Origin of the sequence: Klebsiella sp. JN_Kp122 (genome assembly GCF_040062085.1) — a bacterium.
Lineage (GTDB): Bacteria > Pseudomonadota > Gammaproteobacteria > Enterobacterales > Enterobacteriaceae > Klebsiella > Klebsiella aerogenes.
The window spans coordinates 115,344-171,769 of record NZ_JBEAHW010000018.1 but is presented as its reverse complement, the minus strand read 5'-3'; the positions used below and the strand labels follow the sequence as shown (position 1 = coordinate 171,769).

Sequence of the window (56,426 nt, the reverse complement as noted above, 5' to 3'; positions counted from 1 at the left end):
AGATCCAGTACGATACCGGTGATATTACGGTCGTCTTTCGCCTGGCGAATCGTCTGTACGATATCGAACAGCGAGTTCTCCTGCAGACGATCGGAACTGGCGCCGAACAGCTGGCGGCCAATGACCCCGAGCTTGCTGCTGGCGGAAGGCTTATCAACGACCACGCCGGTGATGTCCATCAGCAGCGCGCCGCGTGCGGTATGTTCCGCGGTGCTGCTGCTAAACTGTGCCCAGATGCCGACGCAAATCAGCACTAACACCAGGAACACCAGGTTCAGCGCGAATTGGCGAATGAAATTGAGTATTCGCCATGTCCATTTAAAAAATCCGGCAAGAAATCGCCAAAGGGTTCGCATGTATTCTCCCTAATATTTTGATGATGGGTCAGCCGCAGGGGCTGCCGCGTCTGGCTATCCTAAAGAGAGTGCCGACGCTTGTCAGCAGGAATCACCCATCGGGCTGTAACAAAATCCATGCGCATGTTAATTTTATGCAAAATGACATCACAGGAGTTACACAGATGGATGCTCTCGAACTACTGGTAAATCGCCGCAGCGCGTCGCGCCTGATCGATCCGGCTCCGGCTGGTGAACAGCTGGAAAATATCCTTCACGCGGGGATGCGTGCGCCGGATCACGGCACGTTACAACCGTGGCGGTTCTTTATTATTGCCGATGATGGCCGCGAACGCTTTAGCCAACTGCTGGAAAAAGGGGCGATGGCCGCCGGGCAGGATGAAAAAGCCATTGAAAAAGCACGTAATGCGCCGTTCCGTGCGCCGTTGATTATCGCCGTAGTCGCACGCTGCGAAGAACATCCGAAGGTACCGCTGTGGGAACAGGAGATGTCCGCGGGATGTGCGGTGATGGCGATGCAAATGGCCGCAGTGGCGCAGGGCTATAACGGTATCTGGCGTAGCGGTGCGTTAACCGAGAGTCCGGTTGTCCGCGAAGGCTTTGGCTGCCGAGAACAGGACAAAATTGTCGGTTTCCTCTACCTCGGCACGCCGCAGTTAAAAGCATCAACCACGTTTACGCGCCCGGATACCGCGCCGTTCGTCACGCGCTTCTGAGTCAAAGCTTGTTACGCCGGTGGCGCTGCCGCTTACCGGGGCTACAGCGCTGTGCGATTTAGTAGCCCGGAGAAGGCGCGTTAAGCGCCGCCTCCGGGAGTTCAACGGCGATGACGTTACTTCTGCGTTTTGGCGAATTCATCCTTTGCTTTCTGCAACTGCTGTTGGAAGGCCGGGTTGGTATGCAGGGTCGCCACCACCGCCGAGCCGACTATCCGCGCCGCATCGACGTCGCTCTGCCAATGATAGCCGCAGATAACCCGGCTTTCGCCCAACTCATAGCCGCGTTTGAGAATTTCGTTTTGCCGCTGCGGATTGATCTCCGCCAGTACCAGCGCGGTTGCCCAACCGATAGAGGTATGGCCGGAAGGGTAAGATCCGTTTTTCGACAGCTTGTCCTGCTCGGTAGTGTTACAGGTTGAAACGCCGTAGAACGCAAACGGGCGAATGCGCATATATTTCTCTTTCGCGCTGCGGGTGGCCAGATCGCCGGCATCCTCAATCATATTTGTCAGCAGCTTATGTAACTGCGGCGCGTCTTTTTCGGTGATGGGCGAACCAAAAGCGCTGGAGAAGGCATTCGCGACGCCGCCGGCGCTCAGGTTAGCATCTTCAGCCGCCAGCTTGCCGCGTTCGGTATTGCGCAGCAGCCGTCCTTTCTCATACATCGCCTGATCGTTTAAAAATGCGATGCTGCCAACTTCCGGCGGCGGCGGCAACAGCGCCAGGCTATCGATGGCCTGTGCATTTTTCAGATAATAGAGATCCGGTTTGGTGGTTGCATCATTGCCGGCAGGGACCAGCGCGAAAGCGTTAACGGAAAACAGGCTGGCGAGGCAGAGGGCGAGAACGCGCTTTTTCATCTACATTTCCTTACGGTGTTATATGTCCAGAACAATGGTTTTGTTTTTAGTCACATTTTTGTCATCTGTAAGTAAAAGTTAAAATGGCGTTGAAAAAATTGTTCGGTATCGCAAAAACGCATATTTGTCTGCTTAATGAGCAACCACTCGCGATTTCGGACTGTCGCACTTATCACCTTGCCGTTTGGGCGCTACCATAGCGGGATTGCAATGACAGGAGATGTCCATGAGCGAGCAAGCTATTCGTTTAACGCAATACAGCCACGGAGCCGGTTGCGGTTGTAAAATTTCCCCTAAAGTGCTGGAAACCATTCTGCATAGCGAGCAGGCGAAGTTTGTCGACCCGAACCTGCTTGTCGGCAACGAAACCAGCGACGATGCGGCGGTCTACGATCTGGGTAACGGGACGTCGATCATCAGCACCACCGATTTTTTCATGCCGATCGTCGATAATCCTTTTGATTTTGGCCGTATCGCGGCGACTAACGCCATCAGCGACATTTTCGCCATGGGCGGCAAACCGATTATGGCGATTGCGATACTTGGCTGGCCAATCAACACGCTGGCGCCGGAGATTGCTCGCGAAGTGGTTGAAGGCGGGCGTTTTGCCTGCCAGCAGGCCGGGATTGCGCTGGCGGGCGGTCACTCCATCGATGCGCCGGAACCGATTTTCGGGCTCGCGGTGACCGGCGTGGTGCCAACCGAACGTATCAAGAAAAACAGCACCGCGCAGGCGGGCTGCAAGCTGTATCTGACCAAACCACTGGGTATTGGCGTGCTGACTACCGCCGAGAAGAAATCGTTGCTGAAGCCGGAACATCAAGGGCTGGCGACGGAAACCATGTGCCAGATGAACCTTGCCGGCGCCGCATTTGCCAATATCGAAGGGGTAAAAGCGATGACCGACGTCACCGGTTTCGGCCTGCTGGGGCATCTCAGCGAAGTCTGCCGCGGCGCGGGCGTTCAGGCGCAACTAAACTACGCCGATATCCCTAAACTCCCGGGCGTTGAAGCTTACATTGCCGCCGGGGCGGTGCCGGGCGGCACCGGACGCAACTTTGCCAGCTACGGTCATTTGATGGGCGAGATGCCGGCGGCATGGCGCGATCTGCTGTGCGATCCGCAAACTTCCGGCGGCCTGCTGCTGGCGGTCACGCCGGAAGCCGAAGCCGAAGTCCAGGCCGCTGCCGCGGAATTTGGCATTAAGCTTGCCGCCATTGGCGAGCTGGTCACCGCCCGCGGCGGGCGTCCAATGATCGAGATCCGTTGATTAGATGCGGTTGTTTATTGCAGAAAAACCGAGTCTCGGTCGCGCTATCGCCGATGTGTTGCCGAAACCGCATCGCAAAGGCGATGGCTTTATTGAGTGCGGCAACGGGCAGGTGGTCACCTGGTGTATCGGCCACCTGCTGGAGCAGGCGCAGCCGGATGTTTACGACGGACGCTACGCGCGCTGGAACCTGCTCGATCTACCTATCGTTCCGGAAAAGTGGCAACTGCAACCAAAACCGTCGGTCACCAAACAGCTGAACGTCATCAAGCGCCTGCTTGGCGAGGCGCAGGAAGTGGTTCACGCGGGCGACCCGGATAGAGAAGGGCAACTGCTGGTCGATGAGGTGCTGGACTACCTGCAGCTGGCGCCGGAAAAGCGCCAGCAGGTGCAGCGTTGCCTGATTAACGACCTCAACCCACAGGCGGTTGAGCGGGCGATTAACCGCCTGCGCGCGAATAGCGAGTTTGTCCCGCTGTGCGTGTCGGCGCTGGCCCGCGCTCGCGCCGACTGGCTGTATGGCATCAACATGACCCGCGCCTATACCATTCTCGGGCGTAATGCCGGCTATCAGGGAGTGTTGTCAGTTGGTCGCGTACAGACGCCGGTGTTGGGGCTGGTGGTGCGTCGCGATGAAGAGATCGAGAACTTCGTCGCCAAAGATTTCTTTGACGTCAAAGCGCATATTGTCACGCCGCAAGACGAGCGGTTTATCGCCACCTGGGTGCCGAGCGAAGCCTGCGAACCCTATCAGGATGAAGAGGGGCGTTTACTGCATCGCCCGCTGGCCGAGCATGTCGTTAAACGCATTGAAGGCCAGCCGGCAATCGTGACCGGTTATAACGATAAGCGCGATTCCGAACCGGCGCCGCTACCGTTTTCACTGTCGGCGTTACAGATCGAAGCGGCCAAACGTTTCGGCTTCAGCGCCCAGAACGTGCTGGATATCTGCCAGAAGCTGTATGAGACCCACAAACTGATTACCTATCCGCGCTCGGATAGCCGCTACCTGCCGGAGGAACATTTTGCCGGCCGCCATGCGGTACTGAATGCGATTAGCGTCCATGCGCCGGATCTGCTGCCGCAGCCGGTGATGGATCCGGAGATCCGCAACCGCTGTTGGGATGATAAAAAGGTCGATGCGCACCACGCCATTATCCCGACCGCGCGCAGCAGTCAGGTCAAACTCAACGATAACGAAGAGAAGGTATACAACCTGATCGCTCGTCAGTATCTGATGCAGTTCTGCCCGGATGCGGTGTTCCGCAAGTGCCAGATTGACCTGGATATTGCTAACGGCAAATTTGTCGCCAAGGCGCGCTTCCTCGCCGAAGCGGGCTGGCGCGCGCTGCTTGGTAACAAAGAGCGCGACGAAGAGAACGACGGTACGCCGCTGCCGGTGGTCGCCAAAGGCGATGAGCTATTGTGCGAGAAAGGTGAAGTGGTGGAGCGACAGACCCAGCCGCCGCGCCACTTTACCGACGCGACGTTACTGTCGGCGATGACCGGTATTGCCCGCTTTGTGCAGGATAAAGAACTGAAAAAGATCCTCCGCGCAACCGACGGTCTGGGGACGGAAGCGACCCGCGCCGGGATTATTGAGCTGCTGTTTAAGCGCGGTTTCCTGAATAAAAAGGGGCGCTATATCCACTCATCGGATGCCGGTCGGGCGCTAATCCATTCTCTGCCGGAAATGGCCGCGCGCCCGGATATGACCGCCCACTGGGAATCGGTATTGACGCAAATCAGCGAAAAACAGTGCCGCTATCAGGACTTTATGCAGCCGCTGGTGGGGACGCTGTTCCAGCTTATCGATCAGGCGCGGAGCACGCCGGTGCGTCAGTTCCGCGGGCTGGTCGCGCCAGGCGGAGCGAAAAAGGCGTTTAATAAAGGGAAAGGCAAGCCGAAAGGGAAAAAGCCGGCGGCGGACATCGCGCCGGAAAGTCCGCAATAATTTTCTTCGCCCCTCGCCACGAGGGGCTTAGCTAAAACGCACTTCCGCCTGAGGGCGCTAAACCCGGATGAGGGTTTTCCCACATATCATTTCCGCCTCCCTGCTCTAAAATAGGGTTATTGATGTTAAAGAAGGGATGAAAAGGAAAAGATGATGAGCGAACAAATCAGTAAACAACCGCAAGTTGACCACGCTGAAGAGAATGCTTTTTTCCCTTCAGCCTACTCCCTTAGTCAGTTTACCAGCCCGGTGTCCGATCTCAGCGGCGCTGATTATGCATCAGGGTATCGCGGGCGGCGGAAAGTGCTGGTTATCGCCGCCGATGAACGTTACCTGCCTACCGATAACGGCACGCTCTTTTCGACCGGTAATCATCCGGTAGAGACGCTGCTGCCGATGTACCATCTGCACGCCGCAGGTTTCGATTTTGATATTGCGACGCTCTCCGGGCAAATGGTCAAGTTCGAATACTGGGCGATGCCGCGCGAAGACCAAAAGATTATGCCGTTCTTCGAGCGTTATCTGCCGCAGTTCCGCCAGCCGCTGGCGCTTTCAGATGTTGTGGGGCAACTGGGGGCTGATAGCGACTATGCGGCGGTATTTATTCCCGGCGGCCACGGTGCGCTTATCGGCCTGCCGGAGAGCGAAGCCGTCGCCGAAACGCTGCGCTGGGCGCTGAGGCACGATCGGTTTGTGATTTCGCTCTGTCACGGCCCGGCGGCGTTTCTCGCATTACGTCATGGGGAGAATCCGTTAAACGGTTATGCCATTTGCGCGTTTCCGGATGCCGCCGATAAACAAACGCCGGATATCGGCTATATGCCCGGTCACCTGACCTGGTATTTTGGCGAAGCGCTGAAAGCGATGGGGCTGGAAATCGTAAACAGCGATATTAAAGGTCGTGTGCATCAGGATCGTAAAGTGCTGACCGGGGACAGTCCTTTTGCGGCAAATGCGCTCGGTCAACTGGCGGCAAAAGCGTTGCTCGACGAATATGCAAAGTAACAGCAATCTGATGAGGGGGGAGCAGTGAAATATATCTCAATTAGTCACCCGGGCGGCCCGGAGGTTCTTCAGATTGGTGAAGGCGACATCCCTTCGGTTGGTGATAACGACGTCCTGATCCAGGTGAAAGCCGCTGGCGTCAATCGGCCGGATATCTTACAGCGGCAGGGCGTTTATCCGATGCCGGAAGGGGTAACGCCGATACCCGGGCTGGAAGTCGCAGGGGTGGTCGCGGCGGTAGGATCGCAGGTGACGGATTTTCATCCCGGCGATAAAGTTTGCGCTCTGACCAACGGCGGAGGCTATGCGGAGTATTGCGCGGTACCGGCGGGGCAAACGTTGCCAATACCGCCTGGGCTGAGTTTTAGCGAAGCGGCGGCGATACCTGAAACTTTCTTTACCGTGTGGGCCAACCTGTTTCAGATGGGCAGGGCGCAACCTCATGAAAGCGTACTGATTCACGGCGGGGCCAGCGGCATCGGGACAACGGCGATCCTGCTGTGTCATGAGTTAGGTATGAAAGTCTATACCACCGTTGGGCAGGAAGAAAAAGTGGCGGCGTTGCGTCCTTATGCCACGGCTATCAATTACAAAACCGATGATTTCGCTGAGAAAATCAATCAGCTGACCGATGGTAAAGGCGTCGACGTTATTCTCGATATCGTGGGTGGCCCCTATTTTAATCGTAATCTGGAACTGCTGAAGCGAGATGGGCGGCTGGTGATTATTGGCTTTATGGGCGGGCGAATCGCCCATGATGTTGATATTCAAACCTTGATGCTCAAGCGCGCGACCGTGACCGGTTCAACGATGCGCGGACGAAGCGCGGAAGAAAAAAGGCAGATCGCTCAGGCGCTACAGCACCATGTCTGGCCGCTGCTGTCGCAGGGTAAATGTAAACCGCTGATTTACGCCAGCTATCCGATGGCTGAAATCGCGCAGGCGCATACCTGCCTCGATAGCGGTAATCACCTGGGGAAAGTGGTGATTACCATGGAGTAGCGTTGATATCCCCGACGCCGGGCGTCGGGGATAAAGACACAGATTAAATCACACCCTGCGCCAGCATGGCGTCAGCGACCTTGACGAAGCCGGCGATATTGGCGCCGCGGACGTAGTTGGTCTGCTTCTCTTCACCGCCGTATTCGACGCAGGCGTGGTGAATATCCAACATGATGTGATGCAAACGCGCATCCACTTTCTCCGCTTTCCAGCCCATACGCGCGGCGTTCTGCGCCATTTCAAGGCCGGATGTGGCGACGCCGCCGGCGTTGGCAGCTTTGCCCGGCGCGAACAGCACGCCAGCATCGAGGAATAGATCGGTGGCGGCAATGGTGGTGGGCATGTTAGCGCCTTCGGCAACCGCTTTAACGCCATTGGCGATCAGCATTTGCGCGGCATCGACATCCAGTTCGTTCTGGGTCGCGCACGGCAGCGCGATATCTACCGGCACTGACCACGGCTGCTGGCCTTCGAGGTAGGTCAGACCGAATTCGCGCGCGTAATCGGCAACGCGACCGTGGCTGCGCTCTTTAATGTCGATCAGACGGGCCAGTTTTTCTTTAGTGAAGCCGGCTTCGTCTACCACCGTACCGTTGGAATCGGAAGCGGTAATGACGCGCGCGCCGAATTCCATGGCTTTCTCAATGGCGAACTGCGCCACGTTGCCGGATCCGGATACCGCGACGCGCATCCCTTCGAAGCCCAGGCCGTGGCGCTTGAGCATCGCTTCTGTAAAGTAAACCAGACCGTAACCGGTAGCCTCCGGGCGGATGAGACTGCCGCCGAAGGAGAGACCTTTGCCGGTGAAGACGCAGGCGCTATTGTTGGAAAGCTTGCGCATCATGCCGGCCATAAAGCCGACTTCGCGGCCGCCAACGCCGATGTCGCCCGCCGGAACGTCGGTGTCCGGGCCGAGGTGACGATACAGTTCCGTCATCAAGGCCTGGCAGAAGCGCATCACTTCGCCGTCGCTTTTACCTTTCGGGTCGAAATCGCTGCCGCCTTTACCGCCGCCCATCGGCAGCGTGGTGAGGGCGTTTTTGAAGGTCTGTTCGAAGCCCAGGAACTTAAGGATCGACAGGTTGACCGACGGGTGGAAGCGCATACCGCCTTTGTATGGGCCAATCGCGGAGTTGAACTGCACGCGCCAGGCGCGGTTAACCTGCACCTGATTGCGATCGTCTACCCAGACGACGCGGAACTGGATGACGCGCTCCGGTTCGACCAGGCGTTCCAGCAAATTGAGCTGACGATAGCGCGGATTTTGTTCAAGGAACGGCCACAGAGTGGTCATCACTTCGCGGACGGCTTGGGCGAATTCAGTTTGATGCGGGTCGCGCTGTTGAACGCGGGCGAGAAAACTTTCCAGAGTACACGCCTGATCCATAGATGTAATTTCCCCTTACGGTTGTGGTTGCTTGTTATTTTTTATACCCGGCCTTGAAAATGCCGTTTTTCCGACTATAACACCGGAAATAGTTAGGCTGACAAGGAAAAAATGAGCGCGGAGAAAAATTTATAATCCGACAAGGGTCATAACTAAAAACGATGACCCAGGCCGAAGATGGGGGGGGAAACTAACCTGCCTGTTGAGCGATAAAGGCATTCAGCAGAGGAATATCCGCCGGCGCCAGATCAAATTCTAATGCTTGCGACGGCGTACACCAGCGCAGTTCGCTATGGTAATGAGCGACCGGTTCACCGCTAAACTCGCCAATCCACCAGGCATGCAGGTGGATCAAACGTCCGGAGACTTCCCGTTGATGGCTGGCGATATAGCGGGTTGGCCTCGCAACGATAGCCAACTCCTCTTCCAGTTCGCGCGCTAACGCCTGCGGCTGGCTTTCGCCATGTTCGACTTTGCCGCCGGCGAACTCCCACAGCCCCGGCTGATCGGCATGCGGCGGGCGCTGCGCCAGCAGGATTTTACCGTCGCGTTCGATAATCGCGGCGACAACATCAATGATTTTTTGCATAGTTGTCCTGAATCATTCAAATACCTGCCTTGCTTATAATGGCGTATTATCTCCGTCTTTCCCCTGTCCCGACAACCTTTTAGCCTGATGGAGCGTCACCGTGCTTGATAGCCGCCTACATCCCCGATTGAAGCCCGTACTGAATGCTATCGCCCGCGTGCTCGATCGTCCGGGGATCTCCCCTGACGGCCTGACGCTTTTCGGTTTTGCTATCGGCGTGCTGGCGCTGCCGTTTCTGGCGCTCGGCTGGTACGGCGCCGCGCTGGCGGCCATTGTGCTGAACCGGTTGCTGGATGGCCTGGATGGCGCGCTGGCGCGGCGGCGCGGCCTCAGCGACGCTGGCGGATTTCTGGATATCTCGCTCGATTTTTTGTTTTACGCGCTGGTGCCGTTCGGTTTTATTGTTGCCGACCCGGCGCAAAATGCGCTGGCGGGCGGCTGGCTGCTGTTTGCGTTTATCGGCACCGGCAGCAGCTTCCTGGCATTTGCGACCCTCGCGGCAAAGCATCAAATTGCCAATCCGGGCTATGCGCATAAATCATTTTATTATCTTGGCGGGTTGACTGAAGGAACGGAGACAATCCTGCTATTTGTGCTGTGTTGCCTGTTTCCGGCGCACTTCACCTGGCTGGCGTGGTGTTTCGGCGCGTTATGCTGGCTGACGACCTTCACCCGTATCTGGAGCGGCTACCTGACGCTGAGGGAGGTGCAAAGCCACAACCTCCCTCAGTAGGCGGATTATTTGCTGCTGTCCGGGCCGCGTTCGCCGGTGGCTACCGGATTTTGCGGATTACCGCTCCATTCGTACCAGCCGCCGTCATAAACGGAGACGTTTTTCCAGCCCATCGCTCTGGCGTACATGAAGGTCTCCGAGGCGCGCCAGCCTGTGCCACAGTAAAACGAGACCTGCTGGTTGGGCAGAATGTTCCACTGTTTCCACATCGCCGCGATATCATCGGCGCTGCGCATGGTACCGTCCGGATTATGGAAGTCTTCCATATGGGTGGAATCGCTGCCGGCATGACCCCAGCGGGCGCCAGCAATATCGCCCTTCGGCTTGATGTAGCTATAGCCGCTGGTGGTGCCGATAAATTCCGGCCACGAACGGACGCTGACCAGCGACGCATCCTGCCGGTGTAGTAACCCACGCGCCTGTTCGGTATTGAGCATTAACTGCGGCTGACCGGGGATCGGCGCGCCGAAATCGGTCACCGTTTTTTCTTTCGCTGGCATGCCGCGCTCGACCGGCAGATTCGCGTCGGACCAGCTTTTCCAACCGCCGTCGAGCAGGCGGACATCTTTCACCCCGGCATACAGCATGATCTGCGCGACGCGCGCGGCGGCGTAGACGTCGCGGCCGTACAGAATCACCGTGGTGTCATGGCGAATACCGTGTTTAGCCAGCATCGCTTTTAGCTGTTCATCGGACACTTTGTTCCACAGCGGCTCGCTTTCCACTTCATTGGTATCGATATAACCGGCGCCGGGAATGTGATTCAGCAGATAAAATTTCGGCGCGCCCCAGGCCACTTCAAACAGTTTCCAGTCGCCCTGCGGGGCGGCGGTAACGGTTTTACCTTGCTGTAAATCGTGGATCCACTGCGGATAGACCAGCTGCTCAAAGTGCGGCAGCTTCTGCAGGCGCTCGCCCTGACTGAAAGCGTCGCTAAGCGTGCTGAGTTTGGTGAATCCGGCTTCTTTCAGGCGCGCCGCAACCCTGGCGTTATCGTCAGCGCCGCCATATAACGCTATTGGCGTATCGGCCTGCAGCCGGTGCTGAGTAGCCCAGGCACGCAGTTGTTCGTCGCTCATTGCGCCAAGCCAGGTAGCGGAGAGGTTTAGCGCCTGCGGTTCATGGCCCTGTGGGCCGTTGGCGCTTTGCGGCCAACCGTTATAGAAAGCGCTGAGGCGGGTATCTATCGCTACGCCGTGCTGCTGTTGCAGCGTTGAAAAGTCCAGCGTTGGCATGGTATCAGCGGCGAAAGTAGAGGAAGCAGCAAGCCCCATGAGCAGGGCGAGTGCGGTCAATTGAGAAACACGTTTCATCGAAATGCCCGACGGTAGAAAGAGGAGGGCTCATTCTCTGCTCCTGATAAGGGAATTTCTTTGCGATAACGCAGGTTAGGCGGAATTTGCCTGCCAGGCGGCAATATTAATACAGCGTCCGCCCGGTGGGAGATCCTGGCTGTCGTGAGTCACCAGCACCGCCGGGATTGCCAGCCGGTCAATTTCCGCAAACACCCACTGGCGAAAATCGGCGCGAAGTTCTGCATCCAGGCGATTAAAAGGCTCATCCAGCAGCAGCGCTTGCGGCCTTGCCAGCAGGGCGCGCAGCAGGCTGACGCGCGCGCGCTGTCCGCCGGAGAGCGTGGCCGGATCGCGCGAGGCGAAGCCCGGCATGCCGGCGCGCGTCAGCGCTTGCTCAACTTCGCTCTGGCGCGCCGCGCCGCGGATCTCAGCGGGCAGGGCGAGCTGTAAATTGTGCCCCACGCTGAAGTGGTCAAACAGTAGTGCATCCTGAAACAGGATGCCAATGCGTCGCGCTTCAGTGGCGAGCCCGTCGCAGCGGCGTTTGTTGAGCCATAATTCACCTTCGGCGCGAAAGGTGTCGGCAAGCGCCCCGATCATCCAGGCGAAAAGGGTTGATTTACCGCAGCCGGAAGGGCCCATCAAGGTCAATACTTCGCCGGGGGCGACAGAAAAATTTACCCCACACAACAGCGGTTGGCGGTGGAGGGTTAATGTCAGGTTGTGAACGGTTAGCATTAGCGTAATCCCCGGCGGCGACGGCCTATACACCAGGCTATCAGCGTAGTAACCATAAAACAGATCGCCGGTAGCAGCAATTGCCACAGCGCTTGTGCGGCAAGCCGCGTACTGTCGCCGCCGCTGCTCAGCGCGACCGCTTCGCTGGTCAACGTCGGCGTCCGTCCGCCGCCGAGCCACACGGTCGGCAGATATTGCGCGATACTCACCGAAAACCCGACCGCCTGCGCGGTAAGCAGCGGTCGCGCCATTGACGGCAGTTTGACCCACCAGAATAGGCGTCCGCGCCGCCAGCCAAGCGTACGGGCAATCAAGAGCAACCGTGGATCAAGATTGCGCCACGCCGGGGAGAGGATAAACATCATCCATGGCACGACCCATAACAGATGCCCCCATAATACCGTCATCAATTGACCGTCGAACCAGCCCACGAGCGCTAATTGATATTGACCATCGGCTAGCGGCAGCGTCGGGATGATTAATGGCAGCCAGAGTCCGTTATATCTGGCGGGACCGAACTCCAGCCACAGCAGGCACAGCGCGGCCCCCAGTATCGCCGCGCCTAACGCCAGCCAGAGGCTGTTGCCGATCGCCTCAGCCGTTGGCTGCGTCCATTGTGAAATGCCAGCCAACAACAACGCGCAAACCAGACCGCAGGCGGGTACCGCCTGTGCCAGGATATGTCCAGTCGTTGCGTTGGCAGGGGCGGCGCGCTTGCCGCATAGTGCGGGAATAGTTTGCCGCCAACGGCGCCAGCCTACCGATGCGATGGCCGCGAAGATTAACGTGAACGCCAGCAGCAGCAGGCTGGCCAGCGCGCCTTTCGCCTGTTGCAGCGGATCGCCCTGATTAAGCCACTGCCACGCCAGGACCGCCAGCGTTGGCGGATTTCCCGGACCGATCACCAAAGCGACATCCACCGCCGACAAACTCCAGGCGACGGTGGCCAGCAGAACAAGGCTCATCGATGGCAGCAGTGTCGGCACAATAATCCACTGCAGACATTGCCAGCGGTTGTAGCCGAGGGTTTTCATCACTACGCTTTGGGCCGCCAGCTGTTTTTCACCCAGTACGCCATACGCCACCCACAGTAAAAAAGCGCTCTCTTTAACCGCCATTGTCAGGCCCAGCCCGATACCGTAGCGATCGACCGGTGGGCTCAACGCGGGAAACAGACGATACAGCCAGCCGCCTTCGGCAAATAGCAGCAAGGCGGCGGTGGCGAAGGCGACATGGGGTACCGCCAGCAGCAGCGGTAATCTTCTCGCCAGGCGCTGCCAGCCAGTAGCTGGCCATAATGCGCCAATCACCATCAGGGTGATGAACAGCGCGCCGCCCACCGCCAACAGCGTAGAGACTAGCGTCGCCGCCAGCGCCTGCGGCAACTGCGGATCGCTAAATAGCGCCCGCCAGGCCGCGGCGTCGACGGCAGGTATCGCCATCAGCGCGGCGGCGGGAAGCAGGGGGAGGTAGATAAGCGCTATCGCTCCCCATGTCAGCGCAATTAGTGGGTACCGTAGCGGCGCAACCATTCCTGCTCCAGCGCGTCAACCCAGGCGGCGTGCGGTTCAGCCAGCATTGGCGGCGTCGCTTTCGGCTGCACGGCGTAAAATGCGGCGCGCTGAGCGTCGTTGAGTTTTTCGGGATCGAGTACGCTGGGATCGCCCCAGATCTGCGGATCGGCTTTGCGTAGCTGAGCCTGCGGCGACAGCAGGAAGTTAGCCACCACCTGTGCGCCCGCCGTCGCGCGGGCGTTGGCGGGGATGGCGACAAAATGCACGTTGCCGAGCATCCCTTGTTTAAAACCGAAGCTATAACTGTCTGGCGGAAGTTCGCCGCTGGCGGCTTTTTGCTGCGCATGCAGCGGATTGAAGGTCAGCGATAGTTGTAGCGTGCCTTGCGCCATCATCGCGTCCATCCGCGCCGGCGACAGCGGAAAATCGCGGCCCTGGCGCCAGAGCAGCGGGTGTAGCCTGTCGAGATAGTCCCAAAGCGGCGCGGTCACCTCGGCGAAACTTGTCTCCTGCGGCGGCTGGCGCAGGGCCTCCGGCCGATCGGTCAACGCAACCAGCAACTGCTCAAGGAAAGCGGTGCCGGTAAAATCCGGCGGCCGCGGATAGGTGACGCTGCCTGGATGCGCTGTGGCGAAAGCCAGTAGCGCCTGTGCGCTGCTCGGTGGTTGAGCCAGCTGCGATCGGCGGGCGATAAAAGTCAGCTGCGCGCTGCCCCACGGGGATTCCGCGCCGTCGGTGGCGATGGAGAAATCTTCCCGAACCGGTTTTCGCGTATCGACGTAGCGCCAGTTAGGCAACTTCTCGGCCCAGTCGCTGCGCAGTAAATTCGCCTGCTTCAATGTGCGAAAATTCTCGCCATTAACCCACAATAAATCGATTGAACCGCCGCGGGAACGCCCGGCACGCGCCTCGGTCTGAATACGCTTAACTGCATCGGCGGCATCGGCGATATGTACAATACGCAGATCGACGGCGTAATCCCGTTTCACCTCGGCGCTGACCCAGTCGAGGTAGCGGTTAACCGCCGGGTCGCCGCCCCAGGCGTTGAACCACACCGTCTGGCCGCGCGCCTGCTGGCTGATGCTCTGCCAGTTCTCGTCGGCGTTGGCGAGAGTCGGGGCCAGCAGCAGTGCGGCAAGCCAAATTAAACAATAACGCAGACTGCGCATATTGACTCCTTAGGGATGAATGTCGGAAACATCGGGCTTCGGGATTTGGCACAGGCCTTGCGCCGGGATCGCCAGCGCAGAATTAAAGCGTGCGGATAAATTTTGCAGGCCGATCAGCGCGGTTAGTTCGGTTAACGCCTGAGCATCGAACTGCTGCGCCAGCCGGGCGCGCAGCGCATCATCGACGGCGGGCGGCGTCATGCTCGCCGCTTCGGCATATTCCAGCGCCAACCGTTCGCTATCGCTGAATAATCCGCTATTGCGCCAGTCGTTAACCGCCAATAGTTTTTCGCTGCCGCCTGCGCGCTGCGTCAGTTTCATGCTGGTGATATCAATGCAAAATTCACAGTGACACAGCTGGGCGATACGGGCGCTCACCAACGAGCGTAGCAGCGGATCGAGCGGCGAGCGTCGGCGTTCCAGATATCCGACAAACATGGAGACCAGATAAAACGCCAGCGGGATGCGCCCCCACCAGCGGATAGGGCTGAGCACCGCGCCATAATGGCGACGGTGTAGCCACGCCTGCGGGCGCAGGATCAATGGAATCGACGTTAACGGCGGTAGATTCATGGCGATTTCCTGTTGTGATGCGCAACGTATTGCGCTTTGACTATCGCGACTACGATAGCTAAAGCGAACAAAATAGATAAACCGCTGAGCAGCCAGAACAGCCCCCCCGTCAGCAGGCTTCCGGCCCACGAGTAGACGATAGTCGCCGGTAATTGGCCGACGCCGGTGGCAAACATAAAATGGCGAAAGCGGATTGAGGTTAGCCCAGCGGCGTAACTCACCGGATCGAAAGGGACGAAGGGCAGCAGGCGGCAAACCAGGATGGTGTGCTTGCCGTAGCGCCTAAAAAAACCATCTACGCTCTGTAATACCGCCTTGCCGGTTAGTTTTTCTACCACTTCACGGCCCAGTACGCGGGCAATAAAAAAGCACAACGCCGCGCCAGCCATCGCGCTGACCCATGACAATACACCGCCCCACAGTGCGCCGAACAGCGAAGCGTTGGCAAAGGTAATTAAAAATGCCGGCAGCGGCGCGACAATCGCCTGCAGGATCATCAGCCCGAAAGAGACCAGGGCTGCCAGCGGACCATAAGCGTGAATAAAACGCTCCAGCGCTTGCTGATCGAGGGTGGCAAACGCGCTGAAGCTATGTTGCACAAAGGAGCGTACGCCCGGTATTAACCACCAGCCGACGAGCGCTGCCAGTGCCAGCAGGATGATAGCGCCGCGTAAGAGCCACAGCCGTTTTCTGTTATCCATTTTTATCGCTTACCGCGGATGTTGCGACACTAATGCGTTTATAGCGGCCATAACGTCTGGCGGCCTGAGTTAATACAAAGAGCATCAGGCCGGCAATGCTGAGTTTGCCAATAAAAGCCAGGGTGATGCCATCGCGGGCCAGTTCGCTAGCCATAAAAGTATAAATAAACAATCCCGGTAGGGTGGCGATGGTGGAGATAAACGTAAAGGACCAGAAGGGGATCGCCGTCAGCCCATAAGCATAATTCTGCAGATTATAAGGGAACAGCGGCACCAGCCTGGTGAAAATCAGAAAATCGCAGCCGCTGTGGGCAATACCGCGCTCGAACGCCTGAAAAACGGCGTGGTGACCGCAATAGCGCTGTAGCGCTTCGCGACCCAGCCAGCGGGCCAGCAGGAACGACAGCGATGAGGCGACAGTCGCGGCGATAAGCGAGAGTAGCGTGCCCAACCAGGGGCCGAATATCATACCGCCGACGATGACTAACGCGCTGCCTGGCATCAGACACAAGGTGGCGATGATAAACAGCAGGATATAAAGCGCATAACCTGCGCTACCGCTGTGCAGAATAAGCAATTGAAGATCGTGAAGGTGGCTGAACAGTCTCGTCAGCCCGGCGTGCTGAACAAGCCATGCCAGTAGGGCAAACAGGAGTACGGCAAACAGCAGTTTATAGCGTGTCGGGTAACGGCTTCTTTTGCATGAGGGTCTCCTGTCTTCGTTTTGTCCGGCAGGAAACGCCGGGTGCGCGCGACAGTATAGTAAATTGCCGCGAGCGACAATGTATACCGTTCACTTTATTGATTTTGCTCAGGATAGCGGGGCTCCGCGCCGGAGCCCCAAAGAAGAGTTATGGTTTAAAGGTTGCCCATACCGGCGCATGATCGGAAGGCTTTTCCATCCCGCGGATGTCGTAATCGATGCCGGTTTCGACGCAGCGCTGAGCCAGCGGCGAGCTTGCCAGCAGCAGGTCGATACGCAGACCGCGGTTGTCATCAAAACCTTTAGAGCGGTAATCGAACCATGAAAAGCGGTCATGATTATCGGGGTTGGCGTGACGCCAGGTATCGACCAGGCCCCAGCCCAGCAGGCGATCCATCCATTCACGCTCTTCCGGCAGGAAGGAACATTTACCGGTGCGCAGCCAGCGCTTACGGTTCTCTTCGCCAATGCCGATATCAAGATCGGTAGGGCTAATGTTCATATCGCCCATGATAAGCACCGGATTTTCTTTGTTCAACTCGGTATCGAGGTAGTTCTGCAGATTCTGATAAAACGCCGCTTTCGCCGGAAATTTAGTCTCGTGGTCACGGCTCTCTCCTTGCGGGAAATAGCCGTTAATTACCGTGACATTACCAAACGGCGAGGGAATTTCCGCCATGATGATGCGGCGTTGCGCATCTTCGCCGTCGCCCGGGAAGCCGCGACGCACGGCTATCGGAGTCTCTTTGGTCAGCAGCGCGACGCCGTAATGGCCTTTTTGCCCATGGTAAAAGACGTTGTAACCCAGCTTTGCCACCTCTTCGAGAGGAAACATATCGTCGTGTACTTTGGTTTCCTGGAGGCCGATAACATCGGGCTGATGTTTATCGACGATGGCGGCCAGTTGATGGGGGCGGGCACGCAGGCCGTTGATATTAAAAGAGATGAATTTCATAGTCGCTGCCACTGTGCAAGGTGAATAGTGCAAGGATGTTAGCAGAATTTCATCATGGTGGCTGCCGACAGGTGGTTAATTCTACCGATTACTGCGGTTGGCGAGCGAATCGCACAAATTATGCACCGTTTTGGCGCATGTCGCGCCAAAAAAGCGCAGATATCTACGATAAATTTCGTAGAGGATCACAATTACAGAATTATATCTTATCGCTGCATAACTTCTCGTCGTTTTCCTCTATCCAGCGCCGTTTATTTGATGATTATTCACTAATTATGCATTTTTATTGAGTAGTTAGTATCTGTAACTCATTGATATCGCGTGATTGAGCTCAATTTATGCATTTTTGCCTCTGGCTGGCACGATGCGTGCAATCTACATTTACAGCGTAATAACTCATAAATTTTAACATTGTGCTTACTTTTAATTTACCGGAAGAGGTCGATATGTCTCAGTCAATTACGCGTAGCAATTTTGATCAATGGATGATGCCGGTATATGCGCCGGCGGCTTTTATTCCGGTACGCGGCGAAGGTTCACGGTTGTGGGATCAGCAGGGGAAAGAGTATATCGATTTTGCCGGCGGTATCGCGGTGAATGCGCTGGGACACGCTAATCCACAGCTAGTAAAAGCGCTGACCGAGCAGGCGGGAAAATTCTGGCATACCGGTAACGGCTATACCAACGAACCGGCGCTGCGCCTTGCCAAAAAGCTTATCGACGCCACTTTTGCCGACCGCGTTTTCTTTTGTAACTCCGGCGCCGAAGCCAACGAAGCGGCGCTGAAACTGGCGCGTAAATACGCCCACGATCATTACGGCAGCCACAAAAGCGGCATTGTCGCGTTCAAAAACGCCTTCCACGGACGCACGTTGTTCACCGTATCTGCAGGTGGCCAACCTTCCTATTCGCAGGATTTTGCGCCGCTGCCGCCGCAGATCCAACATGCTACCTATAACGACCTCGACTCGGCGCGGGCGCTGATTAATGACGACACCTGCGCGGTGATCGTCGAGCCGATGCAGGGCGAGGGCGGCGTGGTGCCGGCGAAAGCGGAATTTTTGCGCGGCCTGCGTGAACTGTGCGATCAGCACAACGCGCTACTGATTTTTGATGAGGTTCAAACTGGCGTCGGTCGTACCGGCGAATTGTATGCCTATATGCACTACGGGGTGACGCCGGATGTCCTGTCGACGGCGAAAGCGCTGGGCGGCGGCTTCCCGATCGGCGCGCTGTTGGCGACGGAAAAATGCGCCAGCGTGATGACCGTCGGCACCCATGGCACGACCTACGGTGGTAACCCACTCGCCACCGCTGTTGCCGGGGAGTTACTGTCTATCGTCAATACCCCGACGCTTTTGAACGGCGTTAAACAGCGTCACCAGTGGTTTAGCGAACGCCTGAGCGCGATTAACGCCAAATACGGCCTGTTCAAGGAAATTCGCGGACTGGGGCTGCTGATTGGCTGTGTACTGAACGACGAATATGCCGGGAAAGCTAAAGCCATTAGTACCCAGGCGGCGGAAGACGGGCTGATGGTACTGATTGCCGGGGCAAACGTCGTTCGCTTCGCTCCGGCCCTTAACGTGAGCGAGGAAGAGGTGAACACCGGTCTCGATCGCTTTGAGCTGGCCTGCCGTCACTTCCTTGCGGGAGTTTCATCATGATGGTGATCCGACCGGTTGAAAAAGCCGATTTGCCGGGGCTGATGGCCCTGGCGGGAGAAACCGGCGGCGGCCTGACGTCGCTGCCGGCGGACGAACCCACGTTGGCTGCCCGCATTGAACGCTCCCAGCGGACCTGGCGCGGCGAACTGCCGAAAAGCGAACAGGGCTATGTCTTTGTGCTGGAAGATAGCGTCAGCGGCGCGGTCGTTGGGATCTGCGCGATTGAAGTCGCCGTTGGCCTCAACGATCCCTGGTACAACTATCGGGTCGGCACGCAGGTACATGCATCAAAAGAGCTCAACGTTTATCACGCGCTGCCGACGCTGTTCCTTAGCAACGATCACACCGGCTGTAGCGAACTCTGCACGCTGTTTCTCGATCCGGCATGGCGTAAAGAGGGTAACGGCTACCTGTTGTCGAAATCGCGACTGCTGTTTATGGCCGGTTTCCGCGACCGCTTTAATGACAAAGTGGTTGCCGAGATGCGCGGCGTGATTGATGAGCATGGCTATTCGCCGTTCTGGGAAAGCCTCGGCAAGCGCTTCTTCGCGATTGAATTTTCCCGCGCCGACTATCTCTCCGGCACCGGTAAAAAAGCGTTTATCGCCGCACTAATGCCAAAACATCCGTTATATATCGACTTTCTCTCCGATGAAGCGCGGGCGGTCATCGGCCAGGTTCATCCGCAAACGGCGCCTGCGCGTGCGGTACTGGAAAAAGAAGGCTTCCGTTTTAACAACTACATCGACATTTTCGACGGCGGCCCGACGCTGGAGTGCGAAATCGACCGGGTGCGGGCGATACGCAAAAGCCGCCTGCTGACGGTGGAAGAAGGGCAGCCTGCGCCTGGAGAGTGGCCGCAGTGTCTGGTCACCAACGAGCAGTATCAGCAGTTCCGCGCCATCCTGGTCCATGCCGACCCGGATAGCGAAACGTTGCTGCTGAGCGCGCGTGAGCTGGATACGCTGAAATGCCATCCAGGCGACCGCGTACGGATGGTCCGCCTGATCCCGGAGGAGAAAGCATCATGAGTTTATGGATTAACGGCGAATGGCAAAGCGGGCGTGGCCCGCAGCGCAGTAAATATAACCCGGTCAACCAGGCGCTGCTGTGGCAGGGAAATGACGCCGACGCCGGGCAGGTCGCGCTGGCGGTTAGCGCCGCGCGTCAGGCTTTTCCCGCCTGGGCCCGCCTGCCATTTAGCGCGCGTCAGGGGATCGTCGAGAAGTTTGCGGCGCTGCTGGAAGCGAACAAAAGCCAGCTGACGGCGATTATTGCCGCTGAGACCGGTAAACCACGCTGGGAGGCGGCCACGGAAATTACCGCCATGATAAATAAGGTGGCAATCTCAGTGCGCGCCTACCATAGCCGCACCGGCGAGAGCGAGACGGCGATGGCCGACGGCGCCGCCACCCTGCGCCACCGTCCCCACGGGGTACTGGCGGTGTTCGGGCCGTATAACTTCCCGGGCCATTTACCTAACGGACACATCGTACCGGCGCTACTCGCCGGTAATACCATCGTCTTTAAACCCAGCGAGCTTACGCCGCAAAGTGGCGAAGCGGTGGTTAAACTGTGGGCTGAGGCGGGCTTACCCGCTGGAGTCGTGAATCTACTGCAGGGCGGCCGGGAGACCGGCGAGGCGCTGAGCGGGCAGGCGGATATCGACGGTCTCTTGTTCACCGGCAGCTCCGCGACCGGTTTCCAACTGCATCGTCAACTGGCCGGGCAGCCGCAAAAAATCCTCGCCCTTGAAATGGGCGGCAATAACCCGCTGATTGTTGACGAGCCGCAGGATATTGACGCAGCGGTTCACCTGACTATCCAGTCGGCATTTATCACCGCCGGGCAGCGTTGTACCTGCGCGCGCCGCCTATTGGTCAAGCGCGGCACGACGGGCGATGCGTTTTTGCAGCGTTTAGTGACGGTGTCACAACGTCTTATTCCCGGCGAGTGGGATGCGCAGCCGCAGCCGTTCCTGGGCGGGCTGGTATCGCCGCAGGCCGCGCAAAAGGTGCATCAGGCCTGGCTTGGGCACGTGGCGAGCGGCGGACAGACGTTACTGGAGCCGCGTCTGTTGCGCGACGGCACTTCGCTGCTGACGCCGGGGATCATCGACATGAGCAACGTGCAGCAGGTGGCGGATGAAGAAGTCTTTGGCCCGCTGTTGTGCGTGTGGCGCTATGACGATTTCGCGCAAGCGATCGCGATGGCTAACGCCACCCGTTTTGGTCTCTCCTGCGGATTGATTTCCGCCGAGCGCGATAAGTTCGAGCGCCTGTTGCTGGAAGCCCGCGCCGGGATAGTCAACTGGAACAAGCCGCTGACCGGCGCCGCCAGTACCGCGCCGTTTGGCGGAACCGGCGCCTCGGGAAATCATCGTCCAGGCGCCTGGTACGCCGCCGATTATTGCGCCTGGCCGATGGCCAGCCTGGAATCTGCCGAACTGGCGCTACCGGAGACGCTCAGTCCGGGTCTGGATTTTTCATCGCAGGCAAGTTGATGAAAGTTCGCGGGGCCGGGATTCTCGGCCCTGCGAGTTTTCCTCGATCCGTTTCAGTAATAGAGGAGGCGTCGTGGACGACTTTCTGGCACTAACTCTGGCGGGGCGCTGGCCGCATCATTTTCATGGCGAAACCGCCCATTTTCGTTGGCACTGGATCGATTGCGGCATCCTGCTGCTGACCCCGCATGCGCGCTGCGAACGTTCACTGGTACTCTCCTGCGGTATTCACGGCAATGAAACCGCGCCGGTGGAGATAGTCAACGCTTTGCTTCAGCAGTTGTTTAGCGGCGAACTCCCGCTGCGCTGGCGTGTGTTGGTGATATTCGGCAACCCGCCGGCGCTGCGGCAAAATAAACGCTATCTCGATAGCGATATGAACCGCATGTTCGGCGAACGCTGGCGCAAGTTCGCGCCCAGTGGGGAAACGGTGCGGGCGCGGCAGTTGGAAAGCGCTGTGACGCGTTTCTTTAGCGATAGCCATGGCGTGCGCTGGCATCTGGATATGCATACCGCTATTCGCGGCTCGCTGCATCCGCGCTTTGGGGTGTTGCCGGCACGCGAGGAGCCGTGGAGCGAAGATTTTCTCAGCTGGCTTGGCGCGGCCGGGCTGGAGGCGCTGGTGTTCCATAAACAACCGGCGGGAACCTTTACCCACTTTAGCTGCGAACGTTTTGCCGCGCTGGCCTGTACGCTGGAGTTGGGCAAAGCGCTGCCTTTTGGCGACAACGATTTAACCCAGTTCTCAGCGACGCAGCGGGCGTTAAGCAGGCTGTTGGTGGGCGATTTGGCGGTGGCAGAAGCGACTGCGCCGCTGCGCTACCGGGTGGTGCAGCAGATCACCCGCCACAGTGACCAGTTCCAGTTGCATATGTCGGGGGAGACGCTCAATTTTACGCCGTTCAGCGCCGGGACGCTGCTGGCGGAGGATGGCGAAACGCGCTATGTCGTCGAAAAGGCGCAAGAGTACGTGCTGTTTCCCAACCCCGGCGTGGCGCCAGGGCTACGGGCTGGGCTGATGCTGGAACGGTTGTAATTCCCGCACTTAACTATTCACAGCCGTTGTCGTTCGCGGTTGTGAATATCGAGTGAAATATCGCTGCGCGCCGATCTTATTTATTTGTGCCATTGATATGGTTTGCAGATTATTCCTGGTTAAATGCTTTGTTTTTAATCTCCACTGTTTTATAATCTTCACAGTTTCCTTATAAAACAGCCTGTTATTTATTTTTTGTTGCATATCCCTCCTCATTTTCCTTATTTTCTCCACAATTGGTGAGAAAATGTTTTTTACACTTTCATTGTTTTACGCTTGCACTGACTAATTGACGATAAAGCGCGTAAAGTTAATCTCGTCAACACGGCAATGCGCCGTCAGAATAACTGATAGTAAGGACATAACCATGAAGAAGATTACTGCTCTGTTTGTTGCCTCTACGCTGGCTCTGGGTGCTGCTAACCTGGCTCACGCAGCCGATACTACCACTACCACCCAAACCGACAGCAAACCGATGATGCACCATAAAGGTATGCCGGGTCATCACGATATGATGTTCAAAGACCTGAACCTGACCGATGCGCAAAAGCAGCAGGTTCGCGACATCATGAAAAGCCAACGCCAGAACATGAAACGTCCGTCCCTTGACGAACGTCGCGCCATGCACGATCTGATCGCCAGCGATACTTTCGACAAAGCGAAAGCCAGCGCGCAGATTGATAAGATGGAAGCACAGCATAAAGAGATGATGCTTTCCCGCATGGAAACCCAGAACAAGATTTACAACATCCTGACGCCGGAACAGAAAAAACAGTTCAATGCGAATTTTGAGAAGCATCTGACAGAACGTAAAGCGCCGGAAGGTAAAATGCCTGCACCTGCTGAGTAACTCAGCGCGCGGAATGAAGACCGCCGGTCTTGCCCAATCATTGCCATTAAGGCTTTGGGCAGGGCCGGCGGTTTTTTACGTTTGCGAAATCATTAGCCAAGAAGGTGCAGCGGATACTCACCGCTGAGCAATGGCTTACAAAGAATCTTGTAGCCATCGTGATCGAAACCGGCAGGCAGTGTGGTGAGTTTAGCGGCTTGCGCCAGTGAATCTACCGCGCCCAGCCACAGCCAGTTATGAATGATATGGTACTGAACCATATCCGGGCCGCGCTCTTCCAACGCCACCGGACCCGCCCACGGCCAGCACACCAGCTGAAGCTTACTCATTTGCGCCAGCAGCCGCTGGTTATGATCTTCGACGCGCTCTTTACCACAGCAGGCGCCGGCGCAGCGCCCCAGTGCGGAACGAAAACAGGCGCGCCCGCGACTCAGCGGCTCCAGCCCCAGAATGCCATAACACAGACGGTGCTCATCGGCGATGGTTTGTAGCGCCTGTAATGCCGCGCGGCGGTTAGCGAACAGGCCGTACAGGTGCTGCTGATGGGAGAAATCGACTTCTCGCGCATACACAACTTGCGGTTTACCCGACTCCAGCAGCCAGGAGCAGAGCTGTTTATTACGCCGCAGTCGTTTATTAAACAGCGGCTGCTGTTCTTTAATTAACCGCGCTTCAAGTAACAGCGCGCCTAATTCACCGGCGGTGCGTTGCCAACTGATGCGTCGCGCCTGGCGCAACATGGAGGCCTCATCAGCGGTACGCAAATGCGACAGCACCCGGCTGCGGATATTCACGCTCTTACCGATATAAAGCGGCAGCGTCTCGCTTTCACCATGGAACTGATACACCCCAGGCAGCTTTGGCAAGGCCTCCAGCCATGGGCGCAAATGTTCGGGATACTCATAGATTGCCGCCGCTTCAAACTCCAGACGCGGGGCAGATTGTTTTCTGGCCACAACAACTCCTGATACTGTTCATGCATCCAGTATAGCAGGCGAGTTTTGCGGCGAAAAGGACAAAAAATAACCCCGGCGCTGGCCGGGGTGTCGGGAAGTCGTTACTTCTTCCAGAAATCGTCGAAGACGGTGATTGGCGGGCGGCGCTTATGCTCGGTTTTCAGATACCAGCCTTCAATGGTTTTGGCGATGTTCTCGTCCAGGGTTTTGCCTTCCAGATAGTCATCAATGTTTTCGTAGGTCACGCCTAGCGCGACTTCATCCGGCAGAGAAGGGCGGTCATCTTCGAGGTCGGCGGTCGGCTGCTTCATATAAAGGTGCTCAGGACAGCCCAACTGCGCCAGTAGCTGTTTGCCCTGACGTTTATTGAGACGGAAGATAGGGTTAATGTCGGTACCGCCATCGCCGTATTTGGTAAAGAAGCCAGTGATCGCTTCTGCGGCATGGTCTGTTCCCACAACCACGCCTTTGGTCATGCCGGCGATACTGTATTGCGCTTTCATTCGCTCACGGGCTTTCTCGTTGCCGCGAACAAAGTCGCTCAGCTCAATACCCGCTTCTCGCAACGCCTGCTCGCTGGCCAGCACCGCGCCTTTGATATTGACCGTCAGCACGCGGTCGGGCTGGATAAATTCGATGGCATCCTGGCAATCCTGCTCATCGGCCTGGACGCCATAAGGCAGGCGCACGGCGATAAATTGCAGGCTGCGATCGCCGCTTTCAGCCCGCAGCTCATTGATCGCCATCTGGCACAGTTTGCCGGTAAGGGTCGAATCCTGGCCGCCGCTAATGCCGAGCACCAGTGATTTAATGAACGGATAGGTCTGCAGATAGGATTTCAGGAAATCCACGCTGCGGCGAATTTCGCCTTCGACATCAATCTGCGGCTTCGCGCCCAGCGCCTGAATAATTTGTTGTTGAAGCGTCATTACGCCCTCCGGAAAGTGAGCCTGTATGGCAACCAGCATGGTCTAAAACTACCTCTTTGCTGCTGAAACGACAAGGCTGGTACCGCTGACTGACGGAAAAGAAGGCAACCAATGGCATAGCATTTATTTATGGTGCGGGAAAACATCGGTAGTGGAGTATGTTCCGTCGCTGATTTTTTGCACACATCTGGTTACCAGAAAAGTTCTGAATTTACATGAATTCGACGTTTGGCTTGAAAAATAACGCTTTTTATTCCAGGCTTAAAACACGCCGATTACATAATGAGGACGGAATATGAACAAAAAATTAGCAGGATTGATGGGCGCAGCAGCAGTATTAACCATGCTGGCAGGGTGTACGGCCTATGACCGCACCAAAGATCAGTTCACACAGCCAGTTGTTAAGGATGTCAAAAAAGGCATGACCCGTAGCCAGGTTATGCAGATTGCCGGTAAACCGTCGTCTGAAGTCACCATGATTCACGCGCGCGGAACCTGCCAGACTTATATCCTGGGTCAACGGGATGGTAAAATTGAAACCTACTTTGTCGCGCTGGACGAGACCGGCCACGTGATGAACTCCGGCTACCAGACCTGCGCCGAGTACGACACCGATCCGCGTAACAACAAATAACTACGCGTCACAAGCTGAGAGCTACGAAAGCCCGACTATTGGTCGGGCTTTTTTATGGCGGCTAATGCTTATTTAATTGCGCGAATTATTTGGGGGAAATGTGAGGGTAGTCAAAACGCGAGGTCAATGAGAGACAATTCTGTTCAACAGGGAATTATCCTGCCGCCAAATGTTGCCGTATACTCAATGCATAAACAAAACTAACCGCAAGTTACCAGTCTTACCGGCTCTCAGCCATTGCTGAAGCCCAGGTCCTACACATTGAGGAAGCGTTCATGGAAAAGAAACATATCTATCTGTTCTGCTCGGCTGGCATGTCCACTTCATTACTGGTCTCCAAAATGCGCGCCCAGGCGGAAAAGTATGAAGTCCCGGTAATTATTGAAGCGTATCCTGAAACGCTGGCCGGTGAAAAAGGACCGGAAGCTGATGTTGTATTATTAGGACCCCAAATCGCTTATATGCTGCCGGAAATTCAACGTCTGCTGCCAAACAAGCCGGTAGAGGTAATCGATTCCATTCTGTACGGAAAAGTCGATGGTTTAGGTGTATTGAAGGCGGCCGTCGCGGCCATTAAGAAAGCTGCAGCACAATAATTTTATTTTTTAAACTCGCGATATTTTGGCGTCTGGTGGTTAATTAATACTAGCCGCCACTATATTCAACAGTTTATTTTCCCGTCAAAGAGTAATTTCATACATCATCGCCGTAATATTTTATTGCGGCTTTTAAGGGTATTGACTATGAGTAAAGTGATCGATTCGCTTGAAAAGGTACTCCTTCCTTTTGCAGTTAAAATAGGAAAGCAACCGCACATTAATGCGATTAAAAACGGCTTTATTAAATTAATGCCGCTGACCCTCGCCGGGGCCATGTTCGTATTAATCAACAACGTTTTTCTGAGCTTTGGTGAAGGTTCTTTCTTTTATTCAATGGGGATTCGCCTGGATGCCTCCACCATTGAAACCTTAAACGGCTTTAAAGCCATCGGCGGTAATGTTTACAACGGTACATTGGGCATTATGTCGCTGATGGCGCCGTTCTTTATCGGCGCCGCGCTGGCCGAAGAGCGTAAAGTCGACCCTATGGCAGCTGGTCTGCTGGCGGTCGCCGCCTTTATGACCGTCACGCCTTATAGCGTGGGTGAAGCCTATGCCGTCGGCGCCAACTGGCTCGGCGGGCAGAACATCATCTCCGGGATGATTATCGGCCTGGTGGTGGCGGAACTGTTCACCTTTGTCATTCGCCGCAACTGGGTCATCAAACTGCCGGATAGCGTGCCGTCATCGGTATCGCGCTCCTTCTCGGCGCTGATCCCGGGCTTCCTGATTTTGTCGGTCTTCGGCATTATTTCGTGGATTCTGTCAAACTACGGCAGCAACTTCCATCAGATCATCATGGACTCCATCTCCACGCCGCTGGCGGCGATGGGCAGCGTCGTTGGCTGGGCGTACGTTATCTTTAACTCCCTGCTGTGGTTCTTCGGGGTGCACGGTTCGCTGGCGCTGACGGCGCTGGATAACGGCATTATGACGCCGTGGGCGCTGGAAAACATCGCGCTGTATAACCAGTATGGCTCTGTCGACGCGGCCATTGAAGCCGGCAAACAGTTCCACTTCTGGGCGAAGCCGATGCTCGACTCCTACATCCTGCTGGGTGGTTCCGGTGCGACGCTGGGTCTGATTATCGCCATCTTCATCGCTTCTCGCCGCGCCGATCATCGTCAGGTCGCTAAGCTGGCGCTGCCGTCAGGCATCTTCCAGATTAACGAACCAATTCTGTTCGGTCTGCCGATCATCATGAACCCGGTCATGTTCATCCCGTTCGTGCTGGTACAACCGATTCTGGCCGCGATTACGCTGGCAGCTTACAGCCTGGGCATAATCCCACCGGTGACTAACCTGGCGCCGTGGACGATGCCAACCGGTTTGGGGGCCTTCTTTAACAGTAATGGTAGCGTTGCTGCCCTGTTGGTCGCGCTCTTCAACCTTTGTGTCGCTACTGCCGTGTACCTGCCGTTCGTTATCCTGTCGAACAAAGCGCAGAGCACCATCGAGCAGGAAGAAAGCGAAGAAGATATTGCTAACGCACTGAAATTCTGATGTCGAGCGGTACGGGCTCTCCCCGTACCGCCTGAGAAACGAGGGAAATATTATGTTTGATCTGGATAACATCGACGCGGTAGAAACCCCGGAAAATGACCTCGAAGAGGTGGTGATGGGGCTGATTATCAACTCCGGACAGGCGCGTAGCCTGGCCTATGCGGCGCTGAAGCAGGCGAAGCAGGGAGATTTTGCCGCCGCGAAATCGATGATGGAGCAATCGCGGATGGCGCTGAGTGAAGCGCATCGCGTCCAGACCCAGCTTATTGAAAGCGATGAAGGCGAGGGCAAAATGAAGGTGAGTCTGGTGCTGGTTCATGCGCAGGATCATCTGATGACCTCAATGCTGGCCCGTGAACTGGTGGCCGAATTGATCGACCTGCACGAGAAGGTACAATAGGCTATCCGAACGATGAGGCAGCCGAAAATGATGACCACAGAGATCAGTACCGCCAGGGAACAACAGCTCTTCAACGGGAAAAACTTTCATGTGGTCATCTATAACAAAACGGAGAGCGTGAGCGGGCTTCACCAGCATGATTACTACGAGTTCACTATCGTTTTAACCGGGCGCTATTATCAGGAAATTAATGGCAAACGGGTGCTGCTGGAGCGCGGGGATTTTGTTTTCATCCCAATGGGGTCGCACCATCAGAGCTTTTATGAATTTGGTGCGACGCGCATTCTTAACGTTGGCATCAGCAGACGCTTCTTTGAGAAACATTATCTGCCGCTGCTGCCGTTCGGGCTGGTCGCCTCTCAGGTCTATGCGGTGCAAAGTGCCTTTCTCAGTTATATCGAGTCGGTTATTGCTTCACTGAATTTTCGCGAGACTGAATTTGACGAATTTATTGAACTGGTCTCGTTTTACACCATTAACCGCTTACGTCATTATCGTGAAGAGCCCGTTGAAGATGTGATCCCTCACTGGCTGAAAAATACCGTAGAGGATATGCACGATAAAAATAAATTTGGCGAAAGCGCGCTGGAAAATATGGTGCAATTGTCCGGGAAAACGCAAGAATATTTAACCCGGGCGACCCAGCGCTATTATGGTAAGACGCCGATGCAGATCATTAATGATATCCGCATCAATTTCGCGAAAAAACAGCTGGAAATCACCAACTATTCGGTCACTGATATTGCGTATGAATCAGGATATAGCAGCCCAAGTCTGTTTATTAAAACGTTCAAAAGGCTGACCTCATTTACGCCAAGCAGTTATCGCAAACAACTGACCAATATTAATTAACTCGCAGCGGTATTTACCGCGCGGTTTATTCATTCAAGTTAACTGTCCGCATTTATGCGGAGAGCGGTCTACGTCTACGCGTAGCGCCTAAGGGAGAAAGATATGAGCCAGAAATTAAAAGTCGTGACTATCGGCGGCGGCAGCAGCTATACCCCGGAATTACTGGAAGGTTTCCTCAAACGCTATCATGAGCTGCCGGTAACGGAACTGTGGCTGGTGGACGTGGAAGAGGGGCAGGAAAAGCTCGATATCATCCATGCACTGTGCCAGCGGATGGTGGAAAAAGCCGGCGTGCCGATGAAAGTCTACAAAACTCTCGATCGCCGCGCGGCGCTGGAAGGGGCGGATTTCGTCACCACGCAACTGCGCGTTGGCCAGCTGAAAGCGCGTGAAAAAGATGAACGTATCCCGCTAAGCCATGGCTATCTTGGCCAGGAAACCAACGGTGCGGGCGGTCTGTTTAAAGGTCTGCGTACCATCCCGGTGATTTTCGATATCGTCAAAGATGTGCAGGAAATTTGCCCCGATGCGTGGATCATTAACTTTACCAACCCTGCGGGTATGGTCACCGAGGCGGTATACCGCCATACCAATTTCAAACGCTTTATCGGCGTGTGCAACATTCCAATCGGTATGAAGATGTTTATTACCGATGTGCTGCAACTGAGTCCGAGCGATGAGTTGAATATCGATCTGTTCGGTCTCAACCACCTGGTGTTCGTTCGCGATGTGCTGGTCAATGGCGTGTCGCGCTTCGATGAACTGCTGGACGGCGTGGCTTCTGGCCGTCTGACCGCGAACTCGGTGAAAAATATCTTCGACCTGCCGTTTAGCGAAGGGCTGATTCGCTCACTGCGCCTGATCCCATGCTCATATCTGCTTTATTACTTCAAGCCGAAAGAGATGCTGGCGATTGAGATGGGCGAGTACTACAAAGGCGGCGCGCGCGCTCAGGTCGTACAGAAGGTTGAAAAGCAGCTGTTCGAACTGTACAAAAATCCGGATCTGAACATTAAGCCGAGGGAGCTTGAGCAGCGCGGCGGCGCTTACTACTCTGATGCCGCCTGCGAGGTGATTAACGCCATCTACAATGATAAACAGGCCGAGCACTATGTGAATATTCCGCACCATGGCCATGTTGATAATATTCCGGCCGACTGGGCGGTAGAAATGACCTGCACGCTGGGCCGCGACGGCGCGAAGCCCACGCCGCGAATCACGCATTTTGATGAAAAAGTGTTGGGGCTGATTTATACCATCAAAGGCTTTGAAGTGGCGGCCAGCCAGGCGGCAATGAGCGGTGAGCTCAATGATGTGCTGCTGGCGCTCAATTTAAGCCCGCTGATTCATTCAGATCGTGATGCCGAGCAGTTGGCGCGGGAGATGATCCTCGCCCATGAGAAGTGGCTGCCGAACTTTGCAGCGACTATCGAAAAACTGAAACAGTAACGGGAGCGGCCGATGGAACGCGTATTGATCGTTAACGCCGATGATTATGGCCTGAGCAAAGGGCAGAATTACGGCATTATCGAAGCCTGCAAGAATGGACTGGTGACATCGACTACGGCGTTGGTCAACGGCGCGGCTATCGGCCACGCCGCCCAATTAAGCCGTAGCCTGCCTGAGCTGGCGGTGGGCATGCACTTTGTGTTGACACTGGGCGAGCCATTATCGGCGATGCCGGGGTTAACCCGCGACGGGCGGTTGGGCAAATGGATTTGGCAGATGGCGGAAGAGGACAGCCTGCCGCTGGATGAGATCGCCCACGAACTGGAGTGTCAGTACCGGCGTTTTATCGAACTGTTTGGTTGCGAACCAACGCATATCGACAGCCACCACCATGTGCATATGATCGCGCAGATCTATCCCATTGTCGCCGCCTTTGCGCGCGAAAAGGGCGTCGCTTTGCGTATCGATCGTCAGGTGGCGGCGCTGAATGGCCTCGACCAGGGTGCGGCGCGCAGTAGCGATGGCTTCAGCAGCGAATTTTACGGTGAAGCGGTTTCACAAGCGCTGTTCCTGCAGACGCTGGATGCGTCGATTGAACGGCAGGAAAACTCGCTGGAAGTGATGTGTCATCCGGCATTTGTCGATAACACCATTATGTGCAGCGCTTACTGCTATCCGCGGCTGACCGAACTGGACGTGCTGACGTCCGGCGAACTGAAGTACGCTATTGCGGAACGTGGCTACTGGCTCGGAAACTATCGCGACGTATAAAGAGAGGAAAGCCCGGCAGCCATAACTGCCGGGCTTTTTGTTACGCGGGTATGGCCGCAACTTTACTGCTTCTTGACCAGACGCGATGCGCGGCCAGTAGCGTCAGCAGTTTATCGACGCTAAGCGTGTTAATCGCGTCGCATTCGATAACCCCTTCTTCACCCGTAGCGGGCACCTGTAGCAGCGAACTAAACTGCCGCGCATCGCCCGCCAGTAAAATGGGCTTCAGATGCTTATAGGCTTCCAGCAGATAATAGCGGGCATCGCCGTTATCGCTGATGCTGCTCAGATTGCCGCCGGGAACGATAACCGCATCAACCGTCAACGACGGCGAGCCGGCGAAGGTTCCGGCGATCGGTAGCTGCGATCCATCATCGGCGCTGATTTCGCCCATACGCGAATAGAGCAGTTTGCTGTGGACGCCTCTGGCCTGCAGCGCTTGCAACAGGTTGAGTACATCCTGCGCACAGGTCTTCTCGTTGAGTAAAACCGCGACAATTCGTCCTTTTACGTCGCCATCGACATCGGCGTAAAGGCTGAGGGTCGGGTCTTTCTCCACGCCGTTAACCGGCGCTGGCGGGGCAATATTCCGCTGCTCATCGCTGAGTTCGATACCGAGATTGTTGGCTACCGCTTCCGCCAGCCCGATATCAATATGCGCCAGATGATCGACCACCCGCTCGCGGATCCAAACTCTGACCACTTTGCTCAGCTCAAAACTAAAGCCGCCGATAATGTGCTGCTGTTCAATCGGCGTCTGGCTGAGCCAGAAAAGGCGAGGATGGGCGTAGTATTCGCCAAACGAGGGACTGCGGTTACGGATTTTCTCGCCATCAACGCGTTCCGCCAGCGATTCAAAGCCGCCGCGTTTCGGCGCCGGCGGCGTTTCACGGGGCCAGTTATCGTTGATAGAGTTGGGTTCATAGTTTGCCGGATTGGTATCAATCTCCATTCGGTGCATGCCGTCACGCTGGAAATTATGATACGGGCAGGTAGGGCGGTTAATCGGAATTTCGTGGAAATTTGGCCCGCCGAGGCGGCTAATTTGCGTATCAGTATAGGAGAAGAGTCGCCCTTGTAACAGCGGATCGTTACTAAAATCGATACCCGGCACAATATGACCCGGATGGAATGCCGCCTGTTCGTTCTCAGCGAAGAAGTTGTCGGGGTTACGGTTAAGCACCATTTTGCCGACTCGTTGAACGGGCACCAGCGCTTCCGGAATGAGCTTGGTCGGATCCAGCAGATCGAAGTCAAAATTGAACTCGTTTTCCTCCGGAATTAACTGCAGGCCGAGCTCGAATTCCGGATAATCGCCAGCCTCGATGGCTTCCCACAGATCGCGGCGATGGAAGTCCGGATCGCGGCCTGTTAATTTCTGCGCCTCATCCCATACCAGTGATGCTTTACCGGCCACCGGCTTCCAGTGGAAGCGCACAAAGGTAGCCTTCCCTTCGGCGTTAATCAGGCGGAAGGTATGAATACCGAAACCTTCCATCGTGCGATAGCTGCGCGGCAGGCCGCGGTCGGACATCGCCCACATGACGTTATGCAGCGTTTCCGGCTGTAGCGAAACATAATCCCAGAAGGTGTCATGGGCGCTTTGTCCCTGCGGGATTGCCCAGTGCGGTTCGGGTTTCACCGCATGGACAAAGTCAGGAAATTTAATCGCATCCTGGATAAAGAAAATTGGCGTGTTGTTGCCCACCAGGTCGAAAATGCCCTCTTCGGTATAGAATTTGGTGGCGAAGCCGCGGATATCGCGCACGGTATCGGCTGAACCCGCGCCGCCCTGAACGGTGGAGAAGCGGACAAAAACGGGGGTGATTTTTTCCGGCGCGGACAGAAAATCGGCTTTGGTAATCTCTTTCAGGCTTTTGTAAGGCTGGAAATAGCCGTGTGCGGCGGAACCGCGAGCATGAACGATACGCTCGGGAATGCGTTCATGGTCAAAGTGGGTAATTTTCTCACGTAAGATAAAATCTTCCAGCAACGTTGGCCCGCGGTTGCCGGCGCGCAACGAGTTTTGATCGTCGGCGATGCGTACCCCCTGATTGGTGGTCAGCGGAAAGTTTTCACCACCTTTACGCTGCGGCTCGAGGGTATCTAATTTTATGCTGTGAGTATCCGGCGCTTTCAGGCTACCCGGCGCCGTCGGCTCCTCCCCGGGCGCGGTTGGCTGGGGGGTAGGGCGCCACTCGCGGTCTTCCGGCGCCAGTGAATCGAGGCCCGGTTTTGCTTCATCACTATCATGTACCGGAGCCTGTCGGCTGTGTGGGTCGTGGTGCTTATCTGACATCTGCTCGTCTCCTGCTTTCATTGCTAAAAGTGGTCGTTGCTAAACCAAAACCCTTCTAACTATAGAACATTGTGCTGAGGATGCTGCTCAGGCAGGAATAGAGTTATCCTAAAATGCGCATCGTGCCAGGAGGGGCGACGAAAAGGGGGGCAATCGGCTATGATAGGGGTTTATGTTCCCGCTTTGCTTAGTGAATCCATCTGTTATGAAATCATTGCGCCAACAAAATCGCCCTATCATTAGCTACGTGCCGCGCGTCGAGCCTGCGCCGCCGGATCATGCCGTTAAAATGGACCATTTTCGCGATGTCTGGATATTGCGGGGCAAATATGTCGCCTTTGTACTGATGGGCGAGCGTTTCCGCCGCTCGCCGGCGTTCACCGTGCCGGAATCGGCGCAGCGCTGGGCTAATCAGATTCGCCAGGAAGGTGAAATAGAGGCATGACCTCATAGGAAAATAAAAAAGCCGCTGAAATTCAGCGGCTTTTTTGTGGCTGTTAACGTTAGCGATGCGCCAGTTCGGCGTCTTCTTCGCTATCGAGGATGGCTTTATCCGTCTGGCGCAGCCACTGACTGGTCAGCGTGCCGGCGGTCATTGAACCGTTAACGTTGAGGGCTGTACGGCCCATATCAATCAGTGGCTCGACGGAAATCAGCAGTGCGACCAGCGTGACCGGCAGACCCATCGCCGGCAGCACGATCAAGGCCGCGAAGGTGGCGCCGCCGCCAACGCCGGCTACGCCCGCGGAGCTCACGGTGACGATACCCACGAGGGTGGCAATCCACATTGGATCCAACGGGTTGATGCCAACGGTCGGGGCTACCATTACCGCCAGCATTGCCGGATAGATACCGGCGCAGCCGTTCTGACCAATCGTCGCGCCGAATGAGGCGGAGAAGCTGGCAATGGATTCCGGTACGCCCAGACGGCGCGTCTGCGCTTCCACGTTCAGCGGAATAGAAGCCGCGCTGGAACGGCTGGTAAAGGCGAAGGTAATCACCGGCCAGACTTTACGGAAATACTTCAGCGGACTGACGCCATTGACGGCTAACAGCAGACCGTGCACCACAAACATGATGCCCAGCGCGATGTAAGAAGCCACTACGAAACCGCCGAGCTTGATGATGTCGTGCAGGTTGGAGCCGGCAACCACTTTGGTCATCAGCGCCAGCACGCCGTATGGGGTCAGCTGCATCACCAGACGCACCAGCTTCATCACCCAGCCCTGCAGCGTGTCGATGGCGGTCAGGACGCGTTGGCCTTTCTCCACATCGTCTTTCAGCAGCTTCAGCGCCGCGACGCCAAGGAACGCCGAGAAGATAACGATACTGATGATCGAGGTCGGGTTCGCGCCGGTCAGATCGGCAAACGGGTTTTTCGGCACAAACGACAGGATCAGCTGCGGAACGCTCAGATCTGATACTTTACCGACATAGTTGCTCTGGATGGCGTTCAGACGGGCGGTTTCCGCGCTGCCCTGCACCAGGCCTTCAGCGGTGAGGCCAAACAGGTTGGTCACCAGTACGCCGACCAGCGCGGCGATAAGGGTGGTGAACAACAGCGTACCGATGCTCAGGAAACTGATTTTACCCAGCTGAGAGGCATTGTGCAGGCGCGCCACCGCGCTCAAAATGGAGGCGAAGACCAGCGGCATAACGATCATCTGCAGCAGTTGCACATAGCCGTTACCGACGATATTGAACCACTGAATAGAATCTTTCAGAACCTGGCTGTCGGAGCCGTAAACCAGCTGCAGGCCGAGACCAAAGATAACGCCGATAACGAGACCGACCAGTACTTTTTTAGCGAGGCTCCACTGTTTGTGGCGGGTTTGAGCCAGCGCAAACAGTAAAACCGCGAACACGACAACGTTCGCTATTAATGGAAAATTCATCCCCGTTCTCCTGATATCTTGTTACCTGGGTTGGTCTGAAACCAACTCTTATGGCGCCAAGAGTAGCAGAAGGCCTTATGGCTTTCTTATACTCAAATGGAATGGGTTATAACCAAAAAAACATTTGGCGTATTTATCGTTCAGCCTGATGGTTAATAAAGCGATTAAAGGTTATTTGCAGCGAATTAATCATATTGGATGACCAGCGCACGGCGCTATTTTCGGCCATGCTTTGCGGCATCCAGACGGCGTAAATGAACAGCGCCATGCACAGCGCGCGCTCGAGCTGATTGCCTTTGCGCGGCGCGAGGATCGGTAGGCGGAACCGCCAGCGGCAGGGCCACAGCAGCGGTACGCCGGCCGGGGTGAGCATATCGGCGAGTATATGACTGAGGTAGCCGAGTACTAAACCCTGCAGCGCATCGGCCGGGATAATCCAGCTCTCCGGCACTTTAAGATAGAACAGCGCCAGCGCGCCGAATACCGCCAGCAGGCTGTGGGTAAAACCGCGATGGCCGAAGGCGCGGGCTACCGGTTTGGAAACCCAGCTTAAACGTTGGCCGAGGAAAGATTTCGGATGGTCGATATCGGGCAGCAGGCAGGTCAGCACGGCGGAAGGAACGATATGCCACCAGTCCCCCTGCGCCAGCACGGGGGTTAATTCTGCATTTTTTGCAAATACCGCACAGGCGATAGAAAAGAAGAGGTGGCCTTCCGCCGTCATGATAAAAACCCTAAACTGTCAATTCATACAGTATAGGGTTTTTATACAGTATACGGAAGAGGTGACGGTGTAACTCTTTGTCACAAGGTTGACACATTTTGACGACGCCAATGTCAGCGCAAGCCGCTTAGCCGCGCAGGTCTGCTACCGTCAGCTGCTGCAGAGACGTCAGTTTCACATCGGCCAGTACAAAACGCGGATCGCGGCTGTTTTCTGCTTCCGGAACCACAATTGAGCGCATTCGCGCCGCTTTGCTGGCGATCATGCCGTTAACAGAATCCTCCAGCGCCACGCAAGACATCGGTGCGATGCCAAGCTTAGCGGCGCAATCGAGATAGACCTGGGGGTGAGGTTTGCTGTATGGCAGATGTTCGGCGGAAGCCAGCGCGTCAAACTGGTCGCGTAGTTCAAACATTTCCAGCACTTTTTCCAGCATATGCAGCGGCGACGCCGAAGCGAGACCGATTTTTAGTCCCTGGGCTTTACACAGCGCCACGGCTTCACGCACGCCGGGCAGCAACGGCCGTGACTCCTCGACCAGTTGAATGGCGCGGCGGATAATGCTGGCGGTTACCTCTGCGCGGTCCGGGCCTCGCCAGGGCTGTTGCGCAAACCACAAATCGACCACCAGGTCGATGCGCAGCCCCAGCAGGTCCGGCAATTCATCACGGCGGCTAATATCCACTCCGAGGCTGTCCAGTACCTCCAGCTCTGCGCGGTCCCATAGCGGCTCTGAATCGATAAGCAGGCCATCCATATCGAAAATAGCGGCAAGAATCTGGCGCTTCGCTGACATAAGTTCCTCTCCATTGGCGTAAGTAGATAACGAAATTGTCCATATGGTATATCATACCGCGCTGAAGCAGGCGAAATTCGCTGACGAAGATAGACTTATACCTGACTCTATGGCGGCATGGAGAGTCTGGCGTTTTAAACAAGGGGAACTCATGACGTATCAACAAGCTGGACGCATTGCGGTCATTAAACGCATTTTGGGATGGGTCATCTTCATTCCAGCCGTGCTGTCTACGCTGATTTCCGTACTGAAATTTATGTACGAGCATAGCGAAAAGAAACCGGGTATTGATGCGGTGATGATGGATTTCGCCCACCTGATGATTGAGATGGTGCGTTTTAATACGCCGTTCCTGAATTTCTTCTGGTACAACTCGCCGCTGCCGGAGTTCAAACATGCGTTGAACATCGGTTTCTGGATTATCTACGCGCTGGTGTTTGTTGGCATGGCGTTGCAGGCTTCCGGCGCGCGGATGGGCCGCCAGGCGAAGTTTCTACGCGAAGGGGTGGAAGATCAGTTGATTCTGGAACAGGCTAAAGGAGCGGAAGGTCTGTCTCGTGAACAGCTTGCCGAACGTATTGTCGTACCGCGTCATACCATCCTGAAGCAGTATTTTACGCTTTACGTGCTGCCGATTGTGGTGATTGTGATTGGCTATGTTTTCTTCTCATTGCTTGGATTCCTGTAAATAGACAAACGGCCCGGGTAACCGGGCCATTTATCATTCGGCAGGAAGCGCTCGCGGCTTGCCTTCATTGTCTACCGCCACATAAATAAACAGGGCTTCCGTTGCCTTATAACGCTGGCCCAGCGGTTCCGTCGATACTTTTTTCACCCATACCTCAATATTAATGGTGATTGAGGTGTTACCGCGTTTTACGCAGCGGGCATAGCAGCACACGACATCGCCAACGGCGACCGGGCGTAAAAAAGTCATACCATCAACACGGACGGTCACAACGCGGCCGCGGGCAATCTCTTTGGCCATAATCGCGCCGCCGATATCCATCTGCGACATCAACCAGCCGCCAAAAATATCGCCGTTCGCGTTGGTATCCGCCGGCATGGCCAGGGTGCGTAAAACCAATTCGCCCTTCGGGGCGAGATCTGTTGTTGTCATTCTATACTCTGTACTAGTCAAAGAAGATCAGGCGCGATGCTACTATGAAAACGGCGCAGAGAGAATAGGGGAATACGCCCGTCGGTACGGGCGTCGGCTATTTAGAAACTTAGGGTGACGCCGGCGTAATAGGCGCGCCCCGGCTCGTTGTAGGTTGAAGCGCCGGCATTCTCGCGATAAATCTGCTTATCAAACAGGTTACTGATACCAGCGTTCAGGCGGATATCTTTCATCAACTGATAGTTGCCGCCGATCCCCACTATCGAATAAGCGCCGACTTCATTGGTGGCGAGAACCCCGGTCTCGTTGCGAATTTCCGCGTACTGACGCGGCTTTTGACGACCATACATCGTCCAGTTTATGTTAGCCGACAGTTTGCTGTTTACCTGCCAGTCAAGCATGGTATTGATAGTATATTTCGGGATCACCGACAGCGGATTGCCGGTATCTTTACTTTCCGATTTAATCATCCAGGTCGCGTTGGTGCGCCAGTTCAGGGTGTCGGTAATCAATGGGATCAGCACAGTCCCTTCCAGTCCTTCCACTACGGCTTTACCGCCGTTCTGCCACTGTAGAATGTTGTTGCCGCTGGAAGTGTAGCCGAGCACCTCGGTGCCGGAGACGATTTTGTTTTTGTAATCATTACGGAACCAGGTGATCCCGGCGTTATAGCCGCCGGCGTTGAATTCCAGCCCAAGCTCTTTATTGATGCTGATTTCCGGATCCAGATCCGGGTTGCCGAGCAGATAGCAACTGCCTGTTGCAATGGCGTTCGGGCATCCGTTGCCGCGGGTGGAGAGCAGATAACCTTCGCTGGATTGATATAAATTCGGTGCTTTAAATACCCGTGCGATACCGGCTTTGACTTTAAACCACTCACCTAATGCCTGCGAAAGGTTGAGGCTTGGGCTCCAGTTACTGCCGAACTGGTTGTGGTAATCGAAACGCAGGCCGGGAATGATGTTAGTTCCCGGCGTGGCTTCGATATTATCTTCCAGGTAGATCCCGGTTAACGTAGCGCTGTTTTTGCTACTACGATCGGCGGCGTTGCCGCTGGTGCCGGCGATGGTTTCACCGCTCACGTCTGTGGCCTGCATTGACGCCGGGTCGTTAAGTTCGTCGCGGTTCCACTCCATGCCAAGCGTCAATGTCTGATCTGCCAACCAATAGAAAGGAATGTTTAACTCGCCTGTGGAGCGCCATGATTCCAGACGGCTGGTGGCGTATTCATCGCTATTGATCATCCCCTCGACGCGGCCGGTTGATCCTTCCTGCAGGCGGGTATTATTGGTTTTTTCATAATAAACGCCGGCTTTTGACTGTCCCCAATCCCAAATTCCGTTATAGGTTAGCCCCCACGACTGGCGATACAGGCGGTTGGTCTCATGGCCGTAGAGTGAATCAACCAGGCCATTGGGGCTAAGGTTGCCGTTACTGTACTGGGTATCGCCGGCATAAATATTGCCCTGGCGGCTGTAGGCATAGTTGAAATCGAGGATCTGTTGTGGGGTCATTTTCCACGACAGCAGGGCGTTAATATCTTTATTACGCACGCCTTCGCGACCGGCGGCGTATGAGCCATTCTGCGCATGGTTGATATCCCAGGCGTCAGCATCGGTTTTATTGATGTTGCCGTACAAACGCATGGTGAGGGCATCGCCTGCCAGCGGCCCGCTGAGGTTAAAGTTGGCCCGGTTGGTGGCGCCTTCTTTGTTATTCTCCGGTTGATTGGTGAAGAACGACAGTGAGCCGTGCCAGTCGTTGGTTGGTCGTTTGGTAATGATATTCACCACGCCGCCGGCCGCGCCGGACCCATAGCGGGCCGCAGCGGGTCCGCGCAGGACTTCAATTCGTTCAACCATTTCAGCGGGTACCCAATTACTATCACCGCGGGTATCGCGTTCACCGCGCCAGCTGTAACGTACCGAATTTCGTGAGGTAACCGGTACGCCATCGATCAAAATCAGCGTGTTTTCGGGGCCCATCCCGCGAATGTCGATTTGACGGTTGTTACCGCGGCTACCGCTGGCGCTGTTGCCGGTCAGATTCACGCCGGGCATCTTACGGATGATTTCTGACAGGTCATTCACCGGCGGCTCTTTGGCAATATCGTCGGCAGTGATAATCGAAACGCCGGGCTGTTGTTTTAACGCTTCTTCGGCGGTGCTGTAGACCACCATGGTTTCAGTATCCTGTTCGGCTTCTTCGGCCAAACTCTCCGCTGAAAAGAAGCTGGCGATAATGAAGGTAAGGGGAGCGAGGGGGAATGCGGTGTTCGTTCTCATTGTAAATATCCGTATCAAAATAAAACAAGAACGTGAATATTAATAATAATCATTATCATTACAATCAGGCGAGACGAAACTTCATCAAATCCTCACAATTGGCGCAATTTTTCCTGTTTGATGAAGAAAGCGTGAAGGCGAGCCGTTGGGGAATGGCGTAATAAGAGGTGGCTTACCCACTCTTTCGGAAGTTAAATTTGAACTGAACGGGATAGGAGGTAGAGAAAAGAAATGAAAAGCACAAGGGAGGCGGTACGCGCCGGCCAGCGCGTACCGTTAAGAGGTATTAGTGCTTATCGTCCTGCGGCATGTGGCGGTAGATATAGACGCCGCTCAATAGGGTAAAGACCAGGGTCAATGCCGTTAAACCGAAGACTTTGAAGTTGACCCAGATATTCTGCGGCAGCCAGAACGCGATGTAGATATTGGCCAGCCCGCAGAGAATAAAGAACAGCGCCCAGGCCAGATTCAGCCGTGACCACACCTGCTGCGGCAGCGTCAGCTCTTTGCCAAGCATGCGTTGGATAAGCGGTTTTTTCATTACCCACTGGCTGAACAGCAGGGCGCCAGCAAACAGGGCGTAGATGACGGTCACTTTCCACTTAATGAATTCATCGTTGTGGAAGAAGATAGTCAGACCGCCGAAGACGGCGACCAGCACAAAAGTGATCAGCGCCATCTTTTCAACTTTACGATAGCGCACCCAGCTATAAATGAGGACCACCGCGGTGGCGACGATCAGCGCGGTGGTTGCGGCGTAGATATCGTAAATCTTATAAAAAGCGAAGAAGACTACGAGCGGTAAAAAATCGAGAAACTGCTTCATACATCAATTCCGTCGTTCAGGAAGGGCCGGAATACCCGGCCCAGATTAAAGTTAGTTGCGAATAAGCATATACAAGCGGAACAAATAGATCAGCAACAGCGCAGAGAACAGATTGCTGATGGTATTAATGACCACGGCGGCGACGTTTGGCGACAGCGTTGCGAAGCTTGAAGCAAGCAGCAGCAGCGCCGTTTTTGCCAGCAGCCAGCCGAGTACCGCTGGCGCCACCAGACGCATATTAGCCCACGCCAGACGCATACTGCCGCGCATTGCGCTAAAGATGCCGATTTTATCCTGCACCAGCATCACCGGCGCGAACGCCAGGACAATCGCCAGCAGCACGCCCGGCACCAGCACCAGCATCATCCCCATCTGTACCACGAAGGTGGTGAACAGGATAAGCAGCAACAGCTTCGGCAGAACCGGCGCCGCGGCGCCGATCGCCCGCAGCGCGCTGACGCGATGCCCGGCGGAGATCAGCTGGATCAGCAACAGTACGCCGCCGACGAGGATGGCATTCCCCACCAGCCCCGAGAAGGTTGAGGCAGCCGACGCGCGCAGCAAGATCTGCTGCTGTTCCGGCGTCATGTTCTGCACCAGCTCAAACAAGCCGGCGCTGCCCGCCAGGTTATCGCCCTCGCTGAGGATCGATAACTGCTCGTCACTGGGCGAAAAGGCATGGCCAATGACTACCGTGATGAACGCGCATAACAACGCAATCAGCAGAATAGTAACGAACTGATTACGAAAAAAATTCCCCGTGTCACGGTAGACGGACTTCGCCGTGATAGACATGCATTCTCCTTGAGTCTTGCAGGTGTTTTAACTAGCCGGGGATTGTACCGCAAAACGTGGTTGGGTAGCAGTCTCTGCCGCTGTCACGGTAAGTATATCTTTGTAAAGAGTTCCCAGCGGCGGCAGGCCGTAGCGGGCACGGGCGCGATCGCACGCTTCGTTGAGTTCGCCGCCTTCGCCTGACATAGCAAACTCGCGGCAGGGGGAAGGCCGCTGATGATAGATGGTGCAGTGTACCGATTCGCCGATTTCGCCGCTTAAGGCTGTGCAGCGGCTTTGTCGCTGATTGGTGCCGCTCATGCAGCGCAGAAAAGGGGTAAGGGGTTCGGTGAGCTGCGTAGGTACCACGCCGCCGGCGTCGTCGGCTTCAGCCCAATAGAAGGAGACTCGAAAATACGCACAACAGGCACCGCACGTCATGCACGGGTTGATTTCACTCATAATTACACCTGAAAAAAACGCATCAACACAAATTGTCGGCAATTAAATTAGCTATCCGCACGATCGGCGACAAGAGGGGGACGCAAAAATTTTTCTCACGGGTAAAAATTGATGTAAGGACAAATCAGAACGTTACTGAGTGCTGCAAAAATTAATCTGGATCAATAAATGTTAAATCTAATGGCCTGGTGTGATCTAAAACAGATCAAAACTAACTCATTGTAGGTATATTTGCTGCCGCTGATAAAAACCATAATGGGGACATGGATATGAAGAAAATTGCAGCGGCGGCATTGATCTTAGGTACGCTTTCTGGTGGTAGCGCCTGGGCGCATGAAGCGGGGGAGTTTTTTATTCGCGCGGGTTCGGCGACGGTTCGCCCGACTGAGGGTTCTGACAACGTACTGGGTAGTCTCGGCGGTTTTAACGTCAGTAATAACACCCAGTTAGGTTTAACCTTTACCTATATGGCGACCGACAATATCGGTATCGAACTGCTGGCGGCAACGCCGTTCCGCCACAAGGTCGGTACCGGGCCGACCGGCACCATCGCCACCGTACACCAGTTGCCGCCGACGCTGATGGCGCAGTGGTACTTTGGCGATGCGCAAAGCAAAGTGCGCCCGTATGTCGGCGCCGGTATTAACTATACAACCTTCTTTAACAATGATTTCAACGATACCGGTAAGGACGCCGGGCTTTCCGACCTGAGCCTGAAGGATTCATGGGGCGCGGCAGGACAGGTTGGCCTGGATTATCTGATTGACCGCAATTGGCTGCTGAACATGTCAGTGTGGTACATGGATATCGACACCGACGTGAAATTTAAAGCTAACGGAGAGAATCAGACCGTCAGTACCCGTCTGGACCCGTGGGTGTTTATGTTCTCTGCCGGTTATCGGTTCTAATGGTTTAAAAAAACTGGCCGTTCGCGGCCAGTTTTATCCTCTTCAGACCAACCGATGGGCGTGCAGTTTGGCGCTTTCCATAATGCTATCCATTATCACCTGCACGCGATGCGGCAACACGCCTCGTTGACGATAAATCAACCACGCCTGCATATTCACGCCGCGTTCTCGTGGCAGACAGGGCTGTAGCGTACCCGCTTCTAATTCCGCCGCGACGGAGTAAAAAGGGGCATATACGATGCCCAGGCCCTGCTTGGCAAGCTCGATAGCCGGCAAAATGTTATCGCATACGCTGGAACCGTTGACCTCTACCTGAATACTCTCACCCGCGGCGTTATAGCAATGCCAACTGTTGCGGATCCCGCCCAACGTACGCAAAGTGATGCAGCGGTGCTGCGCAAGCTCATCAACATCGTGCAGGGGCGACTGCACAATATAATCCGCGCAGGCAAACAGCCCCATGCGAAAGCGAGTGAGTGGCCTTGCGATCAGGCTTTCGTCCTGCGGTTGGAAAAAGCTAATCAGCAGATCGCAATCGCTATCAAAAAGCGTCCCGTGTTTCTGTTCGCGCTCGTCGGGATTGCGGGTGAGAATATTGACGGTTAATTCCGGCGCCGAACGTAGCACCGGCGGCAAAAGGTATCGGGCAAGGAAAGCCTGAATGCCGATCGGCGCGCCGAGCGTCACCATGCCGTTGAGGCTGCGTTTCCAGGTACCGGACATATCAAGCAGATCATTATGCTTATCCAGCAGAATATCCGCCCGGCGCAGGAACTGCTCGCCAAACTCGCTCAGGATTAACGCCCGTGGATGGCGGATAAAGATCTCCAGCCCCAGGCGCCGTTCCAGCGCATTCAGCGCCCGCGACACATTCGACTGCGGCATGTCCAGTAGTTGGGCGGCTTTGCTCACGCTTGCCGTTTCGGCAATCATGCGAACGATGCGGAGTTCGTCAATGCGCAGGTCTTTTTCTTTCACAAGGTTGGTTCTTTTGGTTTGCTATATCAAAAATGATATACATCTTTGCCGTCATTGTCATATGACTTCTGGCGAGTAGCTGGGTATTATTTGCGTGGATTATTTATTACAGCCGAAAAATATAGAGAAATAATTCGATGAAAATAACAACAATGGCTGCGTTATCTGCAATGTTGCTGCTGGCGGCGTGCGCTTCCAGCGTAACCGAAAAAGAAAAACATATTGAATATGACGATATTATCAAGGGACTATCGGTTTCGGCGGAAGAGATATTATACCGGAAAGATAAAAGTACTGATTTTTACCGTTATCAATATTTGGTCTATCAGTCGGAAAATGATTATTCCCGGCACAGCCGCACTATTACAGTGAGTGGCATTGCTAATTATAAAACAGCGTAGTTAGTACGGTTTACCTTTTTTATTACCAGGTGTTATTATGTTTCTCGACTACTTCGCCTTAGGCGTGTTAATTGCCGTGTTTTTAATTTTATTTTACGGCATTATTATTATTCATGATATTCCCTATTTATTGGCCAAGAAACGCCAGCATCCTCACCAGGATGCAATTCATGTCGCCGGCTGGGTGAGCCTGTTCACCCTACATGCGATTTGGCCGCTGTTGTGGATCTGGGCGACACTGTATCGCCCCGAGCGCGGGTGGGGAATGGCGCATAAATTCGAAGATAACGCCGAAATGCATCAGCGAATCAGGCAACTTGAAAGCGAGCTCAAGCGTCTGCAGGAACAACAGATAACTGTTACGACAAACTCGTCAAATAAACGCTGAGGCCAATGTATGGATTTACTCATTATTCTGAGCTATGTGGCATTGGCCTATGGCGTATTTAAAATTTTCCGTATCCCGGTTAATAAATGGACGGTGCCAACGGCAGTCCTTGGCGGCGTGTTTATTGTCGGCGCGCTAATTCTGACCATGAATTATAATCACCCGTATACCGACCGCGCGCAAAAAATAGCATTGTCGATTCCGATTGTGCCGCAGGTGTCGGGGGCCATCGTAGAAGTTACCGATAAAACGAATGTGTTATTACGCAAAGGCGAGGTGCTGTTTCGTCTTGATGATAGCCGTTATCGTGCGCGACTGAATAAACTGGAGGCGGATCTTAGTGCCGCCGAAGCGGATATCAGAACCCGGAAAGCGGCATTAAGTGAAGCCGCCGCCAACGTCCAGCAGATGACGGCGGAATATGAACGCGCCCGTCAGGATTATCAGCGCTATGCGAAAGGCGCGTCGATGCCGGTAAATCCTTTTTCCGAGCAGGATGTGAATCACGCCGAGCAGCAATATCAAGCGCAATCTGCGGCCCTGCGGGCGGCTAAAGCCCAGTATCAACAGCAGTTCGAAAGACTTTCGGCGCGTTTCAATGGCGAGGATGCGCAAATCGCCAGCCTGAAATCGCAGATTGCCGAGGCGCGTTATGACCTTGAACAGACGGTATTCCGCGCGCCCAGCGATGGTTATGTCACTCAGGTGCTGGCGCGTCCGGGAACCACGGCAGTTCGTCTGCCGTTCAAACCGGTGATGATTTTTATTCCGCAGCAGAAACGCCAGGTGGTGGCGGTATTTCGCCAGAACGCCATCCTGCGCCTGGAGCAGGGGGACGAGGCAGAGGTTGTGTTTAATGGCTTACCGGGGCAGGTGTATGCCGGCAAGGTCACAAAGGTACTGCCAACCATTCCCGACGGCAGTTACCAGGCGAGCGGCGCATTACAGGGTTTAAGCGCCACGCCTGGTCGGGAAGGGGTTTATGTGATGATTGACCTGGCGGCGAGCCGCGATCTTGCCCATTTACCGGATGGGGTCAGTGCCCAGGCGGCGGTGTATACCGACCATTTTGCCCACGTGTCGGTGATGCGTAAGGTGCTGTTACGGATGACCAGCTGGTTGCATTATCTGTATCTCGACCACTAAAAGCTGAAGTTGAATCAAAAAAAAGCCCGCGATAAACGCGGGCAAAAATACTGGAAGCAATGTGAGCAATGTCGTACCGAATACCTGAGTTGTTCACTCAACTATTCGGTAATGAGAAAGATAATATTTCTCATTTAAGATATCAACCCCAGAGTTTGTGCGGAGGCGCATTTTTTTAATCAAGGGTGAAAACCGTGCGTTTCTGGCTGTTATCACGCGGCCATGCCGCAGCGACATCGCGGAGCGGTAGCGGCGTGGTGGCGATGGTAAAATGACCGGGAACCGCCGCCTGCAGCATCTCCCCGGTTGCCGCCAGCAGTTGTGGCATGCTCAGGCTGCCGATGCCGCTACCCATGAGCTGTAGCGGCGCGGCGCGAAGCACCGCGCCATTTAATCTGATATCCGCTCCGGCAAGAGAACCCACCTGCACATAACGTACCGGCTTATCGCCGGGGGTATATTTCGCCAGTATAGGCAGCAGCAACTCTGCGCTGCGGCCCCACAAATAATCCACAACCACATCGATTTGCCCGGCGCTGGCGGTGGCAAACTGCGCATTTAGCGTCTGCTCATCGGCCGTTAAGTTAATGCATTCATCGGCTGCGAGGGCGGTCAGCGCTTGCGCATTGCGCCCGGTGGCAATGATTTTTTTCGCACCGAGGTAGCGGGCAATCTGCACCGCCAGCTGCCCGGCGCTGCCGGTGGCGCCGTTAATCAGTACCGTTTCGCCGGCCTGAAACTGCGCCCGTTTGACAAGCGCAGCCCAGGCAGACATGCCCGGATTGGCCATGGCCGCGGCGCTGATGTCATCAAGTGCATCCGGCAGCGGCAGGCAATTCTGCAGCGCGACCGGCGCGCGTTGCGCCATACTGCCGAACGGCGCGCTGGGGAAAGCAAAAGAGACGCGCTGGCCGTCAGAGGTCATACCGACGCCATCGATACCGACGACAAACGGCAGCGTGCCGTCAAAACTATAATGACGTCCCGATGCCCGGCCCTTAACTACGTGGCTAATGGCGGCGGCGCGAACGTCGATCAGCGTGTGTCCGGCTGCAGGCTGCGGTTCGCTAAAATCGGCCCATATCGGGCCTTCGCTAAGATCAAATACCACGGCGGCTTTCATAACATTATCCCCTGATGATAATTATGTGTAATATGCACATATTCTTCAGGAGCACTATACGCGGTTAACTAATATATGCAAGATGCACATAATAATTACGACATCACCGACTTTCACGGCGCGCTGTTAGATATCATCAGCGTGATGAATCAACCGCTGCGCGATGAGCAGATATTACAGGCGGCAGGGGTACAGCTTGAACAGATGCTCTTCCCACTACTGGTGGCGGTAGGGCGCTATGGCCCGGTGGGGGTAGTTGAGCTGGCGGATCATTTAGGCCGCGATTACACCACCGTCAGCCGGCAGGTGAAAAAGCTCGAGGCTCAGGGCCTTGCCTGCAAGCAGGCCAATGCCAAAGACCGGCGGATTAGCGAGGTGACGCTTAGCGAAAAGGGGCAGCGGATGATCGACGCTATTGCCGTTGCGCGGCGGCGGTTAATGAATCAGGTGCTGGCTGGATGGTCAGAAGATGAGGTGCTGGCGCTGTTTCGCTTAACGCGAAAATACGCCAACAGCCTGCAGCGGAAATAGCCGCCCGGCGTGAGGCCGGGCGACAAAGGGTCAGGCGGTTTTGGTCGCTGCTTTCAAACTGCGCACGAAGGTTTTTAGCTCTGCGAGCATGTTCTGCGGCTGCTCAAGATTGCGCTCGATAATCTTGACGATGGCCGAGCCGGATATTGCCCCGGCGGCACCGGCGTCAATGGCGGCGGAAACCTGCTCCGGCGCCGAGATGCCAAAGCCCTGCAGCGGCGGCGCGGCGTTATATTCCGCCAGTTTTTCAATCAGATGATGTAGCGGCAGCGCGGCGCGGTTTTCCGCGCCTGTCACGCCAGCGCGCGATAGCAGGTAGGTATAGCCGCGGCCATAGGAGGCAATCTGGCGCAGTAAATCGTCATCGGCATTTGGCGGGCAGATGAAAATCGGCGCAATGTTATGACGCAGGGCGGCCTGGCGGAACGGGGCGGACTCTTCGACCGGCACGTCGGCGACCAGCACGGAATCCACGCCGACACGCGCGCATTCGGCGTAGAACTCATCAATCCCCGGGCTGAACACCAGGTTCGCGTACATCAAAAGGCCGATTGGGATTGTCGGATGCTTGTGGCGGATCGCCGCCAGCATTTCGAAGCACTGCGCCGGGGTGACGCCGGCGGCAAAAGCGCGCAATGTGGCACCCTGAATCGTCGGGCCGTCGGCCAGCGGGTCGGAGAAGGGGATCCCCAATTCCAGCGCATCGGCGCCGGCTTCAATCAGCGCATCGATGATTTTCAGCGACTGTTCCGGCCCCGGATCGCCGAGGGTGACGAAGGGAACAAAGGCGCCTTCCTGGCGGTTTTTTAACTGTGCAAATAGCGTCTCGTAACGTTCCATCAGATTTCCCCTCGCGCTTTCAAAATGTCGTGTACGGTGAAGATGTCTTTATCGCCGCGGCCAGACAGGTTAACCACCAGCAACTGCTCTTTATCCGGGTTCTCGCGCATCATCTTCAGCGCGTGCGCCAGAGCGTGGGACGACTCCAGCGCCGGGATAATGCCTTCATGGCGGGAGAGCGCTTTAAAGGCATCCAGCGCTTCGTTGTCGGTAATTGACACATACTCGGCGCGCCCGGTGCTGTTAAGGAACGCATGCTGCGGACCCACTGACGGGAAATCCAGCCCGGCGGAGATAGAATAAGATTCTTCGATCTGCCCGTCGGAAGTTTGCATCATCGGCGACTTCATGCCGAAGTAAATGCCGACGCGACCGTGCTTCAGCGGCGCGCCGTGCTCGCCGGTTTCGATACCGTGGCCGGCAGGCTCGACGCCAATCAGGCCAACGCGGGATTCATCAATGAAATCAGCGAACATGCCGATGGCGTTAGAACCACCGCCAACGCAGGCGATCACCGCGTCCGGCAGGCGTCCTTCTTTCTCAAGGATCTGCGCTTTGGTTTCTTCGCCGATCATGCGCTGGAATTCACGCACGATAGTCGGGAATGGATGCGGGCCAGCGGCAGTGCCGAGCATGTAGTGCGCCTTCTCGTAGCTGCCGGACCAGTCGCGCAGCGCTTCGTTACAGGCATCTTTCAGGGTGGCGGAACCGCTGTGCACTGGAATGACCTCCGCACCCATCAGGCGCATGCGGAAGACGTTCGGCGACTGGCGCTCGACGTCTTTGGCGCCCATATAGATGCGGCATTTCAGACCGAGCAGGGCGCTGGCCAGCGCCGAGGCGACACCGTGTTGGCCGGCGCCGGTTTCGGCGATAATTTCCGTTTTGCCCATACGTTTGGCCAGTAGCGCCTGGCCCAGCACCTGGTTGGTTTTGTGCGCGCCGCCGTGGAGCAGGTCTTCACGCTTGAGGTACAGCGTGGTGCGGGTGCCTTCGGTCAGATTGCGGCATTTGGTCAGCGCCGTCGGACGACCCGCGTAGTTTTTCAGCAGGTCGGTGAATTCAGCCTGAAATTCAGGATCTTTTTGCGCGCTGACGAAAGCTTCTTCCAGCTGGCGCAGGGCGGGCATCAGGATCTGCGGAACGTACATACCGCCGAATTCGCCGAAATACGGGTTCAGTAAAGTGCTCATTATTGCATTGCTCCTTAATATGCGCGCAGCGTCTGGAAAACGGCAGCCACCAGGCTTGCCTCTTTTATTCCCGGCTGCGACTCTACGCCTGAGTTGAAATCGAGTCCGGCACAGCCGCTTTTCGCGGCTTCTACGCAGTTATCGGCGCTGAGGCCGCCTGCCAGCATCACGTTACGTAGGTCCTGGCCCTGCAGCAGCGACCAGTCGAAGCGTTGACCGCTCCCGCCCTGACCGTTGTCAAAGACATATCTGGCCACATGATTGAGGTTACGCGGCGGCAGCGTTTCGCCGACGCTCAGCGCCTTCCAGATTTGGATCTGCTCCGGCAGCGCCGCGCGCAGGGCATCAATCCAGGCCTGGTCTTCGCTTCCATGAAGCTGGACCGCGGCGAGTTTCAATTTGGTCGCGCGGGTGACGACCTCTTCAACGGCTGCATCACGGAACACGCCAACGTAGCTAAGCGGCGCGGCGGCCATTACCGCCTGTGCCTGCTGGTCGTTAACGGCACGCGGCGAACTATCGACGAAAATCAGGCCGCCGTAGATGGCGCCCGCCTCCCAGGCGACTTGCGCATCCTGCGGACGAGTCAGGCCGCAGACCTTGTTCTCACCTAACAGCACGCGCTTCACCGCAGCGCTGAGATCCGGTTGCTCCATCAGCGCCGAGCCAATCAGGAAGCCGTTGGCGAAGTGGCTCAGTTCGCGGACTTCGCCATAGGTATGGATTCCGGATTCGCTGATCACGGTGACATCCGGGCCGAGGCGCGGCGCCAGTTGACGCGTGCGGTTCAGATCAATCGACATATCGCGCAGATCGCGGTTGTTAATGCCGACGACTTTGGCCTTCAGCGCAATCGCGCGCTCCAGCTCTTCTTCATTGCTGACCTCGGTCAGGACGCCCATATTGAGACTGTGGGCGACGGCGGCGAGCTGGCGATATTGATCATCATCGAGCACCGAAAGCATCAGCAGGCAGGCATCGGCCTGGTAGTAACGCGCGAGGTAAATCTGGTAAGGATCAATGGTGAAGTCTTTACACAGAATCGGCTGCGGCGCGACTTTGCTGACGATCGGCAGAAAATCAAAGCTGCCCTGAAAATATTTCTCATCGCACAGTACCGAAATTGCCGAGGCGTAGTGCTTATAAACCCCGGCGATGGTCGCCGGGTCGAAATCTTCACGAATCAGTCCCTTCGACGGCGACGCCTTTTTGCACTCGAGAATAAAAGCGGTGCGGGCGCCGGCCAGCGCATCGTAAAAATGGCGTTCGGACGGCACGATGTCATTCTGAAAACTGGCTAACGGTTGTTGTTGTTTGCGGGCTTCTACCCAAATCGCTTTGTCAGCAACGATTTTTGCTAAAACGGTCTGCATTATTTACCCTCTTGCCGCTAATGCGGTCACTCTGTCATAGGCCGCTCCGCTGTGCAGCACATCCAGCACCTGCTGGGCGTTGGCTTTCAGGTCTTCATGCCCGTGTAAACGCATCAACATGGCGACGTTGGCGGCGACGGCGGCTTCATGAGCGGCTTCACCTTTACCTTGTAGCAAGCGCGTGAGAATGTCACGGTTTTCTTCCGGCGTGCCGCCGGCCAGTTGATCCTGATGATATGGCGTCAGGCCGAAGTCGGCGGCGGTCAGTTGATAGCTTTGGATTTCGCCGTTATTGAGTTCGGCGACCACGGTCGGCGCATGCAACGAGACTTCGTCCATGCCGCCGCTGTGTACCACGGCGGCACGTTGATAACCGAGTACGCGCAAGGTTTCTGCAATCGGCAACACCAGTTCCGGGCTGTAGACGCCAATCAATGCCAGCGGCGGGTGCGCCGGATTGATAAGCGGCCCCAACACGTTAAACAAGGTGCGCGTTTTCAACTGCTGGCGGACCGGCATCGCGTGGCGGAAACCGGTGTGGTATTTCGGCGCGAACAGGAAGCAGACGCCCAGTTCATCCAGCGCGGCGCGCGATTTATCGGCATTCATATCCAGGTTGATGCCAAACGCGGCCAGCAGATCGGACGAGCCAGATTTACTGGAGACGCTGCGGTTACCGTGTTTCGCCACCTTTAAACCGCAGGCGGCGGCGACAAAGGCGCTGGCGGTTGAGATATTGATACTGTTGCTGCCATCGCCGCCGGTACCGACGATATCGGCAAACTGATAATCCGGGCGCGGGAACGGCGCGGCGTTTTCCAGCAGCGCGGTAGCGGCGCCGGCAATTTCCTGTGGTTGTTCGCCGCGCACTTTCATGCTTACCAGCGCGGCGGCCAGCTGTTCCGGCTTCACTTCGCCGCGCACGACGGCGGAAAACAGCACGTGGCTCTCCTGCTGGCTCAGCGTCTCGGCCTGGTACAGTTTTTCCAGAATCGGCTGTACGACATTGGTCTGCTCCAGTTTCTGCAGCGCCCATGCCAGCGTTTGCTCCAGCAGTAGCGCTCCCTGGGTAGTCAGAATCGACTCCGGATGGAACTGGAAGCCGCAGACGCGATCGGCGTCGTGGCGAACCGCCATCACCATACCGTTGAAATTGGCGTTAATGGTGAGCCCGGCCGGAATATTGCTGCCGACCAGTGAATGGTAGCGAGCTACCGGCAGCGGGTTGGCGAGACCGGCGAACATCGCCTGGCCGTCATGCTCAATACTGGAGGCTTTGCCGTGAAGGATTTCTCCCGCCTGGCCGACATAGCCGCCGTAGGCTTCCACGATGGCCTGGTGGCCGAGGCAGATACCGATAATCGGTAACTTGCCGCGCAGGCGGGTCAGCAGCTCGGGCATGCAGCCGGCTTCGCTTGGGGTTCCCGGCCCCGGAGAGAGCATCAGCACCGGATTATCCATGGTGCCGATACGTTCAATCAGCGATTGTGCCGGTACGGTATTACGATAAATAACCACGTTGTGGCCGTTAGCCCGCAGCTGGTCGGCGAGGTTATAGGTAAAGGAGTCGATATTATCGAGCAGCAGGATGTCGGCCATTAGAAAGTCTCCTTCGCGTGGTGGGCCTGAGCAATGGCGCGCAGCACGGCGCGAGCTTTATTACGGGTTTCATCCGCCTCGGATTGCGGAACGGAATCGAGCACGATACCGGCGCCCGCCTGCACGGTAGCAATGCCATCCTCAACGTAGGCTGAGCGGATCACGATGCAGGTATCGAGGTCGCCATGGGCGGTAAAGTAGCCGACCGCGCCGCCGTAGCTACCGCGACGCTTGCCTTCCGCGGCGGCGATTAGCTGCATGGCGCGAACTTTCGGCGCGCCGCTAAGGGTGCCCATATTCATGCAGGCGCGGTAGGCGTGCAGGACATCAAGATCGCGGCGCAGTTCGCCGACCACGCGGGAAACCAGATGCATCACAAAGGAGTAGCGATCGACTTTGGTTAAATCCGCCACGTAGCGGCTACCCGGGGTACAGATGCGGGCCAGATCGTTACGGGCCAGGTCGACCAGCATCAGATGTTCAGAAAGTTCTTTGTGGTCGGTACGCATCTCCAGCTCAATACGGCTATCGAGATCGCGATCCAGCGAACCATCGGCGCGGCGGCCGCGCGGACGGGTGCCGGCAATGGGGTAGATCTCAATCTGGCGGCTGACGGCGTCGTATTTCAGCGAGCTTTCCGGCGATGCGCCGAACAGGGTGAAATCGTTATCCTGCATAAAGAACATATACGGGCTGGGATTGCTCTTTTTCAGCACATCGTACGAGGCCAGCGGCGACGGGCAGGGGAGGGAGAAGCGGCGCGACGGCACGACCTGGAAAATTTCGCCCGCGCGAATGGCGCGCTGCATTTTGCGCACCACGGCGCCGTACTCTTCATCGCTCTGATCGACGTCGCAGCGCATTTCGGCAACCGTTGTCACCGGCAGCGGCGCGGGCGGTTCATTTAACTGCTGGCGAAGCTGGGCGATACGTTGCAGAAGACGCTGTTTCTCATTCTCCAGCGGCGTGAACAGGCTCGCCTGAATGCGGGTGCTTTTGGTCTGGTGATCGATGACCAGCAGCGTCTCCGCCAGGTAGAAACAGTAATCCGGGCAGGCGGTATCGGTATTGAGCGGTGGTAAATCCTCAAAACCGGCCACCAGGTCGTAAGCGAACAGGCCGCCGAAGAACATCGCTTCGCGCTCGGCCTGCGGGACGCTGACCAAATCCTGTAACAGACGAAACGCATCGAACACCGATAACGAACACAGGCGAGCGTCTTCATCCAGCAGGGCGCTAACCGGCGGGAAGGTGAGTACCCGGCTGTTCGGCTGGCGCAGATTCTCAATGCCGGACGGCAATGCGTTATCCAGCAGTTCAAGCAGCGCGGCGCCGTTCGCTGAAAGCGCCTGGACAGTGACGGTATTGCCAAGAGCGGTAATGCGCAGGGCGCTATCGACCAGCAGCAGGCTTTTTAAATCGTCTTTACTATCGATGTCGGCCGATTCCAGCAGCAAGGTTGCCGGACGCGCGCCGCATAATTGATGGAATAACGCCGTCGGGTTTTCGCGATAGATGGCGTCGCTGGTGAGAAGCTCGAGCGCTGGTTTTGATGTTTGCATTATCATTCTCGCCTGTTCTGTTCATTATTTCGTTCAAAAAAAAGCCCGCTCAGTGGCGGGCCCGGTATCTGTTTGCTGAGTGCAAAACGCGATCACGCCGCCCGATTCCAGGAACGACGCCACCAGCTATGAAGAGTAATAATTTGCGCTTTCATCAGAGATACCCGTTGTGTGAACTTGCGTACTAGTTAACTAGTCCATGAAAATAAAGTCAACCCTTGTTTGCAGATTTTCTTTCTCAGTCGTTATCATAATGCGCTTATTTCAGTTCAGGTCCACCAGGAGCCATTTTGAGCGACACTAATTACGCGGTCATTTATGACCTGCACAGCCATACCGTCGCCTCCGATGGGCGATTGACTCCAGAAGAGCTGGTACATCGCGCGCATGAGATGCGGGTGGGGACGCTGGCAATCACCGATCACGATAGCGTGGCGGCCATTCCGGCAGCGCGTGCCGAAATTGCGCGGGCTGAACTGCCGCTCACGCTTATCACCGGGGTAGAAATTTCCACCCTGTGGGAAAATCACGAAATTCATATCGTCGGACTGAATATTGATATCAACCATCCGGCAATGACGCAACTGCTCTGTGAACAGAAAGCGCGGCGCAACCAGCGCGGGCAGATGATTGCCGAACGGTTGGAGAAAGCGCGTATCCCCGGTGCCTGGGAAGGGGCGTTAAAGCTCGCCGATGGCGGCGCGGTCACCCGCGGCCATTTTGCCCGCTTTTTAGTTGAAGCCGGCTTTGCGAGCAATATTGCCGATGTATTCAAAAAATATCTCGCCCGCGGGAAAACCGGATACGTTCCGCCGCAGTGGTGTACAATAAAACAAGCGATTGATGTCATTCATCATTCTGGCGGCAAAGCGGTGATCGCCCATCCGGGGCGTTACGATCTTTCTGCCAAATGGCTGAAACGGCTGTTGGCCCATTTTAGCGAGCAGGGCGGCGACGCGATGGAGGTCGCCCAATGCCAGCAGGCGCCGCATGAGCGCGCGCAGCTGGCGAGCTACGCGCAACAGTTTGGTTTGATGGCGTCGCAGGGTTCGGATTTCCACCAGCCCTGCCCGTGGATTGAACTGGGGCGCAAACTTTGGCTACCCGCTGGCGTGGAAGGGATCTGGCGCAGTTGGGAAGTGGCCGCTGAACAAATTGAGAGGGAAGTATGAGCCAGTTTTTCTATATCCATCCCGATAATCCGCAGGCGCGGTTGATTAATCAGGCGGTGGAAATTGTGCGTAAGGGCGGGGTTATCGTTTATCCAACGGACTCTGGCTATGCCCTGGGTTGCAAAATCGAAGATAAAGGGGCGATGGAGCGGATCTGCCGTATCCGTCAGTTGCCGGATGGCCACAATTTCACCCTGATGTGCCGCGATCTCTCCGAGTTATCGACCTACGCGTTTGTCGATAACGTGGCGTTTCGTCTTATCAAAAACAATACGCCGGGCAACTACACGTTCATTCTTAAGGGAACGAAAGAGGTGCCGCGCCGCCTGTTGCAAGAAAAGCGTAAAACCATTGGGATG

General features: G+C 55.9%; 57 protein-coding genes, 1 pseudogene and 1 other annotated feature (2 of these 59 cut by a window edge). Of the genes and pseudogenes, 28 read left to right on the top strand and 30 right to left on the bottom strand.

The features are described 5' to 3' along the window. On the bottom strand, positions 1–356 hold the 5' portion of the coding sequence (gene sppA, locus ABLU78_RS07210) for a signal peptide peptidase SppA (RefSeq protein ID WP_015705783.1). 1,498 nt of this gene lie to the left of the window's left edge; the window shows 356 of its 1,854 coding nt (coding positions 1–356); the start codon lies at positions 354–356; its stop codon lies beyond the left edge, outside the window. 164 nt (positions 357–520) lie between these two features. On the opposite strand from sppA, the gene ABLU78_RS07205 reads away from it, so the two are divergent. Continuing rightward, positions 521–1,072 carry an NAD(P)H nitroreductase gene (locus ABLU78_RS07205; protein WP_045411293.1) on the top strand — a complete coding sequence of 184 codons (552 nt, stop codon included), beginning with the start codon at positions 521–523 and terminating at the stop codon, positions 1,070–1,072. 116 nt (positions 1,073–1,188) lie between these two features. Here ABLU78_RS07205 and phoC read toward each other — a convergent pair whose 3' ends face one another. After that, on the bottom strand, positions 1,189–1,935 hold the full coding sequence (gene phoC / locus ABLU78_RS07200) for an acid phosphatase PhoC (protein ID WP_015705781.1): 747 nt from the start codon (positions 1,933–1,935) through the stop codon (positions 1,189–1,191). A 226-nt stretch (positions 1,936–2,161) separates the two neighbouring features. Between phoC and selD the strand changes: the two genes are divergently transcribed. From selD to ABLU78_RS07180, 4 genes are all read left to right on the top strand, one after another. Next, positions 2,162–3,205 carry a selenide, water dikinase SelD gene (selD, locus tag ABLU78_RS07195; protein WP_032708315.1) on the top strand — a complete coding sequence of 348 codons (1,044 nt, stop codon included), beginning with the start codon at positions 2,162–2,164 and terminating at the stop codon, positions 3,203–3,205. Between the two features lie 4 nt (positions 3,206–3,209). Further along, positions 3,210–5,159 carry a DNA topoisomerase III gene (locus ABLU78_RS07190; protein WP_045411298.1) on the top strand — a complete coding sequence of 650 codons (1,950 nt, stop codon included), beginning with the start codon at positions 3,210–3,212 and terminating at the stop codon, positions 5,157–5,159. A 153-nt stretch (positions 5,160–5,312) separates the two neighbouring features. After that, entirely contained in the window at positions 5,313–6,164 is an 852-nt protein-coding gene (gene hchA, locus ABLU78_RS07185) for a glyoxalase III HchA (protein ID WP_015366159.1), read from the top strand. 24 nt (positions 6,165–6,188) lie between these two features. Further along, on the top strand, positions 6,189–7,166 hold the full coding sequence (locus ABLU78_RS07180; protein ID WP_048228886.1) for an NAD(P)H-quinone oxidoreductase: 978 nt from the start codon (positions 6,189–6,191) through the stop codon (positions 7,164–7,166). A 43-nt stretch (positions 7,167–7,209) separates the two neighbouring features. On the opposite strand, the gene gdhA is transcribed toward ABLU78_RS07180, so the two are convergent. Both gdhA and ABLU78_RS07170 read right to left on the bottom strand, forming a co-directional pair. Next, positions 7,210–8,553, bottom strand: coding sequence for an NADP-specific glutamate dehydrogenase (gene gdhA, locus ABLU78_RS07175; protein WP_015705776.1), 1,344 nt, complete (start codon positions 8,551–8,553; stop codon positions 7,210–7,212). A 190-nt stretch (positions 8,554–8,743) separates the two neighbouring features. Continuing rightward, positions 8,744–9,142, bottom strand: coding sequence for a pyrimidine (deoxy)nucleoside triphosphate diphosphatase (locus tag ABLU78_RS07170; RefSeq protein WP_015366162.1), 399 nt, complete (start codon positions 9,140–9,142; stop codon positions 8,744–8,746). Positions 9,143–9,242: 100 nt separating this feature from the next. Between ABLU78_RS07170 and ABLU78_RS07165 the strand changes: the two genes are divergently transcribed. Beyond that, on the top strand, positions 9,243–9,875 hold the full coding sequence (locus tag ABLU78_RS07165) for a CDP-alcohol phosphatidyltransferase family protein (RefSeq protein ID WP_015705775.1): 633 nt from the start codon (positions 9,243–9,245) through the stop codon (positions 9,873–9,875). Between the two features lie 5 nt (positions 9,876–9,880). Here the strand turns inward: ABLU78_RS07165 and ABLU78_RS07160 are convergent, their stop codons facing one another. The 8 genes from ABLU78_RS07160 to xthA form a co-directional block, all read right to left on the bottom strand. Beyond that, positions 9,881–11,188, bottom strand: coding sequence for a sulfurtransferase (locus ABLU78_RS07160; protein ID WP_048228884.1), 1,308 nt, complete (start codon positions 11,186–11,188; stop codon positions 9,881–9,883). Positions 11,189–11,263: 75 nt separating this feature from the next. Further along, positions 11,264–11,908 carry an ATP-binding cassette domain-containing protein gene (locus tag ABLU78_RS07155; RefSeq protein ID WP_045387695.1) on the bottom strand — a complete coding sequence of 215 codons (645 nt, stop codon included), beginning with the start codon at positions 11,906–11,908 and terminating at the stop codon, positions 11,264–11,266. Then, positions 11,908–13,440, bottom strand: coding sequence for a thiamine ABC transporter permease (locus ABLU78_RS07150; protein ID WP_048228883.1), 1,533 nt, complete (start codon positions 13,438–13,440; stop codon positions 11,908–11,910). The genes ABLU78_RS07155 and ABLU78_RS07150 overlap by 1 nt, the downstream gene beginning before the upstream one ends. Continuing rightward, positions 13,413–14,591 (bottom strand): ABC transporter substrate-binding protein, encoded by a 1,179-nt coding sequence (locus ABLU78_RS07145; protein WP_048228881.1) that lies wholly within the window; start codon positions 14,589–14,591, stop codon positions 13,413–13,415. The genes ABLU78_RS07150 and ABLU78_RS07145 overlap by 28 nt, the downstream gene beginning before the upstream one ends. Before the next feature lie 9 nt (positions 14,592–14,600). After that, the gene (locus ABLU78_RS07140) at positions 14,601–15,164 is read right to left on the bottom strand and encodes a carboxymuconolactone decarboxylase family protein (RefSeq protein ID WP_045387686.1); all 564 of its coding nucleotides are present in this window, start codon (positions 15,162–15,164) and stop codon (positions 14,601–14,603) included. Continuing rightward, positions 15,161–15,865, bottom strand: a complete 705-nt coding sequence (locus ABLU78_RS07135; protein WP_015366169.1) for a TVP38/TMEM64 family protein — start codon at positions 15,863–15,865, stop codon at positions 15,161–15,163. The genes ABLU78_RS07140 and ABLU78_RS07135 overlap by 4 nt, the downstream gene beginning before the upstream one ends. Next, positions 15,858–16,517, bottom strand: a complete 660-nt coding sequence (locus ABLU78_RS07130; protein ID WP_045360465.1) for a TVP38/TMEM64 family protein — start codon at positions 16,515–16,517, stop codon at positions 15,858–15,860. Before ABLU78_RS07130 ends, ABLU78_RS07135 begins: the two co-directional genes overlap by 8 nt. A 199-nt stretch (positions 16,518–16,716) precedes the next feature. After that, complete coding sequence (gene xthA, locus ABLU78_RS07125; RefSeq protein WP_015366172.1) at positions 16,717–17,523, bottom strand: exodeoxyribonuclease III; 807 nt, start codon at positions 17,521–17,523, stop codon at positions 16,717–16,719. Positions 17,524–17,969: 446 nt separating this feature from the next. Between xthA and ABLU78_RS07120 the strand changes: the two genes are divergently transcribed. From ABLU78_RS07120 to spy, 5 genes are all read left to right on the top strand, one after another. Then, positions 17,970–19,190, top strand: a complete 1,221-nt coding sequence (locus tag ABLU78_RS07120) for an aspartate aminotransferase family protein (RefSeq protein WP_015705769.1) — start codon at positions 17,970–17,972, stop codon at positions 19,188–19,190. Next, complete coding sequence (astA, locus tag ABLU78_RS07115) at positions 19,187–20,221, top strand: arginine N-succinyltransferase (protein ID WP_015366175.1); 1,035 nt, start codon at positions 19,187–19,189, stop codon at positions 20,219–20,221. Before ABLU78_RS07120 ends, astA begins: the two co-directional genes overlap by 4 nt. After that, positions 20,218–21,693, top strand: a complete 1,476-nt coding sequence (gene astD / locus ABLU78_RS07110; RefSeq protein ID WP_048228879.1) for a succinylglutamate-semialdehyde dehydrogenase — start codon at positions 20,218–20,220, stop codon at positions 21,691–21,693. Before astA ends, astD begins: the two co-directional genes overlap by 4 nt. Positions 21,694–21,766: 73 nt before the next feature. Further along, a complete protein-coding gene (astE, locus tag ABLU78_RS07105; protein ID WP_048228878.1) occupies positions 21,767–22,729 on the top strand; it encodes a succinylglutamate desuccinylase in 963 nt (320 codons plus the stop codon). Between the two features lie 367 nt (positions 22,730–23,096). Next, on the top strand, positions 23,097–23,579 hold the full coding sequence (gene spy / locus ABLU78_RS07100) for an ATP-independent periplasmic protein-refolding chaperone Spy (RefSeq protein WP_015705764.1): 483 nt from the start codon (positions 23,097–23,099) through the stop codon (positions 23,577–23,579). A gap of 92 nt (positions 23,580–23,671) precedes the next feature. Here spy and cho read toward each other — a convergent pair whose 3' ends face one another. Further along, positions 23,672–24,535, bottom strand: coding sequence for an excinuclease Cho (cho, locus tag ABLU78_RS07095; RefSeq protein ID WP_015705763.1), 864 nt, complete (start codon positions 24,533–24,535; stop codon positions 23,672–23,674). A gap of 101 nt (positions 24,536–24,636) precedes the next feature. Further along, the gene (gene nadE, locus ABLU78_RS07090; protein ID WP_015705762.1) at positions 24,637–25,464 is read right to left on the bottom strand and encodes an ammonia-dependent NAD(+) synthetase; all 828 of its coding nucleotides are present in this window, start codon (positions 25,462–25,464) and stop codon (positions 24,637–24,639) included. A 295-nt stretch (positions 25,465–25,759) separates the two neighbouring features. Between nadE and osmE the strand changes: the two genes are divergently transcribed. From osmE to chbG, 8 genes and pseudogenes are all read left to right on the top strand, one after another. Continuing rightward, positions 25,760–26,098, top strand: a complete 339-nt coding sequence (gene osmE, locus ABLU78_RS07085; protein WP_015366182.1) for an osmotically-inducible lipoprotein OsmE — start codon at positions 25,760–25,762, stop codon at positions 26,096–26,098. 275 nt (positions 26,099–26,373) lie between these two features. Continuing rightward, a complete protein-coding gene (chbB, locus tag ABLU78_RS07080; protein WP_015366183.1) occupies positions 26,374–26,694 on the top strand; it encodes a PTS N,N'-diacetylchitobiose transporter subunit IIB in 321 nt (106 codons plus the stop codon). A 70-nt stretch (positions 26,695–26,764) separates the two neighbouring features. After that, positions 26,765–26,830 (top strand): annotated as a pseudogene (locus ABLU78_RS07075) (hypothetical protein); the annotation flags it as partial. An 11-nt stretch (positions 26,831–26,841) separates the two neighbouring features. Continuing rightward, positions 26,842–28,200 (top strand): PTS N,N'-diacetylchitobiose transporter subunit IIC, encoded by a 1,359-nt coding sequence (gene chbC / locus ABLU78_RS07070; RefSeq protein ID WP_015366184.1) that lies wholly within the window; start codon positions 26,842–26,844, stop codon positions 28,198–28,200. Between the two features lie 52 nt (positions 28,201–28,252). After that, on the top strand, positions 28,253–28,600 hold the full coding sequence (gene chbA, locus ABLU78_RS07065; RefSeq protein WP_047036930.1) for a PTS N,N'-diacetylchitobiose transporter subunit IIA: 348 nt from the start codon (positions 28,253–28,255) through the stop codon (positions 28,598–28,600). Positions 28,601–28,612: 12 nt separating this feature from the next. Next, positions 28,613–29,452, top strand: coding sequence for a transcriptional regulator ChbR (gene chbR / locus ABLU78_RS07060; RefSeq protein WP_026612280.1), 840 nt, complete (start codon positions 28,613–28,615; stop codon positions 29,450–29,452). A 102-nt stretch (positions 29,453–29,554) separates the two neighbouring features. Further along, positions 29,555–30,901, top strand: coding sequence for a 6-phospho-beta-glucosidase (locus ABLU78_RS07055; RefSeq protein ID WP_015705761.1), 1,347 nt, complete (start codon positions 29,555–29,557; stop codon positions 30,899–30,901). Positions 30,902–30,913: 12 nt separating this feature from the next. Next, the gene (chbG, locus tag ABLU78_RS07050) at positions 30,914–31,672 is read left to right on the top strand and encodes a chitin disaccharide deacetylase (RefSeq protein ID WP_015705760.1); all 759 of its coding nucleotides are present in this window, start codon (positions 30,914–30,916) and stop codon (positions 31,670–31,672) included. 40 nt (positions 31,673–31,712) lie between these two features. Here the strand turns inward: chbG and katE are convergent, their stop codons facing one another. Beyond that, positions 31,713–33,971, bottom strand: coding sequence for a catalase HPII (katE, locus tag ABLU78_RS07045; RefSeq protein WP_048228874.1), 2,259 nt, complete (start codon positions 33,969–33,971; stop codon positions 31,713–31,715). 172 nt (positions 33,972–34,143) lie between these two features. Between katE and cedA the strand changes: the two genes are divergently transcribed. Continuing rightward, a complete protein-coding gene (cedA, locus tag ABLU78_RS07040) occupies positions 34,144–34,416 on the top strand; it encodes a cell division activator CedA (protein WP_071596072.1) in 273 nt (90 codons plus the stop codon). Between the two features lie 58 nt (positions 34,417–34,474). On the opposite strand, the gene ABLU78_RS07035 is transcribed toward cedA, so the two are convergent. The 3 genes from ABLU78_RS07035 to hxpB form a co-directional block, all read right to left on the bottom strand. Next, a complete protein-coding gene (locus ABLU78_RS07035) occupies positions 34,475–35,866 on the bottom strand; it encodes an L-cystine transporter (protein ID WP_015366191.1) in 1,392 nt (463 codons plus the stop codon). Between the two features lie 133 nt (positions 35,867–35,999). Then, entirely contained in the window at positions 36,000–36,590 is a 591-nt protein-coding gene (locus tag ABLU78_RS07030) for a metal-dependent hydrolase (RefSeq protein WP_015705758.1), read from the bottom strand. 127 nt (positions 36,591–36,717) lie between these two features. Next, positions 36,718–37,386, bottom strand: coding sequence for a hexitol phosphatase HxpB (gene hxpB, locus ABLU78_RS07025; RefSeq protein ID WP_015366193.1), 669 nt, complete (start codon positions 37,384–37,386; stop codon positions 36,718–36,720). A 151-nt stretch (positions 37,387–37,537) separates the two neighbouring features. On the opposite strand from hxpB, the gene ABLU78_RS07020 reads away from it, so the two are divergent. Continuing rightward, a complete protein-coding gene (locus tag ABLU78_RS07020) occupies positions 37,538–38,074 on the top strand; it encodes a YniB family protein (protein WP_015705757.1) in 537 nt (178 codons plus the stop codon). Between the two features lie 33 nt (positions 38,075–38,107). Here the strand turns inward: ABLU78_RS07020 and yciA are convergent, their stop codons facing one another. The 5 genes from yciA to ABLU78_RS06995 form a co-directional block, all read right to left on the bottom strand. After that, entirely contained in the window at positions 38,108–38,506 is a 399-nt protein-coding gene (yciA, locus tag ABLU78_RS07015) for an acyl-CoA thioester hydrolase YciA (RefSeq protein WP_015705756.1), read from the bottom strand. A 101-nt stretch (positions 38,507–38,607) separates the two neighbouring features. Next, positions 38,608–40,791, bottom strand: a complete 2,184-nt coding sequence (locus ABLU78_RS07010; protein WP_015705755.1) for a TonB-dependent siderophore receptor — start codon at positions 40,789–40,791, stop codon at positions 38,608–38,610. Positions 40,792–41,077: 286 nt separating this feature from the next. Then, positions 41,078–41,617 (bottom strand): septation protein A, encoded by a 540-nt coding sequence (locus ABLU78_RS07005; protein WP_015366196.1) that lies wholly within the window; start codon positions 41,615–41,617, stop codon positions 41,078–41,080. A gap of 51 nt (positions 41,618–41,668) precedes the next feature. After that, positions 41,669–42,412: a YciC family protein gene (locus tag ABLU78_RS07000; protein WP_015366197.1), complete on the bottom strand. Its 744-nt coding sequence runs from the start codon at positions 42,410–42,412 to the stop codon at positions 41,669–41,671. A gap of 27 nt (positions 42,413–42,439) precedes the next feature. Next, positions 42,440–42,853 (bottom strand): YkgJ family cysteine cluster protein, encoded by a 414-nt coding sequence (locus ABLU78_RS06995; protein ID WP_015366198.1) that lies wholly within the window; start codon positions 42,851–42,853, stop codon positions 42,440–42,442. Positions 42,854–43,122: 269 nt separating this feature from the next. Between ABLU78_RS06995 and ompW the strand changes: the two genes are divergently transcribed. Beyond that, positions 43,123–43,761, top strand: coding sequence for an outer membrane protein OmpW (ompW, locus tag ABLU78_RS06990; RefSeq protein WP_015705753.1), 639 nt, complete (start codon positions 43,123–43,125; stop codon positions 43,759–43,761). A 42-nt stretch (positions 43,762–43,803) separates the two neighbouring features. On the opposite strand, the gene ABLU78_RS06985 is transcribed toward ompW, so the two are convergent. After that, the gene (locus ABLU78_RS06985; protein ID WP_015366200.1) at positions 43,804–44,739 is read right to left on the bottom strand and encodes a LysR family transcriptional regulator; all 936 of its coding nucleotides are present in this window, start codon (positions 44,737–44,739) and stop codon (positions 43,804–43,806) included. Positions 44,740–44,876: 137 nt separating this feature from the next. Between ABLU78_RS06985 and ABLU78_RS06980 the strand changes: the two genes are divergently transcribed. Genes ABLU78_RS06980 through ABLU78_RS06970 form a run of 3 tightly spaced genes read left to right on the top strand, consistent with a single transcriptional unit; the run spans position 44,877 to position 46,674 of the window. Then, entirely contained in the window at positions 44,877–45,140 is a 264-nt protein-coding gene (locus tag ABLU78_RS06980; protein ID WP_047057946.1) for a hypothetical protein, read from the top strand. A gap of 37 nt (positions 45,141–45,177) precedes the next feature. Continuing rightward, complete coding sequence (locus ABLU78_RS06975) at positions 45,178–45,528, top strand: DUF3302 domain-containing protein (RefSeq protein ID WP_015705750.1); 351 nt, start codon at positions 45,178–45,180, stop codon at positions 45,526–45,528. A 9-nt stretch (positions 45,529–45,537) separates the two neighbouring features. Then, complete coding sequence (locus ABLU78_RS06970) at positions 45,538–46,674, top strand: HlyD family secretion protein (protein ID WP_015705749.1); 1,137 nt, start codon at positions 45,538–45,540, stop codon at positions 46,672–46,674. Between the two features lie 175 nt (positions 46,675–46,849). Here the strand turns inward: ABLU78_RS06970 and ABLU78_RS06965 are convergent, their stop codons facing one another. Continuing rightward, positions 46,850–47,797, bottom strand: coding sequence for a zinc-binding alcohol dehydrogenase family protein (locus tag ABLU78_RS06965; RefSeq protein ID WP_048228873.1), 948 nt, complete (start codon positions 47,795–47,797; stop codon positions 46,850–46,852). 75 nt (positions 47,798–47,872) lie between these two features. On the opposite strand from ABLU78_RS06965, the gene ABLU78_RS06960 reads away from it, so the two are divergent. Further along, positions 47,873–48,328 carry a MarR family transcriptional regulator gene (locus ABLU78_RS06960; RefSeq protein ID WP_015705747.1) on the top strand — a complete coding sequence of 152 codons (456 nt, stop codon included), beginning with the start codon at positions 47,873–47,875 and terminating at the stop codon, positions 48,326–48,328. Positions 48,329–48,358: 30 nt separating this feature from the next. Here the strand turns inward: ABLU78_RS06960 and trpA are convergent, their stop codons facing one another. From trpA to ABLU78_RS06935, 5 genes are read right to left on the bottom strand one after another with little or no spacing between them, the layout of a single operon-like run. Beyond that, complete coding sequence (trpA, locus tag ABLU78_RS06955) at positions 48,359–49,168, bottom strand: tryptophan synthase subunit alpha (RefSeq protein ID WP_015705746.1); 810 nt, start codon at positions 49,166–49,168, stop codon at positions 48,359–48,361. After that, positions 49,168–50,361: a tryptophan synthase subunit beta gene (gene trpB, locus ABLU78_RS06950; protein ID WP_015366207.1), complete on the bottom strand. Its 1,194-nt coding sequence runs from the start codon at positions 50,359–50,361 to the stop codon at positions 49,168–49,170. Before trpB ends, trpA begins: the two co-directional genes overlap by 1 nt. 14 nt (positions 50,362–50,375) lie before the next feature. Beyond that, positions 50,376–51,734 carry a bifunctional indole-3-glycerol-phosphate synthase TrpC/phosphoribosylanthranilate isomerase TrpF gene (gene trpCF / locus ABLU78_RS06945; protein ID WP_015705745.1) on the bottom strand — a complete coding sequence of 453 codons (1,359 nt, stop codon included), beginning with the start codon at positions 51,732–51,734 and terminating at the stop codon, positions 50,376–50,378. Between the two features lie 3 nt (positions 51,735–51,737). Beyond that, positions 51,738–53,333 carry a bifunctional anthranilate synthase glutamate amidotransferase component TrpG/anthranilate phosphoribosyltransferase TrpD gene (trpD, locus tag ABLU78_RS06940; protein ID WP_046883196.1) on the bottom strand — a complete coding sequence of 532 codons (1,596 nt, stop codon included), beginning with the start codon at positions 53,331–53,333 and terminating at the stop codon, positions 51,738–51,740. Beyond that, complete coding sequence (locus tag ABLU78_RS06935; protein WP_015366210.1) at positions 53,333–54,895, bottom strand: anthranilate synthase component 1; 1,563 nt, start codon at positions 54,893–54,895, stop codon at positions 53,333–53,335. Before ABLU78_RS06935 ends, trpD begins: the two co-directional genes overlap by 1 nt. Before the next feature lie 35 nt (positions 54,896–54,930). Next, positions 54,931–55,026 (bottom strand) — a sequence feature (Trp leader region). Between the two features lie 159 nt (positions 55,027–55,185). Between ABLU78_RS06935 and rnm the strand changes: the two genes are divergently transcribed. Next, a complete protein-coding gene (rnm, locus tag ABLU78_RS06930) occupies positions 55,186–56,067 on the top strand; it encodes an RNase AM (protein ID WP_048228872.1) in 882 nt (293 codons plus the stop codon). Continuing rightward, a protein-coding gene (locus tag ABLU78_RS06925; protein ID WP_015366212.1) for an L-threonylcarbamoyladenylate synthase crosses the window boundary here: on the top strand, positions 56,064–56,426 show its 5' portion. 258 nt of this gene lie beyond the right edge of the window; 363 of the gene's 621 nt are visible here — the first part of the coding sequence; its start codon is at positions 56,064–56,066; its stop codon lies off the right edge, out of view. The genes rnm and ABLU78_RS06925 overlap by 4 nt, the downstream gene beginning before the upstream one ends.

Coding starts and splice junctions, on each gene's coding strand:
- ABLU78_RS07205 (WP_045411293.1), top strand. CDS start 521: ATGGATGCTCTCGAACTACTGGTAAATCGCCGCAGCGCGTCGCGCCTG.
- phoC (WP_015705781.1), bottom strand. CDS start 1,935: ATGAAAAAGCGCGTTCTCGCCCTCTGCCTCGCCAGCCTGTTTTCCGTT.
- selD (WP_032708315.1), top strand. CDS start 2,162: ATGAGCGAGCAAGCTATTCGTTTAACGCAATACAGCCACGGAGCCGGT.
- ABLU78_RS07190 (WP_045411298.1), top strand. CDS start 3,210: ATGCGGTTGTTTATTGCAGAAAAACCGAGTCTCGGTCGCGCTATCGCC.
- hchA (WP_015366159.1), top strand. CDS start 5,313: ATGAGCGAACAAATCAGTAAACAACCGCAAGTTGACCACGCTGAAGAG.
- gdhA (WP_015705776.1), bottom strand. CDS start 8,553: ATGGATCAGGCGTGTACTCTGGAAAGTTTTCTCGCCCGCGTTCAACAG.
- ABLU78_RS07170 (WP_015366162.1), bottom strand. CDS start 9,142: ATGCAAAAAATCATTGATGTTGTCGCCGCGATTATCGAACGCGACGGT.
- ABLU78_RS07160 (WP_048228884.1), bottom strand. CDS start 11,188: ATGAAACGTGTTTCTCAATTGACCGCACTCGCCCTGCTCATGGGGCTT.
- ABLU78_RS07155 (WP_045387695.1), bottom strand. CDS start 11,908: ATGCTAACCGTTCACAACCTGACATTAACCCTCCACCGCCAACCGCTG.
- ABLU78_RS07150 (WP_048228883.1), bottom strand. CDS start 13,440: ATGGTTGCGCCGCTACGGTACCCACTAATTGCGCTGACATGGGGAGCG.
- ABLU78_RS07145 (WP_048228881.1), bottom strand. CDS start 14,591: ATGCGCAGTCTGCGTTATTGTTTAATTTGGCTTGCCGCACTGCTGCTG.
- ABLU78_RS07140 (WP_045387686.1), bottom strand. CDS start 15,164: ATGAATCTACCGCCGTTAACGTCGATTCCATTGATCCTGCGCCCGCAG.
- ABLU78_RS07135 (WP_015366169.1), bottom strand. CDS start 15,865: ATGGATAACAGAAAACGGCTGTGGCTCTTACGCGGCGCTATCATCCTG.
- xthA (WP_015366172.1), bottom strand. CDS start 17,523: ATGAAATTCATCTCTTTTAATATCAACGGCCTGCGTGCCCGCCCCCAT.
- ABLU78_RS07120 (WP_015705769.1), top strand. CDS start 17,970: ATGTCTCAGTCAATTACGCGTAGCAATTTTGATCAATGGATGATGCCG.
- astA (WP_015366175.1), top strand. CDS start 19,187: ATGATGGTGATCCGACCGGTTGAAAAAGCCGATTTGCCGGGGCTGATG.
- astD (WP_048228879.1), top strand. CDS start 20,218: ATGAGTTTATGGATTAACGGCGAATGGCAAAGCGGGCGTGGCCCGCAG.
- spy (WP_015705764.1), top strand. CDS start 23,097: ATGAAGAAGATTACTGCTCTGTTTGTTGCCTCTACGCTGGCTCTGGGT.
- nadE (WP_015705762.1), bottom strand. CDS start 25,464: ATGACGCTTCAACAACAAATTATTCAGGCGCTGGGCGCGAAGCCGCAG.
- osmE (WP_015366182.1), top strand. CDS start 25,760: ATGAACAAAAAATTAGCAGGATTGATGGGCGCAGCAGCAGTATTAACC.
- chbB (WP_015366183.1), top strand. CDS start 26,374: ATGGAAAAGAAACATATCTATCTGTTCTGCTCGGCTGGCATGTCCACT.
- chbC (WP_015366184.1), top strand. CDS start 26,842: ATGAGTAAAGTGATCGATTCGCTTGAAAAGGTACTCCTTCCTTTTGCA.
- chbA (WP_047036930.1), top strand. CDS start 28,253: ATGTTTGATCTGGATAACATCGACGCGGTAGAAACCCCGGAAAATGAC.
- chbR (WP_026612280.1), top strand. CDS start 28,613: ATGAGGCAGCCGAAAATGATGACCACAGAGATCAGTACCGCCAGGGAA.
- ABLU78_RS07055 (WP_015705761.1), top strand. CDS start 29,555: ATGAGCCAGAAATTAAAAGTCGTGACTATCGGCGGCGGCAGCAGCTAT.
- chbG (WP_015705760.1), top strand. CDS start 30,914: ATGGAACGCGTATTGATCGTTAACGCCGATGATTATGGCCTGAGCAAA.
- katE (WP_048228874.1), bottom strand. CDS start 33,971: ATGTCAGATAAGCACCACGACCCACACAGCCGACAGGCTCCGGTACAT.
- cedA (WP_071596072.1), top strand. CDS start 34,144: ATGTTCCCGCTTTGCTTAGTGAATCCATCTGTTATGAAATCATTGCGC.
- ABLU78_RS07035 (WP_015366191.1), bottom strand. CDS start 35,866: ATGAATTTTCCATTAATAGCGAACGTTGTCGTGTTCGCGGTTTTACTG.
- ABLU78_RS07030 (WP_015705758.1), bottom strand. CDS start 36,590: ATGACGGCGGAAGGCCACCTCTTCTTTTCTATCGCCTGTGCGGTATTT.
- hxpB (WP_015366193.1), bottom strand. CDS start 37,386: ATGTCAGCGAAGCGCCAGATTCTTGCCGCTATTTTCGATATGGATGGC.
- ABLU78_RS07020 (WP_015705757.1), top strand. CDS start 37,538: ATGACGTATCAACAAGCTGGACGCATTGCGGTCATTAAACGCATTTTG.
- yciA (WP_015705756.1), bottom strand. CDS start 38,506: ATGACAACAACAGATCTCGCCCCGAAGGGCGAATTGGTTTTACGCACC.
- ABLU78_RS07010 (WP_015705755.1), bottom strand. CDS start 40,791: ATGAGAACGAACACCGCATTCCCCCTCGCTCCCCTTACCTTCATTATC.
- ABLU78_RS07005 (WP_015366196.1), bottom strand. CDS start 41,617: ATGAAGCAGTTTCTCGATTTTTTACCGCTCGTAGTCTTCTTCGCTTTT.
- ABLU78_RS07000 (WP_015366197.1), bottom strand. CDS start 42,412: ATGTCTATCACGGCGAAGTCCGTCTACCGTGACACGGGGAATTTTTTT.
- ABLU78_RS06995 (WP_015366198.1), bottom strand. CDS start 42,853: ATGAGTGAAATCAACCCGTGCATGACGTGCGGTGCCTGTTGTGCGTAT.
- ompW (WP_015705753.1), top strand. CDS start 43,123: ATGAAGAAAATTGCAGCGGCGGCATTGATCTTAGGTACGCTTTCTGGT.
- ABLU78_RS06980 (WP_047057946.1), top strand. CDS start 44,877: ATGAAAATAACAACAATGGCTGCGTTATCTGCAATGTTGCTGCTGGCG.
- ABLU78_RS06975 (WP_015705750.1), top strand. CDS start 45,178: ATGTTTCTCGACTACTTCGCCTTAGGCGTGTTAATTGCCGTGTTTTTA.
- ABLU78_RS06970 (WP_015705749.1), top strand. CDS start 45,538: ATGGATTTACTCATTATTCTGAGCTATGTGGCATTGGCCTATGGCGTA.
- ABLU78_RS06965 (WP_048228873.1), bottom strand. CDS start 47,797: ATGAAAGCCGCCGTGGTATTTGATCTTAGCGAAGGCCCGATATGGGCC.
- ABLU78_RS06960 (WP_015705747.1), top strand. CDS start 47,873: ATGCAAGATGCACATAATAATTACGACATCACCGACTTTCACGGCGCG.
- trpA (WP_015705746.1), bottom strand. CDS start 49,168: ATGGAACGTTACGAGACGCTATTTGCACAGTTAAAAAACCGCCAGGAA.
- trpB (WP_015366207.1), bottom strand. CDS start 50,361: ATGAGCACTTTACTGAACCCGTATTTCGGCGAATTCGGCGGTATGTAC.
- trpCF (WP_015705745.1), bottom strand. CDS start 51,734: ATGCAGACCGTTTTAGCAAAAATCGTTGCTGACAAAGCGATTTGGGTA.
- trpD (WP_046883196.1), bottom strand. CDS start 53,333: ATGGCCGACATCCTGCTGCTCGATAATATCGACTCCTTTACCTATAAC.
- ABLU78_RS06935 (WP_015366210.1), bottom strand. CDS start 54,895: ATGCAAACATCAAAACCAGCGCTCGAGCTTCTCACCAGCGACGCCATC.